General features: G+C 62.3%; 52 protein-coding genes and 4 tRNA genes (1 of these 56 cut by a window edge). 26 read left to right on the top strand and 30 right to left on the bottom strand.

Going from position 1 to position 56920, the window contains the following annotated elements; translation table 11 throughout:
• Positions 1 to 347, top strand: the 3' portion of a protein-coding gene (locus NCT03_RS04030) for a hypothetical protein (RefSeq protein WP_244827392.1). It extends 103 nt beyond the left edge of the window; the window shows 347 of its 450 coding nt (coding positions 104-450); the start codon falls outside the window, past its left edge; it ends in the stop codon at positions 345 to 347.
• Here the strand turns inward: NCT03_RS04030 and NCT03_RS04025 are convergent.
• The 8 genes from NCT03_RS04025 to NCT03_RS03990 all read right to left on the bottom strand — a co-directional run bounded on the left by NCT03_RS04025 (position 344) and on the right by NCT03_RS03990 (position 8566).
• Positions 344 to 1402, bottom strand: a complete 1059-nt coding sequence (locus NCT03_RS04025; RefSeq protein ID WP_250492015.1) for a 2-aminoethylphosphonate aminotransferase — start codon at positions 1400 to 1402, stop codon at positions 344 to 346. The two genes, NCT03_RS04030 and NCT03_RS04025, sit on opposite strands and share 4 nt — an antisense overlap.
• Positions 1402 to 2559, bottom strand: a complete 1158-nt coding sequence (aepY, locus tag NCT03_RS04020; RefSeq protein WP_250492014.1) for a phosphonopyruvate decarboxylase — start codon at positions 2557 to 2559, stop codon at positions 1402 to 1404. The genes NCT03_RS04025 and aepY overlap by 1 nt, the downstream gene beginning before the upstream one ends.
• On the bottom strand, positions 2552 to 4240 hold the full coding sequence (gene aepX / locus NCT03_RS04015) for a phosphoenolpyruvate mutase (protein WP_250492013.1): 1689 nt from the start codon (positions 4238 to 4240) through the stop codon (positions 2552 to 2554). Before aepX ends, aepY begins: the two co-directional genes overlap by 8 nt.
• Complete coding sequence (locus NCT03_RS04010; protein WP_250492012.1) at positions 4237 to 5010, bottom strand: phosphocholine cytidylyltransferase family protein; 774 nt, start codon at positions 5008 to 5010, stop codon at positions 4237 to 4239. The genes aepX and NCT03_RS04010 overlap by 4 nt, the downstream gene beginning before the upstream one ends.
• A 24-nt stretch (positions 5011 to 5034) precedes the next feature.
• Positions 5035 to 6051, bottom strand: a complete 1017-nt coding sequence (locus tag NCT03_RS04005) for a flippase-like domain-containing protein (RefSeq protein ID WP_250492011.1) — start codon at positions 6049 to 6051, stop codon at positions 5035 to 5037.
• Complete coding sequence (locus NCT03_RS04000; RefSeq protein WP_250492010.1) at positions 6048 to 6863, bottom strand: HalD/BesD family halogenase; 816 nt, start codon at positions 6861 to 6863, stop codon at positions 6048 to 6050. Before NCT03_RS04000 ends, NCT03_RS04005 begins: the two co-directional genes overlap by 4 nt.
• Positions 6860 to 7576: a CDP-alcohol phosphatidyltransferase family protein gene (locus NCT03_RS03995; RefSeq protein ID WP_244827987.1), complete on the bottom strand. Its 717-nt coding sequence runs from the start codon at positions 7574 to 7576 to the stop codon at positions 6860 to 6862. Before NCT03_RS03995 ends, NCT03_RS04000 begins: the two co-directional genes overlap by 4 nt.
• Before the next feature lie 204 nt (positions 7577 to 7780).
• Positions 7781 to 8566, bottom strand: coding sequence for a DUF4136 domain-containing protein (locus NCT03_RS03990; protein WP_502800345.1), 786 nt, complete (start codon positions 8564 to 8566; stop codon positions 7781 to 7783).
• A gap of 195 nt (positions 8567 to 8761) precedes the next feature.
• Here NCT03_RS03990 and pepN point away from each other — a divergent pair, with 195 nt between their 5' ends.
• The 5 genes from pepN (at position 8762) to NCT03_RS03965 (ending at position 15318) form a co-directional block, all read left to right on the top strand.
• Positions 8762 to 11485, top strand: coding sequence for an aminopeptidase N (pepN, locus tag NCT03_RS03985; protein ID WP_250492009.1), 2724 nt, complete (start codon positions 8762 to 8764; stop codon positions 11483 to 11485).
• 162 nt (positions 11486 to 11647) lie between these two features.
• Complete coding sequence (locus tag NCT03_RS03980; protein WP_244827384.1) at positions 11648 to 12664, top strand: class 1 fructose-bisphosphatase; 1017 nt, start codon at positions 11648 to 11650, stop codon at positions 12662 to 12664.
• 53 nt (positions 12665 to 12717) lie between these two features.
• Positions 12718 to 12793, top strand: a tRNA-Thr gene (locus tag NCT03_RS03975).
• A 1269-nt stretch (positions 12794 to 14062) separates the two neighbouring features.
• On the top strand, positions 14063 to 14689 hold the full coding sequence (locus NCT03_RS03970) for a type VI secretion system amidase effector protein Tae4 (RefSeq protein WP_244827383.1): 627 nt from the start codon (positions 14063 to 14065) through the stop codon (positions 14687 to 14689).
• Positions 14690 to 14700: 11 nt separating this feature from the next.
• A complete protein-coding gene (locus NCT03_RS03965; RefSeq protein WP_250492008.1) occupies positions 14701 to 15318 on the top strand; it encodes a hypothetical protein in 618 nt (205 codons plus the stop codon).
• A gap of 333 nt (positions 15319 to 15651) precedes the next feature.
• On the opposite strand, the gene NCT03_RS34055 is transcribed toward NCT03_RS03965, so the two are convergent.
• The gene (locus NCT03_RS34055; RefSeq protein ID WP_350030137.1) at positions 15652 to 16110 is read right to left on the bottom strand and encodes a hypothetical protein; all 459 of its coding nucleotides are present in this window, start codon (positions 16108 to 16110) and stop codon (positions 15652 to 15654) included.
• On the opposite strand from NCT03_RS34055, the gene NCT03_RS34050 reads away from it, so the two are divergent.
• Positions 16091 to 16297, top strand: a complete 207-nt coding sequence (locus NCT03_RS34050; protein ID WP_250525555.1) for a hypothetical protein — start codon at positions 16091 to 16093, stop codon at positions 16295 to 16297. The genes NCT03_RS34055 and NCT03_RS34050 overlap by 20 nt on opposite strands.
• Before the next feature lie 328 nt (positions 16298 to 16625).
• Entirely contained in the window at positions 16626 to 17006 is a 381-nt protein-coding gene (locus NCT03_RS03955) for an NUDIX hydrolase (protein ID WP_250463896.1), read from the top strand.
• A 281-nt stretch (positions 17007 to 17287) separates the two neighbouring features.
• On the opposite strand, the gene NCT03_RS03950 is transcribed toward NCT03_RS03955, so the two are convergent.
• On the bottom strand, positions 17288 to 18844 hold the full coding sequence (locus NCT03_RS03950; RefSeq protein WP_250492006.1) for a methyl-accepting chemotaxis protein: 1557 nt from the start codon (positions 18842 to 18844) through the stop codon (positions 17288 to 17290).
• A gap of 488 nt (positions 18845 to 19332) precedes the next feature.
• Here NCT03_RS03950 and NCT03_RS03945 point away from each other — a divergent pair, with 488 nt between their 5' ends.
• From NCT03_RS03945 to NCT03_RS03935, 3 genes are read left to right on the top strand one after another with little or no spacing between them, the layout of a single operon-like run.
• On the top strand, positions 19333 to 20400 hold the full coding sequence (locus NCT03_RS03945; protein WP_250492005.1) for a Gfo/Idh/MocA family protein: 1068 nt from the start codon (positions 19333 to 19335) through the stop codon (positions 20398 to 20400).
• 17 nt (positions 20401 to 20417) lie between these two features.
• Positions 20418 to 22187 (top strand): FAD-dependent oxidoreductase, encoded by a 1770-nt coding sequence (locus tag NCT03_RS03940; protein ID WP_250492004.1) that lies wholly within the window; start codon positions 20418 to 20420, stop codon positions 22185 to 22187.
• Between the two features lie 57 nt (positions 22188 to 22244).
• The gene (locus NCT03_RS03935) at positions 22245 to 24026 is read left to right on the top strand and encodes an FAD-dependent oxidoreductase (RefSeq protein WP_250492003.1); all 1782 of its coding nucleotides are present in this window, start codon (positions 22245 to 22247) and stop codon (positions 24024 to 24026) included.
• Positions 24027 to 24030: 4 nt separating this feature from the next.
• Here the strand turns inward: NCT03_RS03935 and NCT03_RS03930 are convergent, their stop codons facing one another.
• The 7 genes from NCT03_RS03930 to NCT03_RS03900 are packed head-to-tail and all read right to left on the bottom strand — an operon-like array spanning position 24031 to position 31622.
• Complete coding sequence (locus NCT03_RS03930; RefSeq protein ID WP_250492002.1) at positions 24031 to 24780, bottom strand: SDR family NAD(P)-dependent oxidoreductase; 750 nt, start codon at positions 24778 to 24780, stop codon at positions 24031 to 24033.
• A gap of 2 nt (positions 24781 to 24782) precedes the next feature.
• The gene (locus NCT03_RS03925) at positions 24783 to 25637 is read right to left on the bottom strand and encodes a sugar phosphate isomerase/epimerase family protein (RefSeq protein WP_244827375.1); all 855 of its coding nucleotides are present in this window, start codon (positions 25635 to 25637) and stop codon (positions 24783 to 24785) included.
• Between the two features lie 9 nt (positions 25638 to 25646).
• Complete coding sequence (locus tag NCT03_RS03920) at positions 25647 to 26717, bottom strand: ABC transporter substrate-binding protein (protein ID WP_250492001.1); 1071 nt, start codon at positions 26715 to 26717, stop codon at positions 25647 to 25649.
• Between the two features lie 30 nt (positions 26718 to 26747).
• Positions 26748 to 27494, bottom strand: coding sequence for a hypothetical protein (locus NCT03_RS03915; protein WP_244827373.1), 747 nt, complete (start codon positions 27492 to 27494; stop codon positions 26748 to 26750).
• Entirely contained in the window at positions 27491 to 28564 is a 1074-nt protein-coding gene (locus NCT03_RS03910) for an ABC transporter ATP-binding protein (protein ID WP_244827372.1), read from the bottom strand. Before NCT03_RS03910 ends, NCT03_RS03915 begins: the two co-directional genes overlap by 4 nt.
• Before the next feature lie 38 nt (positions 28565 to 28602).
• Entirely contained in the window at positions 28603 to 30333 is a 1731-nt protein-coding gene (locus tag NCT03_RS03905) for an ABC transporter permease (RefSeq protein ID WP_250492000.1), read from the bottom strand.
• A gap of 23 nt (positions 30334 to 30356) precedes the next feature.
• Positions 30357 to 31622: a Gfo/Idh/MocA family protein gene (locus NCT03_RS03900; RefSeq protein WP_250491999.1), complete on the bottom strand. Its 1266-nt coding sequence runs from the start codon at positions 31620 to 31622 to the stop codon at positions 30357 to 30359.
• Positions 31623 to 31787: 165 nt separating this feature from the next.
• On the opposite strand from NCT03_RS03900, the gene NCT03_RS03895 reads away from it, so the two are divergent.
• Positions 31788 to 32438, top strand: a complete 651-nt coding sequence (locus NCT03_RS03895; protein WP_250491998.1) for a DUF4286 family protein — start codon at positions 31788 to 31790, stop codon at positions 32436 to 32438.
• Between the two features lie 11 nt (positions 32439 to 32449).
• Here NCT03_RS03895 and NCT03_RS03890 read toward each other — a convergent pair whose 3' ends face one another.
• From NCT03_RS03890 to NCT03_RS03865, 6 genes are read right to left on the bottom strand one after another with little or no spacing between them, the layout of a single operon-like run.
• A complete protein-coding gene (locus NCT03_RS03890; RefSeq protein WP_244827368.1) occupies positions 32450 to 33238 on the bottom strand; it encodes an enoyl-CoA hydratase-related protein in 789 nt (262 codons plus the stop codon).
• Positions 33239 to 33248: 10 nt separating this feature from the next.
• Entirely contained in the window at positions 33249 to 34082 is an 834-nt protein-coding gene (gene aroE / locus NCT03_RS03885; RefSeq protein ID WP_250491997.1) for a shikimate dehydrogenase, read from the bottom strand.
• Positions 34079 to 35302: a CaiB/BaiF CoA transferase family protein gene (locus NCT03_RS03880; protein WP_250491996.1), complete on the bottom strand. Its 1224-nt coding sequence runs from the start codon at positions 35300 to 35302 to the stop codon at positions 34079 to 34081. Before NCT03_RS03880 ends, aroE begins: the two co-directional genes overlap by 4 nt.
• A complete protein-coding gene (locus NCT03_RS03875; protein ID WP_250491995.1) occupies positions 35302 to 35760 on the bottom strand; it encodes a MaoC family dehydratase in 459 nt (152 codons plus the stop codon). Before NCT03_RS03875 ends, NCT03_RS03880 begins: the two co-directional genes overlap by 1 nt.
• Before the next feature lies 1 nt (position 35761).
• Positions 35762 to 36154 carry a VOC family protein gene (locus tag NCT03_RS03870; RefSeq protein WP_250491994.1) on the bottom strand — a complete coding sequence of 131 codons (393 nt, stop codon included), beginning with the start codon at positions 36152 to 36154 and terminating at the stop codon, positions 35762 to 35764.
• 12 nt (positions 36155 to 36166) lie between these two features.
• Positions 36167 to 37102, bottom strand: coding sequence for a ketopantoate reductase family protein (locus tag NCT03_RS03865; protein ID WP_250491993.1), 936 nt, complete (start codon positions 37100 to 37102; stop codon positions 36167 to 36169).
• Positions 37103 to 37225: 123 nt separating this feature from the next.
• Here NCT03_RS03865 and NCT03_RS03860 point away from each other — a divergent pair, with 123 nt between their 5' ends.
• The 3 genes from NCT03_RS03860 (at position 37226) to NCT03_RS03850 (ending at position 39658) form a co-directional block, all read left to right on the top strand.
• Positions 37226 to 38131, top strand: a complete 906-nt coding sequence (locus tag NCT03_RS03860; RefSeq protein WP_250463810.1) for a LysR family transcriptional regulator — start codon at positions 37226 to 37228, stop codon at positions 38129 to 38131.
• Positions 38132 to 38682: 551 nt separating this feature from the next.
• Positions 38683 to 38832, top strand: a complete 150-nt coding sequence (locus tag NCT03_RS03855; RefSeq protein WP_244827361.1) for a hypothetical protein — start codon at positions 38683 to 38685, stop codon at positions 38830 to 38832.
• A gap of 208 nt (positions 38833 to 39040) precedes the next feature.
• Positions 39041 to 39658, top strand: a complete 618-nt coding sequence (locus NCT03_RS03850) for a chorismate mutase (protein WP_250491992.1) — start codon at positions 39041 to 39043, stop codon at positions 39656 to 39658.
• Here NCT03_RS03850 and NCT03_RS03845 read toward each other — a convergent pair.
• A complete protein-coding gene (locus NCT03_RS03845) occupies positions 39655 to 40812 on the bottom strand; it encodes an exonuclease domain-containing protein (RefSeq protein WP_250491991.1) in 1158 nt (385 codons plus the stop codon). The two genes, NCT03_RS03850 and NCT03_RS03845, sit on opposite strands and share 4 nt — an antisense overlap.
• A gap of 661 nt (positions 40813 to 41473) precedes the next feature.
• On the opposite strand from NCT03_RS03845, the gene NCT03_RS03840 reads away from it, so the two are divergent.
• Both NCT03_RS03840 and NCT03_RS03835 read left to right on the top strand, forming a co-directional pair.
• Positions 41474 to 41707, top strand: coding sequence for a hypothetical protein (locus NCT03_RS03840; protein ID WP_502800346.1), 234 nt, complete (start codon positions 41474 to 41476; stop codon positions 41705 to 41707).
• A 531-nt stretch (positions 41708 to 42238) separates the two neighbouring features.
• Positions 42239 to 43372 (top strand): porin, encoded by a 1134-nt coding sequence (locus tag NCT03_RS03835; RefSeq protein WP_244827357.1) that lies wholly within the window; start codon positions 42239 to 42241, stop codon positions 43370 to 43372.
• Positions 43373 to 43464: 92 nt separating this feature from the next.
• On the opposite strand, the gene greB is transcribed toward NCT03_RS03835, so the two are convergent.
• Positions 43465 to 44016: a transcription elongation factor GreB gene (greB, locus tag NCT03_RS03830; RefSeq protein ID WP_244827356.1), complete on the bottom strand. Its 552-nt coding sequence runs from the start codon at positions 44014 to 44016 to the stop codon at positions 43465 to 43467.
• A gap of 152 nt (positions 44017 to 44168) precedes the next feature.
• On the opposite strand from greB, the gene NCT03_RS03825 reads away from it, so the two are divergent.
• Positions 44169 to 44245 (top strand) — tRNA-Arg (locus NCT03_RS03825).
• Positions 44246 to 44350: 105 nt separating this feature from the next.
• A tRNA-Arg gene (locus NCT03_RS03820) sits at positions 44351 to 44427 on the top strand.
• Positions 44428 to 44485: 58 nt separating this feature from the next.
• Here NCT03_RS03820 and NCT03_RS03815 read toward each other — a convergent pair.
• From NCT03_RS03815 to NCT03_RS03795, 5 genes are all read right to left on the bottom strand, one after another.
• Entirely contained in the window at positions 44486 to 44977 is a 492-nt protein-coding gene (locus NCT03_RS03815; protein ID WP_250491989.1) for a phage protein NinX family protein, read from the bottom strand.
• Positions 44978 to 45032: 55 nt separating this feature from the next.
• The gene (locus NCT03_RS03810) at positions 45033 to 47426 is read right to left on the bottom strand and encodes a RelA/SpoT family protein (RefSeq protein WP_250491988.1); all 2394 of its coding nucleotides are present in this window, start codon (positions 47424 to 47426) and stop codon (positions 45033 to 45035) included.
• A 116-nt stretch (positions 47427 to 47542) separates the two neighbouring features.
• Positions 47543 to 47746: a DNA-directed RNA polymerase subunit omega gene (rpoZ, locus tag NCT03_RS03805; RefSeq protein ID WP_006025620.1), complete on the bottom strand. Its 204-nt coding sequence runs from the start codon at positions 47744 to 47746 to the stop codon at positions 47543 to 47545.
• Positions 47747 to 47816: 70 nt separating this feature from the next.
• Positions 47817 to 48491, bottom strand: coding sequence for a guanylate kinase (gene gmk / locus NCT03_RS03800; protein WP_244827353.1), 675 nt, complete (start codon positions 48489 to 48491; stop codon positions 47817 to 47819).
• A gap of 9 nt (positions 48492 to 48500) precedes the next feature.
• Complete coding sequence (locus NCT03_RS03795) at positions 48501 to 49445, bottom strand: YicC/YloC family endoribonuclease (RefSeq protein WP_250491987.1); 945 nt, start codon at positions 49443 to 49445, stop codon at positions 48501 to 48503.
• A 293-nt stretch (positions 49446 to 49738) separates the two neighbouring features.
• Between NCT03_RS03795 and rph the strand changes: the two genes are divergently transcribed.
• From rph to NCT03_RS03760, 7 genes are all read left to right on the top strand, one after another.
• Positions 49739 to 50497, top strand: a complete 759-nt coding sequence (rph, locus tag NCT03_RS03790; RefSeq protein ID WP_244827351.1) for a ribonuclease PH — start codon at positions 49739 to 49741, stop codon at positions 50495 to 50497.
• Positions 50490 to 51107 carry an RdgB/HAM1 family non-canonical purine NTP pyrophosphatase gene (gene rdgB / locus NCT03_RS03785; RefSeq protein WP_250491986.1) on the top strand — a complete coding sequence of 206 codons (618 nt, stop codon included), beginning with the start codon at positions 50490 to 50492 and terminating at the stop codon, positions 51105 to 51107. Before rph ends, rdgB begins: the two co-directional genes overlap by 8 nt.
• Positions 51104 to 52327, top strand: a complete 1224-nt coding sequence (gene hemW, locus NCT03_RS03780) for a radical SAM family heme chaperone HemW (RefSeq protein ID WP_250491985.1) — start codon at positions 51104 to 51106, stop codon at positions 52325 to 52327. The genes rdgB and hemW overlap by 4 nt, the downstream gene beginning before the upstream one ends.
• Positions 52328 to 52356: 29 nt before the next feature.
• Complete coding sequence (locus tag NCT03_RS03775; protein ID WP_250492020.1) at positions 52357 to 53547, top strand: MFS transporter; 1191 nt, start codon at positions 52357 to 52359, stop codon at positions 53545 to 53547.
• A gap of 44 nt (positions 53548 to 53591) precedes the next feature.
• Positions 53592 to 53681 (top strand) — tRNA-Ser (locus tag NCT03_RS03770).
• 238 nt (positions 53682 to 53919) lie between these two features.
• Positions 53920 to 55164: a tyrosine-type recombinase/integrase gene (locus NCT03_RS03765; RefSeq protein WP_250463786.1), complete on the top strand. Its 1245-nt coding sequence runs from the start codon at positions 53920 to 53922 to the stop codon at positions 55162 to 55164.
• Between the two features lie 91 nt (positions 55165 to 55255).
• Entirely contained in the window at positions 55256 to 56041 is a 786-nt protein-coding gene (locus NCT03_RS03760; RefSeq protein WP_250463783.1) for a hypothetical protein, read from the top strand.
• Positions 56042 to 56920 lie beyond the last annotated feature (879 nt).

The following is a 56920-nucleotide window of genomic DNA, read 5'->3' as shown; positions in this document are numbered from 1 at the left end:
TCGACTGCCATTCCAACGCGCATGATTTCATCGCGCCGCTCCTGGAAACCAATCTCATCGAAACCAAGCCCATGCGCGTCGAGCCGAATTCGATCAACGCGTTCCGGCCGGTCAAGGGCGTGAATCTCACGGCTTACGGATTCAAGATTTACGCGGTGGTGGGATATCAGAAGAACGATCCGATCTTCAAGGAAGGCAAGGGCGACCCGATCGGCGATTCATCCTACGGTGCAGTCGTCTGGGGCGGCGACGACGAAGTGCTGAAGAAGGTGCGCGATGCGGGCAGCGACGCGGTCGTACACCACGTCGCGCCCTTCATCACGGCGATTTTTTGCAAGCGTTCCTAGCGCAGCAATTCCGCGACCGACGAAAGCAGGCGCTGCATGTCGTTGGAATCCAGCGCGCCCATCGTCGAGATACGGAACAGTTCCTTCGACAAGCCGCCCTGCCCTGCGTAGATGACGAAACCTTTCGCCTTCAACGCGTCGTGCAGCTTCTCGTAATTCACGCCAGCAGGCAGGCGATACGCCCGCAATACCACCGACGACTCCTGCGCCGGCAACGCGCTCTCGATGCCGAGCGCAGCCAGACCCGCGCGCACCTGCTCGGCGAGCGTCGCGTAACGCCGATGCCGCGCGCGCCAGCCGCCTTCTTCCTCGAACTCGCGGAGTGCTTCGACGAGGGCGTAATACGCATGCACCGATGGCGTGAACGGCGTATTGCGCTCGTCCTGCAGTTTGGCCAGACGCGCGATGCCAAGGTAGTACGTGCGGCTCGCGGCGTTCTGCAAGGCATCGCGCCGCGCGATGACGAACGCCGCGCCCGGCACGCCGTGCAGGCATTTGTTGGCTGTCGCCGCCACCGCGACGATGCCGGCGCCGTCGAAGTCGATCGCCTCGGCGCCGAAGCTGCTGACGGCATCGACGAGCAGCCCGATGCCGCGTTCGGCGCACGCGCGTGACAGCGTGTCGAGCGGGTTCAGGCGCCCCGTCGTGGTCTCGTGATGGATGATCGCGACATGCGAGAAGCCATCGAGACGCGCGATGATCGCATCGGTATCCGGCGCCTGCATCCACTCGTATTTCACGACTTCATGGTCGATGCGGTACTGCTTCGCGATCTGCGCGATGCGCTCGCCATACACGCCGTTCTCGACGATCAGAAGCCGCCCGCCTTCCGGCACGATGCCCGCAATCATGCTCTCGACGGCCGCCGTGCCCGAACCGGTCATCAACACGGCGCTCCACTTCGCGGGATCGAGTTCGTAAGCGGCGACGAGACGCTTGCGCGCTTCGTCCTGAAGGTCGAAGAACTCCGGCTCGCGATGGCACAAGTCGGTCTGTAAAAGGCTCTTGCGCACGCGTTCGGACAACGTGACGGGACCAGGATTGAGCAGCAGCATCAGCGGTCTCCAATGTGTCGTTGCAGACGCGCGCGCACGTCTTCGGGCGTGATCTTCGGACGCGGCAAGTCGCCCGGCGTGCCGGCGCGAATCGACAGTCGGGCAAAGCGCGCGCCCTTCGCGTCGCGCGCTTGCAGCAGGCGGTCGATCACGCCGATGTCGTCGCCATCGAGCGCGAGCGCGTAGCCGCACGCGGAAGCGATCGACGCGAAATCGACACCGCGCGAAACCGTCGCCTGACCGCCGGTGGATTCGTGTGCGCCGTTGTCGAGCAGCAAGTGCACGAGGTTCGGCGGCCCGTAAGCGCCGAGCGTGGCGAACACGCCCATGCGCATGAGCGCGGCGCCGTCGCCGTCGAGCGCGACCACGGTCAGGTCCGGGCGCGACAGCGCGAGGCCGAGCGCCATCGGCGTGACGCAGCCCATCGAGCCGACGAGATAGAGCTGGTTCGCGCGGTCATCGATTGCATAGAGTTCGCGGCCGCAAAATCCCGTCGACGCCAGCACGACCGTTTCGCCGGCAGGCGTGTTCGCGATCACGCGTTCGAGCGCCGCATGACGCGTCACGCGCTCGCCATCGAAGCGCTGCACGGCGGCAGGCGTGGCGTTCGACTTGACGCCCGACAAGCCGGTTTTCTTGAGCTCGAAAGGCGCGACGCTGCCCTTTTGCATGACGAGCGCATACGGGCGGCCCGTCTTGTCCATATACGCCGTCGCGCGGTCGAGCGCCGGACCGATAGCTTCGCTTTTCGTCGGAAACAATTCCCACGGAATCTCCATCGTTTCGAGCATCTGCGGCGTCACGGGACCCATGAGCGCGTGTTGCGGCTCATCGGCGACGCCTGGCTGGCCGCGCCACGTCACGATCAGCAACTGCGGCAGGCGAAACGTCCACGTGAGCGACGTCAGGGGACTCACCGCATTGCCCAAGCCGGAGTTCTGCATCATGGCGATGCCGCGACGTTTGCCCGCGCCGCCGAGCGCGACGCCCGCGATCAGCGCGACGGCGTCGCCTTCATTCGCCGCCGAGACGTAATGCAGCGAGTCGTCCTGCAGCACGTAGTTGATGAACGGCGTGAGATACGAGCAAGGCACGCCCGCGTACCAGTCGAAGCCACGCGCGCGCGCCGCTTCGACGAACCCGGCAGCTTCAATCACGCTCGTTCTCCGTGCCGACCGGCATTTGACCGTGCGCGAAATCGCCGGCGCGACGGAAGTCGTCGAGGTCGTTCACGCCGCGCCAGTGGCCATGCACGTATTGCACTTCGACCTTCTTGCCCGCCGCGACCAGTGCATTGAGCAGCGCGGCCATGTCGAGCTTGTCGAAGCCGGCGCGTTGCTGCAATTGCTTGAGCGTGGTTTGCAATGCTTCTCGCGCGTTGGCGCGCACGTTGATGAGGCCGATCCAGCGGCCTTGCGGTGCGCGGCCATCGGTCAGATTCTGGCCCGCGCCGACCACGCTTTGCAGCCAGACTTTCTGGCCGAAGAGCGAGCGGTCGTCGGCGTGCGAGCAATACGCGAAGTCGGTGCCGCTCGCGCCCGCTTGCGGCGCCTGCGACGAATCCACCACCACGCAGAAGTCGCTATCCGATTCCACCAGATCGCGCAGGATATAGCTGCGGAACAAAAGATCGCCGTACGAAAGCACGGTGTCGCCGCTCATATGCTTCACGGCACACGCGAGCGATGCCAGCTCGCCCGTCGTCTCGTGCTCCGCGTTGACGACGAGACGGATACCGGACGCATCGATCGCATCGGCGCGATAACCGCCGACCACCGTGATGTCGTTGATGCCTTCCTTTTTGAACGCTTCGGCCAGATGGCGCAAGAGCGGCTTGCCCGCGACCGGCAGCATGACTTTCGGACGCTCGGCGGTCAGCGCTTCGAGGCCCGCGCCACGGCTTGCCGCCAGCACCACGGCGCTGCGTTGCGCGTTGGCCGAACTCAGATAGATGTTCTCGGCGGCCGAGTATTCGTCGGCATCCTGCAGACGGAAAATTTCGTTGACCGACGCAATGCGGTCTTCCACGTTGATAAGCGTCTCGCTATCGTGGATTTCCTTCGCGATGGCCTGCATGGCCGAGACCGCGCCGCGAATCAGATGGTTCGCCCAGATCACCGTGCTGATGCCCGCCTGACGGAACACATCGGTCGGCGTGCTGTAGTACTTCGTCGGCACGATGACGAGCGGCCCGCGCCCGGCCCATTCGCGCGCGAAGGTCAGGATTTCGTCGGGCTTCGAGAGCTTGCTGTGAATCAGGATGGCGTCCGCGCCCGCCTGGCGATACGCCTCGGCGCGCTTCAACGCTTCTTCCATGCCCCAGCCCGCGATCAGCGCTTCCACGCGCGCGACGATGGAGAAGTTCGGGTCGCTCTGCGAGTCCTTGCCGGCTTTGATCTTGCCGCAGAATTCGTCGATATCGGCGAGCGGCTGCGCTTCGCCGTTGATGAAGCTGTTGGTCTTCGGAAACTGCTTGTCTTCGATACACACGCCCGCGATGCCACGCTGCTCCAGCTTCTTGACGAGCCGGCGCACGTTGTTGAAGTTGCCGTAGCCGGTGTCGCCGTCGAGGAGAATGGGCAAGTCGCTGGCGTCGGCCATGAATTCGAGGTTGTCGACGACCTGCGTCCAGCTTGCTTCGTTGTTGTCGCGCACGCCGAACTGCGCGGAGATCGACAGGCCCGAGCCCCAGATCGCCTTGAAGCCCGCTTCCTTGGCGATGCGCGCGGAAATGCCGTTGTGCGCCTCCATCAGGAATTCGAGGCGATTGCTTTGCAGCATCTCGCGCAGGCGCAGCGTGCGCGAAAAACCGACGGGAAGTTGCGAGGGTGCGTTCATTTCAGGGCTCCGGCAAACTGACTGAGGGCGTTCAATTGCGGCAGCACGTCGAGAGCCGCGCGCGTCACGTCGTTTTGAAAGTCGATTTCGATCCACGGTGCGCCGGTGACATCGGCGATATCGAACGCGTGGCGCTTTTCCAGCAACAGGTCGCGCACCGCTTCTTCATGCGGCAAGTTCGCACGGCCGGTTTCCACATAATCCGCGACGATTTCGGCCAGGCGCTGCGCCGTCTTCTGATCGAAGCGAAAGAATCCCACCGATTCGCCGATCGTGTCGTAATCCAAGCCCGCCGCCACTTGCTTGCGCAGTTCGACCGGCACGCCGTGCGCCACGCACAGCTTCACCGGCTCGTCGCCGGCTTCGAAGTCGCGGTCGATCAAAAGACGGTTCACCGAGCCGCCCGCCACCAGCGGCGCGAGAATGCGTTCGTCGTAGAGCACGTCGGCGTCCATCAGGAGGACATCGCCGCCGCGTGTCATGGCGTCGCGCGCGGTATGCACGGAGAGCACGCTGCCAAGCGAGAAGTCGGCGTTGATCACCGTTTCCGTCTTGGGCTTCCAGTCGATGCCCGCCAGTTCCGCTTCGATCTGTTCGTGCTTGAAGCCCGTCACGAAGACGACTTCATCGACACCGGCTGCCTTCAGCAAGTGCAGATGGCGCTCAAGGAGCGACGCGTCGCCGAAACGCAAGAGACACTTCGGCTTTTGCTGGCCTTCGGGCTGCACGAGGCGCAAGCCCATCCCGGCCGCAAGGATAATTGCGCGCATGGTGTGATTCCCTTCGAGGGTGGTTCAGTCGATTTCCGGCACACGCGCGAGACGGCGGCGCTGCCAGCCTTTTTCAACGAAATGCAGATAGACGATGCCCGGCACGCCAAGCAGCAACTCGCGCGCACGTTTCACAAGCGACAGCGCGAGCGCCGCTTCGGGCGGCAGGCCGACGAGACGTGCGAGCAGCAGATAGCCGCCTTCCTGCACGCCGAGCGAACCGGGAATGGCGAACGCCGCGCCGCGAATGGCCTGGCCGAGACTTTCGAGCAGCAGCGCTTCGGTCCAGCCGACCGGGTGCCCGAGCAGACTCAGCGCGAGCCACACTTCGCCCGTGCCGACCACCCAGCCGACGAGGCTCAGGCCGAAGCTCGCCGCCACCTTGCCGCGTTCGCGATACATCTCGTGGACGGCGGTATCGACCGCTTCGGCGCGTGTGACGAGCGAAGACCAGTCGTGCTTCTTCGAGAAGCGCGCCGCGATGCCGGAGGCGAAGCGCATGGCGCGACCGAAAAGACCGCGCCGCTGCGCCAGATAGAAGCCGAGAATCATCGCGCCGATCACGCCGATGACCGCGAGCACCGCGATCCGTACGGTGGAAGCGGAGCCGCCCGTCGCGTAACCGGTGAGGAGCACGACGCCGACCAGCGCGAAAAGCAATTGCGCGACCGTTTGCATGGTCGTGCTGACGGTAATGACCGCGGCGGCGTCGCGGGCGCGCATGCCGCGCTGCGTGAGATAGCGGACCATGAGCATCGGTCCGCCGATCTGCCCGGCGGGCATCAGGCTATTGACCGATTCACCCGTCCAGCGCGCAAGCAAGGCATCGCGCAAGGAGACGTCGCGTTCCTTGTTCGAGAAGAGACTGCTGATAGCGATTGCATCGATGAAAAGCGGCACGAAATGGAACGCCGCGACGGCGACGAGTCCCCAGCCCGCCGCGGCGAGCGTCGAGGCCACGGAGCCGAAGCCTTGCCAGCCGAGCAGCGCGACGAACAGAACCACGCCGGCCGACAGCAGGAAAGTGCCAGCGCGACTCATGCGGCGCCGTTCTTGCCGCCCTTGCGGCGAAAGACCTGCTTGAAACCGAAGTACGCGATCGAATCTTTCATGTTCGAGATGAAGCGCTGAAACGGCTTCATGTTCGGGTCGGTCACGTATTCGAACGTAAGCGAGACGCGCATTTCATTTTCGCCGAGCGGCGTGATGCGATGACGCAGCTTGTCGCCGTCGAAGAAGACGAGCGCGCCCGGCGGATACTGCACCGAGCCCGGCTGATCGGGAATCCCGGGCGTGCGCGTGTGCAGTTCGTAGTCGAGACGGCAGGAGGAGTCGTCGATGACACCGAGCAACAGCGTGTAACGGCGGCCGTTGTAATACGAAGTGTCGTAGTGCCAGCCGATGTGATCGCCTGGCCGCGTATAGAAATACAGCGCGTAGGCGTGCGCGTCGTCTTCGGGCGAGAGTTGCAGGTTGTCGCCCGTCAGCGTTTCAAGCCACGCGATGAGCGCTTCCGAGCGGTACAGGTCCGCGATGAACGGCGCAAGCTTGTCGAGCGTATGACGGCTCACGCTGCCGCCCGCCTTGTGCCCCGGCAAGTAATTGCGATTCACGGCGGGCAGGACATCGTGCACGGCGGCGATCAGGCGTTCGGTGTAATCGCGCGGCAGAAAGTCTTCGAGATAGAGAAACGCGCCCTGCTTGTCGTAGTCCTGGCGCAATTGCGGCGTCGGCAGCGCCGAGATGCGCGCGGACAACGTCGTGTCGATGTCGCGCGCGCTCGGCGTGGCCTTGCTGGTCCCGTTGCTCGTTTCGTTGAGCTTGTCGTGAAGTGGGGTTGCCGTATCGCTCATCTCACCGCCTGGAAGTCCTTGCCGTTCTCGCTACGCGTTTGCGCCTGGCTCGCGCTCGAGCTCTTCGCGCGACGCTCGCGACGCATCACGCGTTGATAATCCACCGCCACGTAGATCGCGAAAAGCGGCGCGCCGATGGCCGCGGCGATCAGAAACGGCGTCATGCCGTTCAGGATGGTAATCACCGGCAGCAGGTAAAGCACGTCCTCGGTTTCGAAGCCCGCCATCGACGCCTGCTTCGTGGCGGCCTTGCCGACCGTCGACTCGATCCGCATGCGCAGGAAAAAGATCAACGCAACGGCAATGCCCGCGATGCCGCCGAGCCACTGCGCCGAAACGGGCCACGCCGGATGATGCACGCTCACGTAAAAGCCGATGCCCGCGAACAGCAGCACGGTGACGAGCGCATCGCACGCGAGGTCGTACAGGTGGCCGATCCTGCTCGACTGACCGCTGATACGCGCGAGCTCGCCGTCGGTGTGATCGACCAGATTCGACAGTGCGATCAGCAACGCGCCGAGCGTGCAAAGCCAGAACGAACCGAGCGACAAATAGTACGCGCCGCCAAGACCGATGGCGAGCCGTAGTGTCGTAAGGTGATTGGGCGTTACCGGCGTTCCGACGAGTGGCGTGACGAGACGGCGGGCAATGCGCGCGTCCCATGTCGATGGTTCGGGAACGGCTTTCGGGCTGGGCGGACACGATTTTGTCATCACGCGAATATATCGCTATTTCGCGCAAGCTGCATATATTGCGACTCATTCCGACGGCGTCGGAACCTTGTTTAGCGGGGCCGGACGCGTGTTTTGATCCATGCCCGCTCGCCGCAAACGATTGTCGCGATTCGCCCCGAAGAAAATATTTCCGATTCGTTTTGACGGAACAGGCGCCCCGTTTCGATTCGGGGCGCTTGCGGATCACTGAATGGTCGCGGGCGGCGGCGCGTTGCGCGGCGGCGGAGGCGGTGGCGCATTGGGCGGTGGTATGGGTACGCTGCGCTCGTTGCCGATGGATGCCGTGGTTTCGCTCGACATGCCGCCGTTCTTGTCGACAGGAATGGTGACCGTGCGAACCGTGCCGTTGCCGAGCGGGAAGTCGGCCAGCGCGCTGCGCGTGAGATACGGCATTGCGTGATAGAGCGACGGATCTTCCGTGGAATTGACCGCCGTCACCTTATAGACTTCACGCCCGGAAGCACGCTCGTTCATGCGAATCTGCAGCGCGTGGATATAAACCGGGAAGCTTTGATCGACGTAGCCCGTCGGGCCCCACGGGCCACCGCCGTAGCCATAGCCGCCCCAGCCGCCGCCCCATGGTCCGAAGCCCGGGCGGCCCCACGGACCGTACATCGGCCACGGATCGTAATAGACGGGCTGGCGCACCGTCATCAAATCGCCGCGTACCGAATAATTGAGCGCCACCCTGTAGTTCGCGCTCGCTTCCGGCGCCTGACGGAACGAATACTTCGAAAGCTCGGTGGCGACGAGCGTCTCGTAAGTCGTCTGCTCGATGCTGTTCTGCTGATCGTTGTTGCGCGCGAAGGCGTAGGTACGGGTGGCGTCGCTGCCGCCGCTCCAATCCGAGAACGCGGTGACCTGCGTCTGCACGTAGGTCGTGCAGCCGGCAAGCCAGAGCACGCCAAGCGCGAGCGCCGCGCGGGCCAGCATGCGCCACGGGCCGCTGCCTTCGATCCGGGAAATCATGGTCTTCCTCGCTTCGTTCAATGTCGTTCCGGTTTGAGCCGCTCTTGCTGTGACCGCAGACGCCTCGCTGACCGTCCGGCTTCACGATCGGCGGGCGTTCAGTACAATGGTTCGACATGCCGCGCCCGCTTTTGTGCCCGAAACCACCCGGCTCACGAGCGCGACCGCGCCGCTCAACTCACTCAAGATCTTGCCATGTCCACCACGACCGAAACGACCGCATCCACCGTGATCCGCCGCCAGGACTACACGCCACCCGCGTTCCTGATCGATTCCGTCGCGCTCGAGTTCGATCTCGTGCCCTCGCGGACCGTTGTCAGAAACAGCATGCGTCTGCATCGCAACCCGGACGCGGCGGACAACACCGCGCGGCTCGAACTGATCGGCGAGCAACTCGAATTCGTTAGCGCGACGATCGACGGCAAGCCGCATACGGACGTCCGTGTAAGCGATAACGGTCTGTCCATCGGCAATATTCCGGGCGACGCGTTCGAACTCGTCATTGAAAGCGTCTGCAATCCTGCCGCGAACACCACGCTGTCCGGGCTTTATGTGTCGAGCGGCAACTTCTTTACGCAGTGCGAGGCGGAAGGTTTCCGGCGCATCACCTATTTCCTCGACCGTCCGGACGTGATGGCAACCTACACCGTGACCCTGCGCGCCGACAAGACCGCGTATCCGGTGCTGCTCTCGAACGGCAATCTGATCGATGAAGGCGACCTGCCCGACGGCCGCCACTTCGCCGTCTGGGAAGACCCGTTCAAGAAGCCGAGCTATCTCTTCGCGCTGGTCGCCGGCAAGCTGGTGAGGATAGAAGAGCGCATTCAGTCCGGTTCGCGAGAGAAGCTGCTGCAGGTCTGGGTCGAGCCGCACGATCTCGACAAGACGCGCCACGCCATGGATTCGCTCATCCACTCCATTCGCTGGGACGAGAAGCGCTTCGGGCTGGAACTGGATCTGGACCGCTTCATGATCGTCGCGGTCAGCGACTTCAACATGGGCGCAATGGAGAACAAGGGCCTCAATATCTTCAACACGAAGTACGTGCTGGCCAATCCGGAAACCGCGACCGATATCGACTTCTCGAACATCGAAGCGGTCGTCGGACACGAGTACTTCCATAACTGGACCGGCAACCGCGTGACTTGCCGCGACTGGTTCCAGTTGAGCCTGAAAGAAGGCCTCACTGTCTTCCGCGACCAGGAATTTTCCGCCGATATGGCCGCAGGCGACGTGGATGGCGCGGCGAGCGCGGCCGCGCGCGCGACCAAGCGGATCGAGGATGTGCGCGTCTTGCGTCAGATGCAGTTCGCCGAGGACGCCGGCCCGATGGCGCATCCGGTGCGCCCGGAAAGCTACGTCGAGATCAATAATTTCTACACGATGACCGTCTACGAGAAAGGCTCGGAAGTCGTGCGGATGTATCAGACACTCTTTGGCCGCGAGGGTTTTCGCAAAGGCATGGACCTGTACTTCCAGCGCCACGATGGTCAGGCCGTGACTTGCGACGACTTCCGTCACGCCATGGCCGACGCTAATAACCGCGACCTCGCGCAATACGAGCGCTGGTACAGCCAGGCGGGCACGCCGCGCGTGTCGGTGCGCGCTTCCTACGACGCCGCCGCCAAGCGCTACACGCTGACGCTCGCGCAAGGCTACGCCGAGGGCAACGAAGCCGCGCGCGCCACGCAACAAGGTCCGCTCCTGATTCCGTTCGCGGTCGGTCTGATCGGCGCGAATGGCGCGGATTTGCCGCTTCGTCTCGAAGGCGAAAAAGAGCCGAACGGCACGACGCGCGTGCTCGAATTCACCGAGCGCGAACAGTCGCTCACTTTCGTCGATGTGAGCGAAGCACCGCTGCCTTCGCTGCTGCGCAATTTCTCGGCACCGGTGATCGTCGAATTTGACTACACGAACGAACAACTGGCGTTTCTGCTGGCCCACGACAGCGATCCCTTCAATCGCTGGGAAGCCGGTCAGCGGCTCGCCACGCGCGAACTGCTGGCGCTCGCCGCGCGCGCGGCCAAGGGCGAAACGCTCACGCTCGATAGCGACATTATCGCGGCATTTGCGCGCGTGCTCGACGACACCACGCTCACGCCCGCTTTCCGCGAACTCGCGATGATGCTGCCATCGGAAAGCTATCTCGCCGAGCAGATGTCCGTCTCCGACCCCGCCGCCGTGCACGCGGCGCGCGTGTTCATGAGCCGCCAGCTCGCGGCAGGACTGCGCGACAAGTGGCTCGCCGCTTACGAGGCGAACCGCACGCCGGGCGAATATCGTCCGACGCCGGAAGATGCGGGCAAGCGCGGCCTGAAGAACCTCGCCCTTGCCTACCTGAGCCAGCTCGACGACCCGAGCGAAGCCATCAGGCTCGCCGAGGCTCAGTACGATTCGGCCGACAACATGACGGATCGTTCGGCGGCGCTTTCCGCGCTGCTCCTGGCAAGCGCGACAGCGGGCGCGGATCCCACCGTCGCCGACACCGCGCTCGACGACTTTTATCGCCGCTTCGAGCACGAGGCGCTCGTCATCGACAAGTGGTTCGCGCTGCAGGCGACGCAGCGTGGCGGGCCGGACCGCAAGATCATCGAGATCGTGCGCCAGTTGATGCAGCATCAGGCGTTCACGCTGAAGAACCCGAATCGCGCGCGCTCGCTGATTTTCAGTTTCTGCAGCGGCAACCCGGCGCAATTCCACGCGCCCGACGGTTCCGGCTACGCGTTCTGGGCCGAACAGGTCATCGCGCTCGATGCGCTCAATCCGCAAGTCGCCGCCCGCCTCGCGCGCGGCCTCGAATTGTGGCGCCGCTTCACGCCACAGTTGCGCGAGAAGATGCATGCGGCGTTGACCGAAGTAGCGTCGAAAGCGAAATCGCGCGATGTGCGCGAAGTCGTCGAAAAGGCGCTCGCCGCTTAATCACTGATTCATCACACTTTTTTACTGTTTAGCGGCCACCACGTGTTGTTTAGCGCGGTGGCCGTTCTTGCTTATGTCGGGCATCAGCGGCCTCTGTCATACGGAGCGCATGGGGCAAGCGGTTAGAATCATGGGATTCGTCAAACGCTCACGGAGCCCAGCATGTCCATCTCCAGCCGCACTACGCTCACGAAATATCTGATCGAGCAGCAGCGCGAACACCAGAATCTGCCGGCCGACTTGCGTCTTCTGATCGAAGTCGTCGCGCGTGCATGCAAGCAAATCGGTTATCAGGTGAGCAAGGGCGCACTCGGCGACGCGCTCGGTACGGCCGGCAGCGAAAACGTGCAGGGCGAAGTGCAGAAGAAGCTCGACGTGCTGTCCAACGAAATTCTGCTCGAAGCCAACGAATGGGGCGGCAACCTGGCCGCGATGGCATCGGAAGAGATGGAAAAGATCTTCCCGATCCCGAATCGTTATCCGAAAGGCAACTATCTGCTGACCTTCGATCCGCTCGATGGATCGTCGAACATCGACGTGAACGTGTCGATCGGCACCATTTTTTCGGTGCTGCGCTGTCCGGACGGCGCGGAGCCGAGCGAGGAAGCGTTCATGCAGCCGGGTTCGGCGCAGGTCGCCGCGGGCTATGCGGTGTACGGCCCGCAAACCGTGCTCGTGCTCACGACCGGCAACGGCGTGAACTGCTTCACGCTGGACCGCGAGCTGGGCTCGTGGGTGCTGACGCAGAGCGACATGCGCATTCCGACCGAAACGCGCGAGTATGCGATCAACGCGTCCAACAGCCGTCACTGGTATGAGCCGGTGCAGAGGTATATCGGCGAGTTGAACGACGGCAAGGACGGCCCGCGCAAGGACGACTTCAACATGCGCTGGATCGCGTCGATGGTGGCGGATGTGCATCGCATCTTGAATCGCGGCGGCATCTTCATGTATCCCGCCGACAAGCGCACGCCGGACCGCCCGGGCAAGCTGCGTCTGATGTACGAAGCGAACCCGATGGCGCTGATCGTAGAGCAGGCTGGCGGCGCCGCGACGGATGGCGAGCAACGCATTCTGGATATCGTTCCAACGAGCCTGCACCAGCGCGTGCCGGTGTTTCTCGGCTCGAAGAGCGAGGTCGATCGCGTGACGCGTTATCACTCGGAAAAGAAAGTTTGATTCAGGGTCTTGCCAAATTGGGAAAGGAGTCTCTATAATCTCGTTTCTCTGATGCCGGAATAGCTCAGACGGTAGAGCAGCGCATTCGTAATGCGAAGGTCGGGGGTTCGATTCCTCTTTCCGGCACCAAACGTATCAAGCAAAAAGCCCAGTCAAGTTGACTGGGCTTTTTGCGTTGTGACGCTCCGTTCAGGCGTTGTGCAAGCAACCTGCATGAACCTTCGCAGACGCGGCTGCGTCACTGCTTTTCACTGTATGAAGTATTCGTACGCATCACGGCTCCGAAAGGCTTAGCCATTTGACATTTGTGCCGCGTACAGTACCGCGGTCGCAAGCCAGTTCGCCGATGCCACCTTGCGCCAGCCAGCCGCGCAGGCAGAGCGCGCGAGCCAGCAGCGAGTGGCAAGGACATCAGTACAGCCTCGCTTTGTTCCGTCGGCCGACGTTCGGAGCGTTCGACCGCCGAGACATAAATTCGTAGGGCGGCTTACGCCTATCAACTGGCAACCATGAAAGCGCTCGAGCATGTTACCGATAGGCGATGCGCCTCACCGCCAGGCGCTATCTGTTAATAACCCTAAGCTTTGACATTTGACTGCCGTCTGACAGTTGTTTTGTCCTACGTAAAATCCCTAGTTCATCCTAAAATTTCTGGCCAGTAAGTTCCTTCCGCCGATGTTCGGCGCTTTCCTTTCCTTCGCTCTTTAGGCAAGCGCTTTGGCATTTGAACCCGCTCCGGTGGTCCTTCAATCGGAACTCTGATGCAAAATTTGCAAACAGGAAGGATTTGGTAATGGCTGTTTATTATGCAGCGGTCGAAGGTGACCCGCTTACAACCGGCGATGGGAGCTATACCATCGCAAAGCACTTTTGGGCCACGATCGACGACGGCAAGGGGGCCGGGCCTCGACGCATGATCGTGATAGGAGACGAGGCATTTTGTTCCGTCTGTCAAAGCATCGGTGAAGTAACTTACGGGGTTCGCATTCGACCGGGAGGCCGCACCGATTGCATGGGTCGAGACCAAGCCGTAGGTGGCGACCTTGTTAATTGCAACTGCTCCGCGAAACCGCGAATCCATGTTCCGTATGGTCGAAACTTCGAAATTATCGATAACAGTGAGGCATCTCGAATCACTGCCCTGTCGAGTCTCGGAACTCCCGCGGTCGCGCGATCCGCGACCCAAGCATCGGCCAGTGGTTACGACGAACAAGTGAGAGCCAATGCCGCTCCTGCCCTAGCCGTGGGCTACCCTTACCTGATCGAGACAACAGGTGGACAGACTATAAGCGGACGCACAGACAGCACTCGCTGCTTGCCTCGCATCTATGCCGACCGCGCAGACACCTACGCGATCCACTGGGGCGACGAAGCCTTGGCACATGAAGGATGGCAGTAATGCCGAATAAGAAAACGGTTGTACAAACCAACAAGACGCCCGGTTCAATTAAAGAAGTGCATTTGAATGCCGTGACGTTCGCCGAATTATGGGCGAACTATCCGAGCGGCAATCCATACGACAACTCCACATATGAAAATCAATGCGCCATTCGCATGAGCGTCACGCTTCATCGCGTCGGGATCGGCATGAAGTCGTTCTCCGAGAAGCTGATTCATCCAATGAACGGAGGAAAGCTCGGACGAATCCTGCTTGACGGCGAACCAACGGCAACACGCGCCGACGAAATGGGGCAATGGCTGAAGTTACAACCGTTCGCAGGTCTCCCAAAGCCTGAAGACGTGACAGGCGCTAATTGGGAAGCGAGAGTAAAAGGTCGTACAGGTATCATTCAGTTCTCTCGTTACTGGACTCGCGAAGGTGAGGGTGCGGCTAATGCGAGCGGCGGACACATTGATCTCTGGAACGGATCGAGGCTTACGATAAGCAGTGCCCCCGACGCCCTCGCAACCATAGGCCGCCGCTTTGGCATCACGTCCTTCCGACAAGGAGCCGCCATTGCTTCGAATATAAGCTGGTCCGACTTGGCAGGTTCGAAGTCGATCTCGTTTTGGGAAATCAAGTGAGAAGGCTTGCAGTGCTGACGCTGTTCACGGTCGCGGGATGCCTAACCGCTTTAGCGGTTCTGTGCATCTTGCTCACGTTCGACAAGAACCCCGGGTGCGGTCTGGACTGCCCGAGCGCAACGCTCAACCTCGCGTTGTTGTGTAGCCTATTGACGATTCTGGTCTTCCCGGTTGCTGGGTATTTGCTTTCGCGTCTGGTCAAGTTCGAGCTTTATCGCGTCGTTGCAATCTTGACGGCAATGGTTCTCGCCGCGTTGCTCGGCTCTGGCATTCGCTACATCTTCGAGTTGAAAAGCCGATATCGCGATGCCGAATCCGCCCGACCTGTCGTTGCGGACTTCGATTTCATGTACATGGCGATCGCGACGCGCAACGTGCAAACGTACACCAACGCCAAAGAGGGCGAGTCAAAGGCTGACGGCGTTATCCCGCAATGGCAACGTTGCGTGATCGATGGTGCTTGGTGCGACGGCCGCCATAAACAAGCGCATATGCGTTGTAAGGGCGGTGTCGCTTACGTCAACGAATCGGACTGGAAAGCCTTTTCGCTCATTCCGCAGGAGAATCTGCCGGGAGCCCGCCCGATAAAGTCGATGAATCTCTGCGCGCCTGATAACGCGCCAGACTGACCCAACAATCCGCCAACAAAGCGCGACAGCAAACGCGGGACATGTTGCTCGCTCTTCCGAAACATCACCTTGCGTCACTTTGACGAAAAGGTCGAAGATCGTCCCGCGTCACGCTCCTGCTATGCTCACAGCTCCTCGAAACGCGCTTCATGCAAACGCCGGTCGCAGAGTCTCGAAGCGCGGCAATCAAGCAACCACAAAACTCAGTGCGTCTAAGTTTTCCGAAGCACCGCTGAGAATGGCGAACTGCTGAACGCGCCGCGAAGCAAGTTCAGCCTCCCTCCTCCACGCTCGTCGCAGAACATGAGTCGCATGCCACGCTGACTCATCCGCTCATCGACATGAACTACCTCGGTAGACATCAGCCCATGTCCTCGACCCACGGCGACATTCGCCACGAGATAAAACCGTATATACTGTTTTCTCCACATCAAGAGGAGAAAAAATGAGCACACCCAAAATCGATGCCCCCGCCACCAAGGCTGTCGATGCTCCCAAGAACGCCGTCGCAAAAGACGAGAAGCCGGCCACGAAGACCGCAACGAAAACCCGGTCGAAGGCTGCGGCGCCCGCATCGGGTGGAGTGAAAAAGCCCGCGAAGAAAGCAGTTGCCAAGCCCATAGCCGGCGCATCCTCGGCTCCCGCGACGAAGTCGAAAACGAAGCCGAAGACGAAGGCAACCGAAGCCAGGGAAAAGAAACCGACCGCGCGCGCTCCTGCCGATACAGCCAAACCCGCGGCGAAAGCCAAGCGAGCGAAGAAGGAAAAAGTCGTGCGCGACAGCTTCACCATGCCAAAAGCGGACTACGCGAAGATTGCATCGCTCAAGCAGAAGTGCCTCGACAACGGCATCCGCGTAAAGAAGAGCGAACTGCTGCGCGCCGCACTCGCCGTGCTCGACGCCGCGCCGGAAAAGCGCATCGTCGCCGCTATCAAGGCGCTCGAAACCGTCAAGACCGGCCGTCCTGCAAACGCCTGACCGCCGCTCGATCGCGAACCTCGCAACACGTCGAAGAACGCTCCGCTGCCAGTGCAACCGTCGCTGGCAGCGTCATCGACATTGAAGACGCTCAAGGCACCTACGACGCGCATCTGCTCAATGAAACTTTTGTGTCAAGCCACCGATTTTCTCATTCGTGTGTTTTTATGAAATCGATCACAAAAGGCCGCTTTCTTGTAATAGCATTAGCGCACGTTTCTGCCCCGTCAGCGGCTCTTCACAGCTGACGCCAAGAGCCGAAGCCATTTGACGACGAAGGTGGATGAGACATGAGCCATCGCATCCAAAAGAACAAAGTGGAGTTCAATTGAAGAAGCGCGCCACTGTTATCTGTCGAAAGGGAAAACGCATTCTTCTAGTGGCACGTCGCCAATCGAAATGGGCACTGCCAGGCGGAATCCTCAAGCGCGGGGAGCATCTCCCTGACGCCGCGCTTCGAGAACTCAAGGAAGAAACACAACTCTCCGGCAAGTCGGCCAAGTATCTCTTCGACTTCAGAGGCAAGCAAAAGCATCATCACGTCTTCTATTGCGATATCTCCGCTCGGGCCAAGCCGCGTCCGAGCAATGAAATCTCGCGATGCCGCTGGGTGAATCTCGAAGACATTCCACGGCTCATGACGAGCACGCCAACGAACGATATCGTGAAGCTCGTCAGTCATAAGCGTAAGAACGGCCGCGGAAAATAAAGCCGAACCGCGACGCAGACGAGCTCGTCAATCCCGAAAGACGTCACGCCTCGGCCGCACATCGGCCGTTGCACTTCGCCCGGCTTATCGCGCATATCGACCGGCTTATTGGCATGGCGTCGCGTTCGTGGCCTGCCATGCCGATCTCGACCACTGCAAGCCCTTCAACAATCGCTTCGGCTACTGACAGGGCGACACCGTGCTGAAGGCGGCGGCGCATACGCGGGCATCGGTGTCATCTACGACCTACGTCGCGCGCGGCCAAGCTGCGAAACCGACACCTACGCGGCCCGCATCGTCCCCATACCATCTCCCCGCAGCTTGAAAATCGCCACCACGTCACGCAACGACCTCGCCTGCTCCGCCAGCGCCTGAGCCGCCGCCGATGCCTGCTCGACCAGCGCGGCGTTTTGCTGCGTCACCTCGTCCATCTGCGTGACGGCCATGTTGACCTGTTCGATGCCGGTGGTCTGTTCCTTCGACGCCGACGAAATCGCGCCGACCACATCGGTCACGCGCTCGACCGAGCCGACGATATCCGCAATGATGCTGCCCGCGTCCCGCACGAGCGACGAGCCCGTCTCTACGCGGCCGGCCGACTGCTCGATCAGCTCCTTGATCTCCTTCGCGGCCGTCGCGCTGCGTTGAGCGAGCGAGCGGACTTCCGATGCCACGACCGCAAAACCGCGCCCTTCCTCGCCCGCGCGCGCCGCTTCGACGGCTGCGTTCAGCGCAAGGATGTTCGTCTGGAACGCGATGGCGTCGATCACGGCGATGATCTCGCCCACCTTGCCCGCGCTCTCGGAAATGCCGTGCATGGTCTCGACGACCTTTTCCATCATCTGGCCGCCGCGCGTGGCGGTCTGCGATGCATTCTCCGCAAGCGACGAAGCCGCGACCGCGTTATCCGCGTTCTGACGCACCGTCGCGGTGATCTCTTCCATGCTTGCCGCCGTTTCCTCGAGCGACGCCGCCTGCTCCTCGGTACGCGAAGACAGATTCAGATTGCCCGATGCGATTTCCGCGCTCGCGGTCGCCACGCCTTCCGCGTTCTGGCGCACCTTGCTCACGACCGTCGCGAGACTCGTCTGCATATGCTTGAGCGCCACCAGCAACTCGGCGATTTCGTCCTTGCCGTCGGTTTCGAACTCGTGCGAGAGATCGCCCTTCGCCACGGCGCGCGCGCAACCGAGCGCACGGACGAGCGGACCGGACACCGTGCGGCTGAAGAGATATCCGCCGATCAACGAGAGCGCCAGCACGAAGAGCATCAACGTGACGCTGATGAACGACGCTTGCCGCGCGGCGCTATCGGCGTGCGCGGACACTCCGGCGCTATCGGCGGCAATCTTCTGGGCCGCCTGTTCGAGCAGCGCGGCCGGTTCGCGGTCGACGCCCGCTACGGCGTTATCGCCAGCGGACGATTCGAAGCCCGCGGCCTTGAACGCATCGAAGCCGCGCCGGTAGCCATCGCCCATTGCGGCGTGTGCGGAAGCGAAGCGGTCGATCAAATCGCGGCTCTCGCCCGCGGGAAGCGTGCGCTTGAGTTCATCGGCCAGTTTGTGCACGGTAGCTTCGCGAGTCTGGAAAGCCGACCAGTACTTCTGCAGTTTCTCGGGGTCCTTGCCGCGCAAGAGCGTGTCTTTCCACTCCTGCACTTGCAATTTGAAGGCGACCAGCGTCGCGGACACCATGCGTTCGCTCGCGACGTTATCCGCAACCACTGTCCGATAGGTGTCGATGGATTGATTGAGGGCAAAAATACCGTACAACGCGCCCGCGAACATGAAAAAGAGCGCGGCGGCAAAAGCGAGCGGAATCTTGAGGCTGAGCTTCATCGAGAGTCTTCAATTCGAGGGTTTACGCGCAATGTGCGCCGATCGCTTTTTTATCGGCTGTCTCGCGGGAAAACTGAAGGCGATGAAACAGGGCACGCATCACGTTGGCGTCGCTTTACGCACGGATAAAGCGCGCTTCGTCTATCCACGTCGCGGCGTTCAACGCGTTCAGACTAGCTTCGCGACGCCTTCGGTCGCTGGCCGTCCGTCGATGCTCGCTAAAGGCCGCGTCACCGCCTATTCGAACTCCAAAGACGCCGGCTACGTAGGCTCCGCGACACATTCCGCTTCATCGACGACTCGGTTCGCGAGCCTGCGCGCGAAGGCATGGATTGCCTCCAGCATCACGATCCAATTTGGTGTGGAATAAACTTTGAAGTTGGAATACTATTCCGAAATAGCCTCGTATTCGCGATAACAGGATATAGCGTGCCGTCAAACGCTTCACGCAACATGCGCGGCGCGAGACACCACAACAGGAGACACGAATGAGCAGGACGACCCTTGCCCTCATCGGCGCCGGCGCGATCGGGCGCATGCATGTGGAACGCGCGCGGCTGCATCCCGATTGCGAGATCGTGGCCGTGGCCGATCCGTCGCCGGCGGCCGAAGCGTTCGCACGCGCCGAAGGCCTGCGCTGGTTCGCCGACTACACCGCCATGCTCGACGAGGTCAAACCGCGAGGCGCGATCGTCGCGACGCCGAACGCGACGCACCTGCAAGTCGGACTGGCGTGCATCGAACGGGGCGTCGCGGTGCTGATGGAAAAGCCTATCGCCGATACCGTCGAGCAAGCCGAACAACTGACCCGCGCGGCGTCGCAAGCGCAAGTGCCGCTCATCGTCGGACATCATCGGCGGCATAACCCGATCCTGCGGCGCGCGCGCGAGATCGTCCAATCCGGCCGCCTCGGCACGCCGGTTGCGGCCATGGCGCTTGCCACGTTCTATAAACCCGACAGCTACTTCGAGATGGCGTGGCGCCGCGAAAAAGGCGGCGGTCCGGTGCTCATCAACCTGATCCACGACATCGACATCATGCGGTTTCTGCTCGGCGAAGTGATCGAGGTTCAAGCGCAGACATCCAACGCGGTGCGCGGCTTCGAAGTGGAGGACACGGCGGCCGTGCTGCTGCGGTTTGCAAGCGGTGCGCTCGGCACGCTCGCGGTCTCGGATTGCGCGGCATCGCCCTGGAACTGGGATCTCGCGGCGGGCGAAGCGGCGCACTACCCGCGTCAGAACGTCAACACGCATTTTCTGACGGGCACCGATGGATCGCTCACGCTGCCCTTGCTCGATGTCTGGGATTACCGCAGCGGCAAAGGCTGGCATGACCCGCTGACCGTCGAACGAAGCACACCGCATCGCGGCGATCCGTATCACGAGCAGCTGCGGCATTTCTCGGCGGTGATCGACGGCAAGGAAGCGCCGGTCTGTTCAGGCGAGGACGCAACGCGCACGCTCGCGACGACATTCGCGGTGCATCGCGCGGCCGCATCGAGAGCGCCGGTGGCGGTCGCAACAACGGCCGAAGCGAGCATCGACCGCACGGCATGAGACAGGAGACAAAGCGCATGAATTCGATGACTCAACCCTGGGACGAAGAAGTCGATCTGCTCGTGTTCGGCGCGGGCGCGGGCGGCATGACCGCGGCGCTCGTCGCGCATCACGAAGGTCTGAAGGTGCTCATCTGCGAGAAGACCGACGCGGTCGGCGGCATTACCTCGACCTCCGGCGGCACGACCTGGGTGCCCGGCACGAGCGACAGCGTGCGCGCGGGCGTTCCCGATAAAACCGACGACGCGCGGCGCTTCCTCGCGTCGGTGGTCGGCGATCGCGGCGGCGACGAAGCACGCGAGGCGTTCCTGGCGAGCGGCCCGCAGGCCATCGAGGAAATTCAGCGCATCAGCGAGGTCAAATTCGTGGCCGCGGCGGCGCATCCCGATTACGTCAGCGGTCCCGGCGCGGCGTTCGGCGGACGCGCGCTCGCGCCCGTCGCCTTCGATGGCCGGCTGCTCGGCGATGACTTCGCCCGCGTAAGGCCGCCGCGCCCCGAGTTCATGGGCTTAGGCGGGATGATGGTCGCGCGCACGGACCTCGATGCGCTGCTCGAACCGTTCGCGTCGAAGAAAAATTTCACACGCACGTTGTCGGTGGTCGGACGTTATGTCGCCGACCGCCTGCGCCACAAGCGAGGCACGAATCTCGTCATGGGCAACGCGCTCGCCGCGCGTCTCTTCTACAGCCTGCGCAAGCAGAACGTGGAAGTGCGTTTCGAGACGCCGTTGCTGGAACTCGTCGTCGAACACGGCATGGTGACGGGCGCCGTGGTCGGACAGAAAGGCGGCTCGAAGAAGCGCATCGGCGCGCGCCGGGGCGTGGTGCTCGCAACGGGCGGCATCACGCGCAACCCGGCGTTGCGCAAGCAGTTGTTCCCCGCTGCCGCACAACCGTTGTCGCTCTCGCCGCAAACGCACACGGGCGATGGCATCGAGCGCGCGCTCACTCTCGATGCCAGGCTCGACGATGGCTGCGAAAGCCCCGGCCTGTGGATGCCCTGCTCCATCCTGCGTCGCGAAGGCAAGCCCGATAGCGTCTGGCCGCACATTCTTCTCGATCGCGCGAAGCCGGGACTCATCGCCGTGAACGCGCGTGGCGAGCGCTTCGTCAACGAATCGGATTCTTATCACGACTTCGTGATGGGCATGCTGCGCGACAACGGCCAGGGCACGAGCGTGCCGGCGCATTTGATCGTCGATGCCGCGTTCCTGCGCGATTACGGCCTCGGACTCGTGATGAAGAAACGCAGCCAGGCGCGCATTGCCAGCTTCGTGAAGGCGGGATATCTCATCAAGGGCGACACGTTGGCCGAACTGGCGACGAAGCTCGAGGTCGATGCCAGCGGCTTGGAGCGCACGGTCGCCGCGTACAACCGCGACGCGGCGCGCGGCGAAGACCCGCAGTTCAAGCGCGGCGCAAGCGCGATGAACCGCTTCAATGGCGATGCATCGCAGAAGCCCAATCCCTGCGTGCGGCCCATCGGCGCGGGACCGTATTACGCCGTCACGGTGTGGCCCGCCGATCTGGCATGCAGCGCGGGGCTGTCCGGCAACGCCGACGGTCAGGTGCTCGATAACCACGGCAACGCCATTCCCGGACTCTTCGCATGCGGCAACGACCTCGCATCGATCTTTCGTGGCACTTATCCGGGGCCGGGAACGACGCTCGGACCCGCACTCGTGTTCGGATGGCGTGTCGCGAAGTTCGCGGCGCGCGCCGTGCCCGTCGCCGATCCTGAATTCGTGGTCGGGCTGCGGGACATTCCGGTGCGCGTCAGGGTTTGATGCGCTGTCGACGAAATTGAAGCAGCCACAATCGAACACCACGAACCGGCCTGGCACATGAATACTCCGAATCAAATCGACTGCGACCTGCTGGTCGTGGGCTCCGGCGCCTCGGGTCTCGCTGCCGCCGTTACCGCGGCGTGGCACGGGCTTAAAGTGGTCGTCGTCGAGAAGGACGACGTCTTCGGCGGCGCCACGGCGTGGTCGGGCGGCTGGATGTGGGTGCCGGGCAATCCGCTCGCACGACGCGCGGGCATCATCGAAGATCCGCAACAGCCGCGCACGTATCTCAGGAACGAGTTGGGAGATCGTTACGATCCCGAACGCGTCGATGCCTTCCTGGACAATTGTCCGCACATGGTCGGCTTCTTTCACGAGCACACCGCGCTCCGGTTCGTGGACGGAAATCAGATTCCCGATGTGCATGGCCACGTCGAAGGCGCCGCGACGCAAGGGCATCAGGTGATCGCCGCGCCCTACGATGCGCGCGAAATCGGTCCGCTCAACAAGCGCCTGCGCAAGACCATGCGCGAAACCTCGTTCATGGGCATGCCGATCATGGCGGGCGCCGACCTCATGGCCTTTCTGAGCATGACACGCTCGTTCGGCTCGTTCATCCACGTGACGAAGCGCTTCACGCGTCATTTGCGCGACCTCGCCTTTCACGGCCGCGCAATGCATCTCGTGAATGGCGTGGCGCTCGTCGGGCGTCTTGCCAAGTCCGCCGACGATCTCGGCGTGACCTTGATGGAGTCCGCGCCTGCCAAGCGTCTGATCGTCGAGGATGGCGCGGTGCATGGTGCTGTCGTATCGACGAAGAGAGGCGAAGTCACGATTCGCGCGGCGAAGGGCGTGGTGCTCGCCGCCGGCGGCTTTCCGAACGACCTCACGCGCCGCAAGGCGCTCTTCCCGCGCACGCCGACAGGCCGCGAGCATCTGGCGCTGCCGCCTGAAAGCTGCTCGGGCGATGGCATCAGCCTGGGCGAATCGGCGGGCGGCTCGCTCGTGACGGATGTCGCTTCGCCCGCCGCATGGGCGCCGGTATCGCGCGTCACGCATTCGGATGGCAGCATCGGGCACTTTCCGCACATCATCGATCGCGGCAAGCCCGGTGTGATCGGCGTGCTGTCGAACGGCAAGCGCTTCGTCAACGAAGCCGATGGCTATTACGACTACACCGCCGCTATGGTCGCGGGCGCGCCCGACGGTCAGGAAGTCGCGTCATGGCTGATTTGCGATCACCAATTCTTGCGCCGATACGGCCTGGGCTACGTGCGGCCCTTCCCGGTTCCGATGCGCCGCTTCATCTGCAACGGCTACCTGCAACGCGGTTATTCGCTGGAAGAGCTGGCCGCCCGCTGCGGTATCGATTCCGATGCGCTGGTTAAAACCGTCATCGCGTTCAATGACCACGCGCGGCGCGGCGAGGACCCGGAATTCGGACGCGGTTCGACGCCCTATAACCGCAAGATGGGCGACCCGTTGCATCAGGGGCCGAACCCGTGTGTGGCGCCTATCGAACACGGTCCGTTCTACGCGGTGAAGGTGTACCCGGGCAGCTTCGGCACCTTCGCGGGATTGAAGACGAACGGCTCGGCGCAAGTGCTCGATCAGCACGGCCAGGCGATCGCCGGCCTTTATGCCGTGGGCACGGACATGGCAAGCGTGATGGGCGGATTCTACCCGTCAGGCGGGATCAATCTCGGTCCCGCGATGACCTTCGGCTATGTCGCGGGCCGGCATGCGGCGGGCATCCATCGTTACGAAGACGAAAACGCGGTGCAGGAGGATCTCGTTTTGCCGCTCGACCTGAACCGCGTGCCGACGCCGACGCATTGAAGCGTCAGTAAGTCGCCCGCCCGCCCGAGACATCGAACACCGCGCCTGTGGAAAACGAACTCTCCTCGCTACTCAACCAGCGAATCAGGGCGGCGATTTCCTGCACGGTGCCGGGACGTCCCATCGGAATCTTGGCTTGCAGCATCTTCATCTGCTCGGGCGGCATCTGCGCGAGCAACTCGCTTTGCACGGATGCCGGCGCAATTGCATTGACGGTGATATTGCGCTGAGCCAGTTCCTTGCCGAGCGACTTCGTAAGGCCGATCACGCCCGCCTTCGAAGCCGAATACGCCGACTGGTTCGCATTGCCTTCCTTGCCCGCAATCGACGCCATGTTGACCACGCGTCCATAACCGTTTCTGAGCAGATACGGCACGGCCGCCTTGCAGACGATGAACGTCGCGGTCAGGTTCAGCAGCAGCACCTTGTTCCACGCATCGAGCGGCATCTCCCACACCGACGCACTCGATCCGACGATCCCCGCGCTATTGACCACGATATCGAGCTTGCCCGTCTGCGCCACCGCCGCTTCGAGCGCGGCGCGTACTTCGTCCTCGTTCGTGACCTCGACGCGCTGCGCAATCGCGCGCTCGCCCAGACGTTCCTGGCACGCGGTGAGCCGCTTCTGGTCGATGTCCCATAGGACCACCGTCGCGCCTTCCGACATCAAGCGCTCCGTGCACGCGAGCCCGATTCCCGATGCAGCGCCCGTCACGAGGGCGACGCGTCCTTCGAATGCCTGGCTGATCGTCATGTTCAACCTCGCTGGCTTGCGCGCCGCGCGAAAAAACGACGCGCGGCATCGGTGCAATGGGCTACCTTGCGTGCATCGGATAGATCGGCATCCGCCGCAACCGGCGTCTCGATCACGAGTTGCGCGTCGGCGGGCAAGCGGTCGAGAATCGCATCGAGCGGAATCACGCCATCGCCTAGATGCAGGCGCGCGGTGCGGGCTTCGTTGGCGAGCCCGTCGAGCGACGGACTTCGTTCGACGGCATCGCACAACTGCACGTAGGCAATACGTTCGGCCGGCACCGCGTCGAGTTCTTCCGGGCGCGCGCCGCTACGATGAAAATGCAGCACATCGAGGATCACGCCCGCGTTGGCGCGCCCCGCCGCATTCAGCAACTCGAGCGTTTCACCAAGCGTGCGCACGTCGCGATACAGCATGAATTCGACGCCCACATGCAGGCCGTATTCGGCGGCGGCATCGCACAAGCGGCCGAACAGTTCGATGCGTTCCGGCGCCGATAAAAACGCGTCGTTGGTCAGCAGTTCCGTGCCGACCGCCGAGATATGCGTCGCGCCCAGTTCCGCCCCGGTGGCGAGCGCCGCGCGATAAGTGTCGATATCGGCGGCGGGCGAAAGAATGAACGCTTCCACGTCGAACACGCGGATGTCGTTCGCACGGCACGCCGCCTTGATCTCGCGCACCACGTCTGGCCGGCCGATGACTTCGTGCGCGAGCGGCTTGGGCGTCGCCGTGCGCAAAAGCAAGCCGACCTTGCCGAGTCCCGCCGCCGCGGCGGCCTCGATCAGCGCAACGGGCGCGCCGCCCGCCACGGTCAGGTTCGCCACCGACACGTCATGTAAATTCACTTCCTCGATCATCGTTTCTCCTCAACGCGTATTGAAACCGGTGCTCGCCGACCACCACTTGAGGATCGTGTCGCGATCCTTCAGCGCCTGCGGCAAATCGAGCTTGAGCAGCTTGACGTTCGTGAGCGCGGGCAAGCCCTTCGGCGCGGCAACGTTCTTGCGCACCGGATACGCGCCCGCCGCCGCGAGCCGCGTCTGCGTCTCCGCGCTCAATGCGTAATCCAGAAAGAGCTTCGACGCGTTCGGATGCGGCGCCGTCTTGCTGATCGCCACCGCGTTGAACTGCGCCACCGCGCCCGATGCCGGCACTCTCACTTCAACCGGCACGCCTTGCGTGATGAGACCCGTCGCGGCCGTCGTGTTGGTGAAGAAATCGAGCGGACGTTCGCCGGTTTGCAGCTTGGTCGTCATCACGCCCATGGAGGCCACCAGTTCCGCGTTGGTCTTGCGCACGCCCTTGAGGATCGCGCCGCCGGCTTCGGGTCCGTAATGCTGATAAAGACTCGCGATCACCGCGAAGGTCGCGGAAGACGACGCCGGATTCGTCGTCGCCACGAGTCCGTCCCATTCGTCCTTCGGCTTCGCGTAGTCCTGCCAGTCGGCGGGAATGGGCGCGGAACCGATCGACTGCTTGTTGTAGGCGAAGAGGCACAACTGGCCGTTGCCGCGCAGATACGTCGTGCCCTGTGCGGGCGTGGCGATGGGCAAGAGCACGCCCTTGTCGCCATACGACACATCGGCGAGCGTGCCCGACGCGCCCGCCGTGATGATGGTGTCCTCCGCCTGATAGAACACGTCCATCACCGGACGTCCCGCCTGCTGTTCGCCGATGAAGCGGTTATAGATCTGCCAGGCGTCGCCGGTCGCGGTCGTCACGTCGATGCCCGGATACTTCGCGGTGAATCCCTTGACGATGATCTGCACCGTGAAGAGATCGCCATACACCACGAGCTTGCCTTCCTTCTTCGCCTCCGCGATCAGCGTACTGTCGGGCTCGGCGTGCGCGATCAGCGGCGAGATGCCGAGCGCGAGCGCCGCGCTTCCGAGCGAGAGTGTCTGGACGAGGCGGCGCCGTTTTATCGAAGTGGTCATGTTGTCTCCTGATGATTTGTAGTCGTTCGGCTATTTCAGGTCGAAGCGTTCGGTGATGAGCGCGTCGTCGCGACGGAAGTGTTCGAGATGCGCAAGCTCGTCATAGTCCAGCCGGTACGCCTGCGCGTAATGCCCGGCTGAACGCACGCGTGCCGCGACGCCGCTCGCCACGAGTTGCTCGCGCACGTCTTCGAGACACGCGGCCAGTTCGTATCGATCGAAACCTTCGAGGATCACCACGCCCACCGCTTCGTTGCCCTCGCGCCCGGCCGGCAATGCTTCGCCGACGCGGATCGGCACGTTCCATTCGGGCGCGGCGAGATGCGCGCCGACCACGGGCGACAAACGCGTGAGGTCATCCACGAGCGCCGCGAGACGCGGCGCATCCTGCCGTGCATCGTCGGCGAAGTCGATCAAGAGCGTCGCCACCGTGCCGCCCGTGCCGCCGCCCGCGCTTGCCAGCACCCAGCAGTGATACGCAATGCGGTCGCGGTAATGCGGGCGCATCTTCAGAAACCAGGCGGTCTCCGTCACCTTGCACTTCGCGTGCTTCTCGTCGGTGAGCACGTCAAGACTCGTCAGCCCGTAAAACGTGAAGAAGCGCGGCATGTCGCCTTGTCCGTCGATACAGCGCCGCGCCCAGCGGATGCCGTCATCGCCGAGATAGGCCATGTGCTCGGGCACGTGGTCGCGCGTGTGCATCAGCGCAAACTCGCGGCCGTAGGCGGGCGGGATGTCGTTCCACATGGTAAAGAGACCGGTGCCGACAGCGATCATTGAAGCTCTCCTCTCATCAGGTGCAAATGCTGGGGCGCGACGCTCAGGGTGATTTCATCGCCGTTGGCGTAGCGTTCGAAGCCGGGCGTCACCACGGTCTGATCGCCGAGCGGCGTTTCCACGCGCAACTCGCGCCGGTCGCCGACGAACGAACTTTCACGCACGCGGCCCGGCACGCCCGCGTGCGAGCGCGCCTGCACGCGCCACGCTTCGGGCCGCACCATGCAGAGCGCTTCGTTGCCGTTGGCGGCGCCCGTCACATCGCCCTTCACGACGATCTGCCCGGATTGCGCCACGACTTCCGTTTCGCCCGCGTGCGAACGCAGCGCAACCGGAAAGAGATTGGCCTTGCCGAGAAACTCCGCGACATAGCGCACCGCCGGCCGGAAATACAGTTCCTCGGGCGCGCCGCGCTGCACGATACGTCCGCGATCGAAGAGAAAGATTTCATCGGCGAGCGACATGGCTTCTTCCTGATCGTGCGTGACGAACAAGATGGTCGCGCCGATGCGCCGCTGCAGATTGCGAATCTCGTGACGCATCTCCACGCGCAGTTTCGCGTCGAGATTGCTGAGCGGCTCGTCCATCAGGATGAGACGCGGATCGGCCACGAGACAGCGCGCAATCGATACGCGCTGCTGCTGGCCGCCCGAGAGTTGCATCGCGCTGCGATCCACTTGCTGACCGAGCCCCACCGAAGCGAGCGTGTCGCGCACGCGCGTGTCGATGGCCGCGTGCGCCGTGCCGCGCGCCCGCAGCGGCAGCGCGACGTTTTCCATCACGCTCAAATGCGGCCAGATGGCATACGACTGAAACACCATGCCGAGTTCGCGTTTCTCGGGCGGCAGGTCGATGTTGCGCGTCGATGAATACACGGTGCGCCCGTCGATCTCGATCTCGCCGCTCGTCGGCTGCTCCAGCCCGGCGATGCAGCGCAAGGTCGTGGTCTTGCCGCAGCCGCTCGCGCCCAGCAGCACCGTGATGGCGTTCGGGCGGAACTGCACCGTGAGATCGTCGATGGCGTGCACGCCGCCGAAGCGCTTGGTGAGGGACTGAATGGCAACGGTCATGGCGTGGACTCTCGTATCGGGTGATCGTATGGCGCGCGTCAGACAATCGAACTCTCGCGGCGGCGCGTGATGACGGCGACCGCCGCCATGACACCCACGCCCATCATCAGTTGCAGCAGCGAAAGCGCGGCCACTTGCGAGAATTGGCCGATCGACCAGGTATCGAAACTGAGGATGGAAAGCGTGCGCGTCTCGGCGGTATAAAGCGGCAGCACGATGGAAAGCTCGGACACGAAGATGCTGTAGATCATCACCCAGCTCGAAATCACGCTCGGCATGATGAGCGGCAACGTGATGCGTGACAGCGCGCGCGTCCAGCCGTAGCCCGAGATGCGCGCGCTCTCTTCGAGTTCGGGATGAATCTGCACGAGACTGCTGGAAATGGCGCGCACCGAGTAGCTGATGTAGCGCCCCACCAGCGCGATGATGATGATCCACACCGTGCCGTACACGCCGACCCACTTCGGCATGGCGACCCAGAAGAAGAACACGCCGAGCGCGAAGGCGAGACTCGGCACGGACATCGGCAAAAGGACGATGGCTTCGATCCATTGACGGCCGCGCATCTTCGAGCGCGTTGTGAACCACGACACCGCGACGCCCAGAACCGTCGTCGCGCTCGCCGCGATGATCGTGATGAGAAGGCTGTTGACGAAGGTCGTGCGCACGTCCACCGTGGTCCAGAGAAAGCGCAGGTTGTTCCAGGTGAAGTGTCCCGACCACGCGTAGGTCGAAAACGCCGCCGCCGCGATGATCGCAATCGGCGCGAAGACCGTGAGCGCGAGATAGCACCAGATCGCGGCGGCGATCGCATGACGGCTCGCGCCGAGCTTCATCAGGCGCGGCCTGAATCCCTTGCCGGTGACGGTGACGAAGGAACGGCCGCGCAGCATCCATTGCTGCACGAGATTGGCCGCGACCGAAAGCACCATGAGATAGATCGCCAGCACGGCAACGATGCCCGCATCGGGCGGAAACTGCTGCAATTCGAGGTAGATGCGCGTGGTGACGAGATAAATCTCCTTCGCCATGCCAAGCAGCACAGGCGTGCCGAAGAGCCCGAGACTGATGACGAACGCGAGCACCGCGCCCGACAGAATGGACGGACCGACCACCGGCAGCGTGATGACGCGCATCGTGCGAAAGCGGTTGAGGCCGGCCACTTGCCCGGCTTCCTCGAGACTCGGGTCCATGTTCCGCAGCGCGCCGGCGACGATCATCATCACGTAAGGCGCGATGTAGATGCCCATCACCCAGACGATGCCGAGATACGAGTACACGTTGAACGGCTGGCCGATGCTCATCCACTTCGCCGCCACGTTGAAGATGCCGATGCGCGGCGCGCCGAACAAAATCCACGCAAACGCGCCGATGAACGGCGGAATGAAGATCGGCATGGCGGCGGCGCGTTCGAGAAAGCCGCGCCACGGCACGTTGGTGCGCACGAGACACCACGCGAGCATGACGCCGAGCGCGGTCGCGAGCAGCATGGAACCGAGCGCGATGACGAGCGTGTTGCCCATCGCGATCCAGTAGCTCATATCGCCGAATACCTTGCCGAAAGCGGCAAGCGATGCGCTGGCATGACCATTGTCGATACGCACGAAGCCGCGCAGGATCAACGCGCCGAGCGGCAGGACGATCAGCACGGCGAGCGCCGCGATGAGCAGCGCGAACATGCCGATCTGGTTCAGACGGCGCGTGGAGATGCCCGCGCGCGCTGCGGGCGCGCGGTCGGCGGCAAGCGGCTGTACGTGATGTGGATTCAAACTTCGCTCCCGAAGTCGACGTGTCAGGACCGGCGGCGCATCTCGTCGATTTCCGCCTGATAGGGTGCGGCCTCGCCATCGATCACTTCGGCGAGGCTCACGCTGCGGCCGAGCCTGCCCGATTCGATCGGCGCATACGCGAGCGCGACATCGGCAAGCGCTTCCTCGCCGGTCACTTCGGGCGCTTTGCCGTGCATCACACAATCGGCGAGTTCGTGAAGCTGAAGCGCGAGAATGCGCTGGTCCACTTCGTCGAAGGCAAACGAATAGGTCCACGGACGCGCATCGCCGAAAAGCGCGGCAGCAACCGGCCCCAGGCGATAGCTCGGCGCGTGCTCGAGAATGCGCGCATCGGCGATGACGGAGCCATCGTCGAGATGAAGCGTGACAGGACGGCCATTGCGGTCGCCCGGCGCCACGATGGAGCCTTTCGAGCCGTGAATGACGCGGCTCTCGCGATGCTCGCCATGTCCCGCGCGATCGTTCACCCACTGGCCGATGGCGCCCGAAGTAAAGCGCAGTTGCGAATACGTGGCGTCGTCGCCGCTCGCTTCGAATTCCGTTGGCATGCCGTCCGGCGCGCGCCACCACTTGTCCGTCTCGGATGCCGAACCGCCTGCGCGCGCGGCCACGCGGCGCGTCTTCTCGTGCAGCCGGCTTTCGCCGTAGACGCTCGCCACGCCGCCCATGTAGAAGCGGATGATGTCCGCGTTGTGCACGCCCGAATCGAGTACCACCATGCCCGATGGCTTTTGATGCCGCCACGGCGTCTGCACCATCACATCGCGCCCGCCGATACTCGTTTCCAGCATCAGGCGCGGCGTGCCGATGGCGCCATCGTCGAGCAGCGCCTTCACGAGCCGGTTGATCGGATCGCGCCGGAAATTTTCCGCGACCGAGAGCACGCGCCCGGCATCCCTCGCCGCATTCACGATCCTGCGGCACTCTGACACCGTGATGCCGAGCGGCTTTTCGCACAGCACGTGAAGGCCGGCCGCGAAGCACTGCAACGCGACGCTCATGTGCGAGCCGGCGTCCGTGGCGATATCGGCGGCAACGATCTCCGGATTCTCGCGCGCCATTTGGCCAATGTCCGCGTACACGGCGGGCCGCGCGCCGAAGAGCGCGGCGGCTTCTTCGGCCATGCTGCGCGCGCTCTCGGCGTTGAGATCGCAGACGGCCGCAAGCTCGATGTTCGCAAGTCCGCTGCGCTTCAGTTGCGCGAGACCGTGCAGATGTCGTCGTCCCATGCCGCTGCAGCCGATTGCGGCGTATCTGATGAAAGCCATGTGTCTCTCTCCGATGCCAGTTCGCTCGATGCAGCCGTCTGAGCGCGGCTGTCTATGTTGTTAGAAAGCGTATCGATTTTGGAAAGGTATTTCAATCGGTAATTGCATTACGGCATTGACGCGCGCATGCTCGTGTTTCGACGACTTCTTCCACGGGGAACGCTCATGACGACGCGCACACAGGCCATGGTCGTTATCCGCCACGACGTGGACGCGGACACGGTCGATGAATATCTGCGCTGGCATTCGTTCGAGCATCTGCCAGAACGGCTCGCCCTGCCCGGCTTCCGGCATGCGGAGCGATGGGAACGTATCAGCGGCGACGGGCCGCGCTATCTGTGCGTGATCGACGTCGATTCCGCGCGCGATCTCGAATCGCCGGACTATCTCGCGAGACTCGACGCACCGACCGAGTGGACCCGCAAGCTGATGCCGCATTATCGGAATGTTCAGCGGGCGTTGTGCGAGACGCTCGTGGATGTCGGCGGCGGCCTGGCGCCTTTTCAATGGTGCATGCGCTTCGATCTCGAGCAAGGCGTCGATATCGGCGACACCATTCGCGAGCTTCGCGACGCACATGCGCTCACGCGCGTGCGGCTCGGCCGCGTCCACGACGCGCTCAGCGGCCGGCAGACCGAGGAAAAGCGCATGCGTGGAACGGAGGATACGGGCGGCTTCGGTCATCTGCTTTTCGCGGGCGCATTGACACGCAATGCGCTGGAATGCGGCGCGGCGGCCATGCAAGACGCGCTCGGAGTATCGGCGGCGGATTGCGACCGCGCGCTCTTCCGGTTTTCCTACGCAAGCACCGCTTAGAACGCGGCGCTTCACTGTCCGGTCCAGTTCGGCTTGCGCTTCTCGGCAAACGCCTTCGGTCCTTCGCGGGCGTCGTCGCTATCGAGCATGCGCCGCGCGAGCGGATAGTCTTCGTGCAGGGTCGCGGCGAGATTCGCTTGCGCAAGGCTTTGCAGCATCACTTGCTTGGATGCCTGAACAGCCAGCGGCGCACACGCGAGAATGTCTTCTGCCAGGGCGCGCGCGCGCTTCATCAGTTCAGCCGCCGGCACGACTTCGTTGAGCAGACCGATGCGGCGCGCCTCATCGGCCGAGATGCGATTGCCGGTCAACACGAGGCCCATTGCGTCCTTCATGCCGATCTGCCTTGGCAAGCGCTGCAAGAGACCGCCGCCCAGCGCGGCCAGTCCGACGCGCGGCTCGGGCAAACCGAATTGCGCGTGATCGGCGGCGACACCCAGGTCGCATGCCGCGAGAATCTCCATGCCGCCGCCGAGACACAGGCCGTTCACCGCCGCGATCAATGGCTTGTAAAGATCGAAGCGATGCGTGATGCCCGCGAAACCCGTCGCGGGCTTCGTATGGTCGCCGCTCGCCGCCAGCGCCTTGAGGTCGGTGCCGACGCAGAATGCGCGCTCGCCGGCACCGGTCACGATGGCGACGCGTAATGAAGCATCGGCGGCGTATCGATCGAACGCTTCGGCCAGTTCCCGATGCGCCTGCGGATGCAGCGCGTTGAGCACCTCGGGACGATCGATCGTCAAGGTGAGGAGCGGGCCTTCGACTTCGTAGCGGCAGAATCGAACCGTTTCGGGTGTCATGGATGCCTCGTCAGTCGAGCGGAACGGTGAGCCGATCGATTACCGCGCGCGTCCGCGGACGCACGCCGCGCCACCATTCGAAGGCTTCCGCTGCCTGTTCCACCAGCATGCCGACGCCATCGGCTACTTGCCTTACGCCGGCATTGCGCGCGAGCCGAAGGAACGGGGTCAACCGTTTGCCGTAGACGAGTTCGTAGGCAGCGCCGTCGGGATCGAACACGCTTGGCGGCACGGGCGGCAAGTCACCCGTGAGACTCGCGGAGGTCGCGTTGACCACGAGATCGAAGCCGCCCATGGCTTCGAGCGCGTCGTATCCGCAGGCCGTCAACGACGCTTGCGCGCCGACTTCGCGCACCAGCGCTTCGGCTTTCGGCACGGTTCGGTTCGCAATGACGAGTTCGGCGGGCCGCGCATCGAGAAACGGCAGCAGCGCCCCGCGCACCGCGCCGCCCGCGCCGAGCAGAAGCACGCGCTTGCCGGCCATCGGCAAACCGAGATTCATCTCGATGTCGCGCACCAGGCCGACGCCATCGAAGTTCTCGGCGACGACCTTGCCGTCTTCGAAGCTCATCGCGTTGGCAGCGCCCGCAAGGGTTGCGCGCTCGCTGCGTTCATCGGCCATGGCGAATGCCTTGAGCTTGAACGGCGCGGTCACGTTCATGCCCTTGCCACCGTCCGCGATGAACGCGCGCACCGTATCGGCAAAGGCGTCGTGCGGTTCCAGCGGTCCTTCGATTGCCGTATAGCGCATGTCCTGCCGCGTTTCTTCCGCGAACAGGCCGTGGATCAAAGGAGATTTCGTGTGGCCGATCGGGTTGCCGATCACCGCGTACCGATCGCTCATCGCGGCCTCGCTTTCGAATACAGCACGCCGTCGGTCTGCATGGCGTCGATCTGCGCCGCGTCGAACCCCAGCGACTGCGCGACTTCCGCGTTGTGCTGACCGAGGTCCGGCCCGACTTCGCGAATGGTCGTATCGCAATCGGAGAACCGGAACGGCAGGTTCGGCAGACGCAGCTTGCCGAAGCGCGGATGCTCCTGCTCGATCACCATGCCACGCGCGATGATCTGCGGGTCCGCAAGCACTTCGTCGATCCGCTGCACCTTCGCGCACGGCACGTCGATGCTGTCGAGCAACGCAAGCACGTCGGCAACGGGCCGCGATCCGACCCAGGGCTTCACCACCGCGAGAATGTCGAGCCGATTCGCATTGCGCCCGTTAAGCGTGTGAAAGCGCGCGTCGGCGCCAAAGCCCGCCGGTGCGCCGTGCGCTTCGAGCAGCGCGGCGAAGCGCTTCCATGCATCGTCCACTTGCGCCGCGATCACGAGGTCGCCGTCGGCGGCGCGAAACACGCCATAGAGCGTCGATGTCGGCATGTCATGACCGGTTTGCTCGGGCACGACGCCTTGCATCGTGTAGCACTGGACCGCGTATTCGTGCATCGACACGAGCGTGTCGTAGAGCGCCATGTCGATATGCTGCCCGCGCCCGCTCTTCACGCGGCCGAGCAGCGCCGCATTGATCGCCGCGACCGCATGAATGCCGGTGTACATGTCGCCGAGCGAGATACGCATCAGGGGCGGCGGCTCGCCGGGATTGCCGATCATCTGCATGATGCCGCTCTTCGCTTCCGCGATCAGCCCGAAGCCCGCGCGATGCGCGTCCGGTCCCGTGTGGCCGTAAGCCGAAATCGAGCAATAGACGAGACCCGGATTGCGCGCGGACAGCTCTTCGTAACCGAGGCCGAGCTTCTTGAGCGCGCCCGGCCGGTAGTTTTCGACGAACACATCCGCCGAGTCGCACAGGCGCTGCATGAATTCCTTGCCGCGCGCATCGCGCATGTTGACGCTGACGCCGCGCTTGCCCATGTTGAGTTGCAGGAAGTAGGCGCTTTGTTCGTCGTCGAGCACGGTTGCATGCTGACGGCCCGCATCGCCGCTGACCGGACGTTCGACCTTGATGACTTCCGCGCCGAGCGCCGCGAGACAGCGTCCGACATAGGGACCGGCCAGAAAGTGGCTGTAATCGACGACGCGCATGCCTTCCAGAGGACGTGCCTGCATTACTTTGCTCCCGGTCGGCGCGGCACCATCAAACGATGCTCGCCATGCTGGACGACCTGCCCGTGCTGATTGATCAACTCCGACGGCAAGATGACGATGCCCCAGTCCGGACGGCTCCTGCTGGCACGCATCGAGCCGATGCGAAACCTCACGTGCAGCACGTCGTCGACCTTGATCGGCAGGTTGAAGTCCCACGTCCAGCCAAGCGACATGCCCGGCAGGAAGCGGTAGTCGCTCTGCGTCTTGAGGCCGTCCGCGATGGACAAGCCGAAGAGTCCATGCGCGACGATCGAACCGAAGTGGCTCGCGTTGGCGTAGTCCTCATCGACGTGGACCGGCGTGTGGTCGCCCGTGAGGTCGGCGTAAGCGAGGATGCGCGCTTTCGTGACCGTGTAGGTCGGGCTCGTGCACTCGTCGCCTTCGTGGGCGTCGTCCCAGTATTTATCGACAATCGTCATCTCATGCCTCCGAACGCGGATCGATGGAAAGCGCCCGTGCCACGCACGACGCGGGCTTGGCCTGAATCAGCTCGACGGCAAGGCCGTCCGGCAGGCGAATCCAGTTGCGTCCCTGCGGCATTTCAGTGACTTCGTGGCGCTGCGCGGCTCGAAGCGCCGCCTCCAGGTCCTCGCACATCACGCCCAGATGGCCGAGCCGGCCTTCGGGCGCGTCATGGTCCGGCTTGTGGATGAACTGCAGTCCGCCGAGCGTCCAGTACTGGCGCGGTTCGTCGATCGTGCCGTCGACTTCGCGCATGGTCATGCCGAGCACGTCCTCGAAAAAACGGATGTGCCAGTGGATGTCCTTCACCCAGATGGCGACGTGTTCCAGATATGCCTTGCTGCCGTTCATGCGGTTGTCTCCTTATTCTTTTCGGTCGGTCATGGCCCGCTCGATGCCCTTGATGCAGGCGACGAGCGTCGCGTTGACGGGAGTCGGCACGCCGCGCCGCTCGCCCCAGCGCACGACCGCGCCGTTGATGAAATCGATCTCGGTAGCGGAGCCTTTTTCCAGGCTTTGCAGCATCGACGTCTTGAAGGCGGGCGAGAGCCCTTCGCCCGCGAGAATCCACGGCCGTTCGGGATCGGTGACGGAAAGCGCGACGCCCGCCGCTTTCGCCACGGCCATCGCTTCGGCAACCGCCGCGAGAGACGTGGCCTTGAGATGCGCGTCTTCATAGAACTGGCCGTAAGTCAGGCCCGTGATGCCCGTGAGCGCGCCGGTGGCGACGTTGACGAGGAGCTTGTCCCACATCGTCCCGAGGATGTTGTCGCTGACCGTCGTGGCGAGCCCGGACGCGTTGAAGGTGTCGGCGATGGCCGCAACGCGCGCGGTAACGCGGCCGTCGAGTTCGCCCACGATGGTCGCCTTGCCGGCCACGCCCGACTCGATATGTCCCGCGCCACGCATGACGCCGCCGACGTATGTCTTGCCGGCCAGCACGCGTTCGCGTCCGACGATTCCCGCCAGCACGTCTTCATGCCCGAGACCGTTCTGCAGCGACAGCACCACCGTTTCGGGACCGATCAGTTCGAGCGCGCCGCGCATGGCGGCATCGGTATGAAAAGATTTGACCAGCACGATGACGAGATCGGCCGCGCCGGCCTCGGCGGCTTGCGTCGTGGCGCGCACGGTGACGCGACGCGAGCCAGTGGCGTCGTCGACGAGCAGGCCGTCGCGGCGCATGGCGTCCACGTGCGCGGCGGAGCGGTTCAGCAACCACACTTCGTTGCCGCCTTCGGTCAGCGCCGCACCGATGGCGCAGCCGAGCGCACCGGCACCCAGAATCGCGATTTTCACAGCCGTCTCCCTGATCTGCGACCAAGATACGGCTCACGGGTCATATCGGCAATGCAATGAATTCAATGACCACATTGCGTTTGGCAATATCACTCGCGCGGCTTGTTCCGTGACAATGGGCCGATGGAACCGATCGAACTTCCCGACCTCAAGCTGCTGCAACTCTTCGATTTGCTCTACGACGTGCGCAGCGTGACGCGCGTCGCAGAGCAGCTCGGACAAAGCCAGCCGACCATCAGCATCTGGCTCGGACGCTTGCGAACGCATCTGCAGGACCCGCTTTTCATTCGTACGCCGAGCGGCATGGCGCCGACGCCGCAGGCCGACGCGCTGATCGGTCCATGCCGGGAGATTCTCGAATCGCTGCGACGCTTCGCTGCATGGGAAATTGCGTTCGATCCATCGACCGCCAAGCGGCGGTTTCGAATCTGCATGACTGACGCCAGTCACATCACGCTGCTCCCGCGGATGCTGGCGCATGTGCGCGCGCAGGCGCCCGGCGTGCGTCTCGATGCGGCGCGAATCGACGGCAACACGGAACGCGCCCTGGAATCCGGCGAGGCGGATTTGGCGATCGGACATGTGCCCTGGCTTGGCGGAGGAATCTACCAGCAGCAGTTATATATGCAGGATTGGGTTTGCCTGACCAACCGCAGCCACCCGAGGCTGCGCGCGAAGCTCAGCCGAAAGCAATATTGCGCCGAGGGACATGTGGCGATCGCAGCCGGCACGGGCGCGCAGTTGCTTGAGCAGGCGCTGCTGCGCGAGCATATCGAGCGCGATGTCGTGCTCGAACTGCCGGGCTTTCTCGGCCTCGGATCGATCATCAAGACCACCGACCTCATCGCCACGCTGCCGCGCAATATCGGCGAGACGCTGGCGCGAGTCAACGACGTCGCCGTTCACCCCTGCCCTTTTCCCGTCGATCGATTTGCCGTGCGCCAGCACTGGCATGCGCGATACCACCACGAAGCAGGCAACCGCTGGCTGCGATCCGTCGTGGCGCAGCTATTCGGCAGCGCAAGCTGATTCGCGTGACGCCATGAAGACGCTTTCAGTGTGCGATTACAACAGTGCGGTTTCGATCCGACACGCTTGCGTATTAACAGCGAAATCACCACACCGATTTCACATTCGGGCGTCACACTTCGATGATTGATTCTTTATGTGCGCTTTCGTACAACAACGAGCTATTTTCCGCTGCGCACAATCGAGCGTCAACGCTGGTTTCCCGGTATCGTTATATCCATAGAGGAATCGCTAAACTATTAGTGCGCGATGACCCCACGGTCGCCAAGCCAAGCTGGGCGCGGCTTCCGGAGCTACCGATTATCTGGCTTTTTAAGTAATTTTTGCGTTGGACGATTTTTAAATTCGGTAATTCGTGACCGCATGCTTATTTAAAACCGTTCGTACTGGATAAATCGCTCAAGTCGGACTGCCGGCGTACCGATAACGCATTCACACAGAACGCAGTAATGAATTCGCAAGGCCGGATGCGGCGCTGCAAAAGCCATGAAACGTGGCTTGCGCCGCGGAATGGCTAGTAAGTAATCGTTGTCGACAAAGAGGAGAGCATCATGGACGCCAGACCGACGAAAATCCCGACCCCCGACAAAGTAAACAGTCCGGACCCGGACCCGGTCGCCGTCGAATTTCTCGCCACCGAGTTGCCCGAGCATGTTCGCGCGTTCTTCGACGAACAGCGCAACTCGACCGGCTCGAAATAGGCGGGCGCGCTGGATCGTCACGCCGTCGTCGTGAAAACGACGCCCGGTGCGCACGGCGCGCACGGACCTCACGGTCTCTTCATGGCAGAAGCCAGGCGAAGTCGCGCCTTATCCTTTTGACGGCAGCGGGGAGTCGTGCGGCAAGACTCGCCTATCCAGGATGAACTCTCACAGCGGTGCGTTATGCTGGCGCTTTTGCATCGAGCCCATGCGCAGCCGATCTCTGACTTCTCTTCTCGCTTCATCTCGCGTGCTCGCGGCGACTGGCGTCGCCGCCTTGCTCTTCACGTTGTCGGCGCCCGTTAGCGCCGATGGCGACGACACCGCCTTCACCAGTCTCATTGCTCTCGTCTCGCAACGGCTTGCGCTTGCCGAACCCGTCGCGCGCTGGAAGTGGGCGCGTCACGAAACGATCACCGATGAACCGCGCGAAGCCGCGCTCCTGAAGCAAGTCGAAGACAAAGCCAGCGCCGCGCAGGTCGATCCCGCGTTCGCGCGCCAGTTCTTTCGCGATCAGATCGATGCCAGCAAGGACGTGCAGAACGCGCTCTTCGCCAACTGGCGCGCGGCGAAGGCTGCGCCAGAAGGCACGCCGCCCGATCTCGCGCATGACACGCGCCCGAAGCTCGATCGCCTGACGCAGTCGCTCATGACCGCGCTCGCGCGCGTCGAACCGCTACGTCAAGCCGACGATTGTCCGCTGCGTCTTGCACAAAGCGTGGCGCGCTGGAAGCATTTGACGCGCTATGACTCGTCGATGAACGATCCGCTCTCGCACGCGTTGTCGCATGTGTGCGCGGCGGGCGGCGTGGGCGCGGTTGGCTAGCTGGTGACCCGATTCCCGACAGCTGCTGGCGCGCATTCGAGTGCGACGAACGCCAGTCCGCGCGCAAGGCGCTCGCCGAGGATGCGATAGGTAGCGAGTTCGAAAACGGGCGCCGAAGCAATCGCCGACAAGGCGCGCGCGTCGACGATACTCCGAGCCGAACCGAGATATTGCCATCGGTCGATGACATGCCAGACGCGTTCGGCCATCGCCGGATCGCGTTCTTCGATTGCGATTGGACCCGCATAGGGCCACGGCGCGCCACGCATGTCGCCGGTACGCGCCTTTGGCACGCGGTTATGCGCCGGCCGCAGTGCCGCCACCAGTTGCGCTTCGGCAAGCAACGCACCAATTTCTCCGCCGGTCGCGCGCCACTCGACGCGCCGCACGAGCGCGGACAAACGCAAATCCTTCGCGGAACGGCGTGGCCCGACCAGATGCGAACGCACACGTTGACGCAAGCGCACGCTTCGGCCGACATATAGCGGGGCATCGTCGTCGCCGCGAAAGACGTAGACGCCGCAGCCAACCGGTATGCGCTCGATCGTGTCTTCATCGATATGAGCCGCGATCTGAAAGCGCCGCGTCACGCGTTCGACGTGCGCGCTCAGTAAATCGGCCGCGTGCGAGCGATGCAGATGCTGCCAGAACTGCCAAAGCAGATCGGCATCGGCGAGTGCACGGTGACGCGCGGACGGCACGAGCGCGTGACGCTCGACGAGCGCATCGAGTCCGTGGCGGCTTTCGGCGGGATACACGGCGCGCGAAAGTTGCACGGTGCACAGCACATCCGGCGTGAAGCGCAGGTCGAGCCGCCGGAATTCGCCCTTCAGGAAACTGTGATCGAAGTGGGCGTTGTGCGCGATGAAAAGCCGCCCGTTCATGCGTTCGAGCAGGTCTTGCGCGAGCGCTTCGAAGGTGGGCGCGTCGCGCACCATGGCATCGGTGATGCCCGTCAATTGCTGGACGAAGCCAGGAATCGGCTTCTGCGGGTTGACGAGCGTGGTCCACTGCGACACGCCGTTTGGCCCGACCTCGACGATGCCGATCTCCGTGATGCGATCGATGCCGAACGTGCCGCCCGTCGTTTCGAGATCGACGAAGACGATGGGATCGGTGGGAAGCTTGAATTCGGCGGGTTGATCGAAATGCATTATCGGACGGCGGGAGATTGCGGGATTCGCGGGAGTAAGCAATGGGACGAGATTGCCCATTCTAACGCAGCGGGGTGACCGGGGCTTTGGTCGCCGAGCAGCCGCGGTAATCGGTAAGTAATTCTGGTCAAGGGAATATATTGTCGGTTTACGTGATTACCCGGATTTACGATTTACGACGCTTGAGTCGTCGCAATAAAAATTTTTTGCGGCGACAGCGTTAAACACGAATTTTGACACAATGGCGGATAACCCTGATTACTTATGGATTTTGGTGATGGTCGCTCAGTCAGCGTCCATACGCCGCCCGAGGCCGCTTCAGCTGGCCGTCAACCGGCGATGGACGCGCCGCGAGCTACCGCGATGGGGCGCATCCTGCGAATCTCCGGTCTCACAAGTCAGAGGTCGATAATCGTTATCGAGCCCGGAAGATAATACGGCGACCGCTGTTGCACATTAACTAATCTGTAATTCAGACCATCCCGATTACTGCTTTCCGTCATCGTTATTCCAAGCAACAGGCAGTGACGCATTAATTAAGTGGAAAATTACCGCGCCCGTAATCGATTTATTAAATCGTAAGTGTTTACTCGTCTTGCCCAATTCTCTGCAATTAAGGATTATGGAAACTAACTCGCAACCAGTTGTAAAGGAGGACGCGGTGATAATCCAATTCAAGCGTATTGCGCATTGGCTAAAACTGGCATTCGCTCCGACGATTGCGCCGGAGGCGTCATCGGCCGGCTTGCTCCAAATCGATCCTTCCTGGCACGGCGATCATTGGCAAAACCTGCTCGCATCGCCCATGGACGCCCGCCGCTACGTGATGGAGGATTGGGCAGTGCCGCTCGGCGCGGACGTCGTCGAGCGGGAAGAGGAGAAAGCCACGGCCTGATTGCGGCCCGTGAGTCCGCGAAGTTTCAAGCAAAAAAAAGCGCGACCCGAAGATCGCGCTGACAAAGTTTGGAGATCTTTTCCGTCAACGAAAAAGTCTGCTTCGGAAAGCAGAGCCCTCAGTATAGCCACGGCTGCAGCAATAATTACCCTCGAAAAAAGCAATCTTCTGTTTCACTTGGCTCAACAATCCGTATTTTCGGAAAGCGCCTGTTGCTTTGCGCCAACTTATATGTAGCGCTTGCGCAACGCGAGTTGGTTGACACTTCCGCCCTTACGACTTTATTCGCGCTTAAAGCGTTGTATTAAAAGAAGAATAAGCGGTTGATCGATCATTGCTGTTAGAAGAATGATTTATTGCGGAAATTGGAACGCCCCGCTTGTAACGCCGTCTTTACACTTCGTCTGGTCCGGAAACACATGTGTCTCTTCGTGACGCATGACTCCTCCGACAGCGCCTCTCGCAGCGCGCCGGAACGAGGTTTCCTCAAAGCCTGGGTCTAGGGCCCAATCTGCTCTCGGAGTTACAAAGATGAAAAAGACTCTCATCGTCGCAGCCCTCTCGGGTGTCTTCGCCACTGCAGCTCACGCCCAAAGCAGCGTCACGCTGTACGGCTTGATCGATGCAGGCATCACCTACACGAACAATCAGAACGGCCACAGCAACTTCAAGGAAACCAGCGGTTCGGTGAACGGCAGCCGTTGGGGCTTGCGCGGCGCCGAGGACCTCGGCGGCGGCCTGAAGGCAATCTTCACGTTGGAAAACGGCTTCAACATCGCTAACGGCACGCTGGGCCAGGGTGGCCGCGAATTCGGCCGTCAAGCGTACGTTGGTCTGTCGAGCGAACAGTTCGGCACGGTCACGCTCGGTCGTCAATATGACTCCGTGGTCGACTTCCTCGGGCCTCTGGCTCTGACGGGCACGCAATACGGCGGCACGCAGTTCGCCCACCCGTTCGACAACGACAACCTCGACAACACGTTCCGCGTGAACAACTCGGTCAAGTACACGAGCGCGAACTACGCCGGCTTCAAGCTTGGCGCGCAGTATGGCTTCTCGAACGAAGCAGGCGGCTTCTCGGACAACCGTCAATACAGCGTCGGCGCATCGTACAACTACGGCCCGTTGAACATCGCTGGCGCGTACATGCAACTGAACAACGCCGGTTCGCTGAACACCGGTGGCGCGATCAGCGGCGACAACCCGTTCGTGGCTGGCCGTCAACGCATCTTCGGCGGCGGCGTGAACTACGCTTTCGGCCCGGCAACGGTTGGCTTCGTGTTCACGCAGACGATGCTGGACAACGCAACGGCCATCAGCAACACGGGTTCGCAAGGCGCTGGCCTGGTTGGTCTGACGGACGGCCACGTTCGCTTCACGAACTACGAAGTCAACGGCCGTTACAACCTGACGCCGGCTTTGTCCCTCGCAGCGAACTACACGTACACCGACAGCCGCATCGATGGCGTGAAGCCGAAGTTCCACCAAGTCGACCTGCAAACGGCGTACGCGCTGTCCAAGCGTACGGACGTGTATCTGCAAGGCGAATACCAACACGTTTCGGATCTGGATGGCACGGGTCTGGGCGCGACGATCAACGGCGTAGGCGTTTCGTCGACGCCGAACCAAGTCTCGGCAACGGTTGGTCTGCGTCACCGCTTCTAAGCTGGACTGGTTTCATCAGTATGAAAAAGGCCGCTCTTCGGAGCGGCCTTTTTTCGTCCAACGTTCCGGGCACCGAAGCGCCTTCAAAACTTTTAGCGCGGATAGCGCACGTCGAGGATGTCGATCTGCTGCACGCCTGCGGGCGTATGCAACGGCACCGTATCGCCGATCTTCGCCTTGAGCAGCGCGCGCGCCACCGGCGAGATCCAACTCACGTGACCGACGTCCAGGTCGACCTCGTCCACGCCGACGATCGTTACCGTATGCACCTCGCCATCGTCGCCGGAATAGTCGACGGTCGCTCCGAAGAACACCTGGTCGACGTTCTCCTGCCTGCTGCTGTCCACCACTTCCGCGAGATCGAGACGCTTGCCGAGAAAGCGGATACGCCGGTCAATTTCTCGCAGCCGACGCTTGCCGTAGATGTAATCGCCATTCTCCGAGCGGTCGCCATTTGACGCCGCCCACGACACGAGCCTGACCACTTCGGGGCGCTCGGTATCGAGCAATTGCAACAGCTCGTCGCGCAGGCGCTTGTGGCCCGCTGGCGTGATGTAGTTCTTGGTCCCCGCCGGAATGTCCGGCTGACCGAGTTCGAGATCGTCGTCACTCTCGTCCGACTCTTTGACAAATGCCTTGTTCATCGCGCAGACCAAGTTCGAATTTCCGGGGCTTCTCCGCCCCCAAACCAACAACTTACCACGCGCGTTGAGCGTGGCGGACGCATCTAAAGCGATAATTTGGTCAATGCCCCTTCCTTTTTCAAACAGGCTTGGCTATAATTCCGCTTCTGCGTGCGGCTGTAGCTCAGTTGGATAGAGTACTTGGCTACGAACCAAGGGGTCGTGGGTTCGAATCCTGCCAGCCGCACCACTTAATTCGGGTTTCCCGCCTTCGGACGGAAAACAGCATCAAGCGCTTAACCAAAAGCGCATGTAATAAACAAGCAGTACCGTTTGAAGCAGTACCGTTTTGCGTGCGGCTGTAGCTCAGTTGGATAGAGTACTTGGCTACGAACCAAGGGGTCGTGGGTTCGAATCCTGCCAGCCGCACCACCTTTCGAAGGGCCTTCCACACGGAAGGCCCTTTTTGTTTGCCTCGTCGCTAGTTACTCTACTGCCGCGGCAACGAGCCAATATCACCAATACGCTCGTCCGGTATCGGCAAATCTTCAACCGATGCCATCGCGCTCGGCTCGCCAATCGCCTCGGCTCGTTCGCCCATCAGCATTTGCGAGCGATGCGGGAATTCGTCGTCCACGGTATCGCCGAACGAGTGGCGCACGAACGCGCGCAGAAGCGCCACGCGCAGCGACGGTCCGCGCCCTTCCATCGTGTCCGCGTCCTTGCCGAAGCTCACGCTGCAGACCACCTCGCCGCGTCCGTGATCGCTCATTTCGAGCCGGCACGCGCGCTCGAGAACGACCGAAGCGGCTTCCCACGAAGTCGATGGCAAGAAGCGACCATCCCAAGGCCGGCCGCGATCGTTGCCGCGAATGGAGAGCGTCTGTCCGCTGTCGGTGAAGTGGATTTCGCGAATGAAATCGTGCAGCCCGCGCGCTACCCAGTAGTCGAGTGCCTGGCCGTCAAGGTCGGATGTTTGCATGTGGCGCTTCTCCTGTAGTCGTACAGGCATGCACGCGATGTGCCCGCGCCGTGGATCAATAGTCGGCGCGTTCGCGGTCGATGCGCATGCCGCCTTCCTGATTGCGATGATGTGGCTCGTCGCTAGGCCGCTCGCGCGCGATACGCATGACGTCCGGATTGGTCCGCACACGCCGCATTACGTTGGCGAGATGCACGCGGTCGCTGACCTGGATGACGAAGCGCAGCATTTTGGCTTCCTGCGAGACGTCTTCATCCATGGCGATATGGACGATGTTGGCATCCGCCGACGTAATGTCCGCCGCGACGCGCGCAAAAACGCCCTTCGTGTTTCTGACGAGCACCTTCACCGCGACATCGAACAAACGTCCCGGCTGCGGCGCCCACGCGACGTCGATCCAGCGGCCTGGATCGCGCCGATGAATCCGCTGCGCCACGCGACATTCGGTCGTATGAATGGCCATGCCGAGCCCGATGCCGATATAGCCCATGATGTCGTCGCCGGGAATCGGCCGGCAGCACGCGGAAAGCTGCACCGACATGCCTTCCGTGCCCGTGATGACAACTGGCGGCGCCGTATTCGTATTGACGTGATCGCGCGGCGAGTGATCGTCGTCGTCGCGGCCGTTCATCAGCACTTCGATGCGCTTGGCCATGACCGCCGCCACGCGCCTTCCAAGACCGATATCCGCGAAAATCTCCTGACGCGTCTTGTTGCCCGTCCATTGCACGAGCTTTTCCCAGACTTCCGGCGTGACATCCGAAAGCGCCAGACCGTAGCCCTTGAGGCTTTGATCGACGAGACGTTCGCCCAGCTGCACGGACTCGTTCAGGCGCATTGTCTTCAGATAGTGACGAATGGCCGAGCGCGCCTTACCCGTGCGCACGAAGCCGAGCCACGCGGGATTCGGCTTGGAGTACGGCGCGGTAATGACTTCGACGATATCGCCGCTCTTCAACTCCGTGCGCAGCGGCAGCAATTCGTTGTTGATCTTCACCGCGACGCACTGATTGCCGAGGTCGCTGTGGATCGAATACGCGAAGTCGAGTGCGGTCGCGCCGCGCGGCAGCGGCATGATCTTCGACTTCGGCGTGAAAACGTAGACGGCGTCCGGGAACAGGTCGATCTTGACGTGTTCGAGGAACTCGCTCGAATCGCCTGCTTCGCTCTGAATGTCGAGCAGCGACTTGAGCCATTGATGCGCGCGCTTTTGCACGTCGTTGAGGTCGGCACCGCCGTTCTTGTACAGCCAGTGCGCCGCAACGCCCGCCTCGGCGATCTCGTGCATCTTGCGCGTGCGAATCTGGAACTCGATGGGCGCGCCGAACGGACCGACCAGCGTGGTATGCAACGACTGATAGCCATTGACCTTCGGAATGGCGATGTAGTCCTTGAACTTGCCCGGCACCGGCTTATAGAGCGCATGCAGCGCGCCGATGCACGTATAGCATTCGAGCGCGCTTTCCACGACCACGCGAAAACCGTAAACATCGAGCACTTGCGAGAACGACAACTGCTTGTCGCGCATCTTCTTGTAGATGCTGAAGATCGTCTTTTCGCGGCCGGTGACTTCGGCGCTGATCTTGGCGTCCGCGATGGTGCGCTGAACGGCTTCGAGAATCTTGCCGACCACTTCGCGCCGGTTGCCGCGCGCCGCCTTCACCGCTTTTTCGAGCGTGGCGTAACGGGTTGGATTGAAGTTCGCGAAGCTCAAATCCTGCAGCTCGCGATACGTATTGTTCAGACCCAGCCGATGCGCAATGGGCGCGTAGATGTCGAGCGTCTCGCGCGCGACGCGACGGCGCTTTTCCGAGGGCACCGCGCCGAGCGTGCGCATGTTGTGCAGCCGGTCCGACAACTTGACGAGGATGACGCGGACATCGCGCGCCATGGCCAGCAGCATCTTGCGGAAGTTTTCCGCCTGCGCTTCCTCGCGATTGCGAAATTCCATCTTGTCGAGCTTCGACAAGCCGTCGACCAGTTCGGCGACCTTCGCGCCGAAGCGCTCCGCGATCTCCGTCTTGGTGACGCCCTGATCCTCGATCACGTCATGCAGTAGCGCCGCCATGATTGATTGCGCGTCAAGCTTCCAGCCCGCGCAGATTTCCGCCACGGCGACCGGGTGCGTGATGTAGGGCTCGCCGCTTTGACGATACTGCCCGAGATGCGCTTCGTCGCTGAAATGGAAAGCCGACTTGACTTCCTTGATCTCTTCCGGCGAAAGATAGCCTGCAAGCGTGTTCGTCAGTTTCGCGATGGAAACGACGTCGTGCTTGCGCGGCTGTTCCGGCGTGGCGGTGGGCCCGAACAGATGGCGAAACGACTGTTCGAGGACCGCATCGATATATCTGCGCGCCGCTTGCGGCTTGTCCGCGTCGAGCACCGCATCCTGATCGATTTCGATGTCGGGTTCCACGGAGGCGGAGACGGGCAACGGTGCTTGACTCATGTTCGCCTCCGTGGGTAAGTGACGCGCAATGTCGTCCGGTTAGGAGAGTTGAAACGCCATGCAAAAAACAGCGCCCGTGATGAGGATCACACGGGCTGTTACGAAGGCGAAGGCAATTAAACCGGCACCTTCTTCAACATTTCGACGCCGACCTGGCCGGCCGCGATTTCGCGCAGCGCAACGACCGTAGGCTTGTCGCGGCTTTCGATCTTCGGCGTATGGCCTTGTGCGAGCTGACGCGCGCGATAGGTCGCTGCAAGCGCGAGCTCGAAGCGGTTAGGAATTTGTTTCAGGCAGTCTTCGACGGTGATGCGGGCCATGTTTGTTTCCTTCTCGATATGTACTTTATTCTACCTTATGTGACCGGCATGACCCGGCCACTACTTCGCGTCATTGCGCCTGCGCGGAGTGAATGCCGAGCTCCACGAATAGCTCCGTATGACGCGCGTATTGCGAGGTGAAGCGCAGCCGCGTCGCCTTGACGAGACACTGCAACTCGGCGAGCGCGCGATCGAAGTTCTCGTTGATCACGACATACTCCGCTTCCGATGCATGCGCCATCTCGCTGCCGGCTGCAAGCAGACGCCGCACGATCACTTTCTCCGAGTCCTGGCCGCGTTTTTTCAGACGGTCTTCGAGCGCGTCCAGCGAAGGCGGCAGAATGAAAATCTCGACCGCATTGCGGAACTGCTTCTTCACCTGCTGCGCACCCTGCCAGTCGATTTCGAGCAGCACGTCGTTGCCGTTGCGCATCTGATCCTCGATCCACACCTTCGAGGTCGCGTAGTAGTTGCCGTGCACTTCGGCGCTTTCGAGGAATTCGCCTGCCTTGTGGCGTTCCATGAATTCATCGACGGAAACGAAGTGATACTGCACGCCGTTGCTTTCCTTCGGGCGCGGGTCGCGCGTCGTATAGGAAACGGACAGGCGGATAGCTTCGTCCTGTGCAAGCAGCGCGTTCACGAGCGTGGACTTGCCCGCACCCGAAGGCGCGACGACCATGAACAGGTTGCCCGGATAAATGCCCGTGTAGTTGCTGTGCGAGCGGTGCGTGTTGTTCGGCATGATGTTGCGTCACTCCAGATTCTGTACTTGCTCGCGCATTTGTTCGATGAGCAGTTTCAGCGTCATCGATGCATCCGCGAGTTCCTTCGCCGCGGCCTTCGAGCCGAGCGTGTTTGCTTCGCGATTAAGCTCCTGCATCATGAAGTCGAGGCGCTTGCCGACCTTGCCGCCCTTTTGCAACACGTGGCGCGTTTCGGTCAGATGCGCGGTAAGGCGCTGCAATTCCTCGGCGATATCGATACGAATACCGTACATCGTCACTTCCTGGCGAATGCGCTCGGCAATTTCCTCGCGCGGCACGCTCGTCGATGTGGCGCCGTCGTTCGTCGCAATGCCGAGCGCGTCTTGCAAGCGTTCGACGATCTTCTGCTGATGCTTCGCGATCAATTCCGGCACGAGCGGCGTGATGCGCGCGACGATGGCTTCCATCTCCGTCACGTTGTTGATGAGCACCGCGCCCAGCGCCGCGCCTTCACGCGCGCGCACGTCGATGAGATCGGCGATTGCCTGCTTGCCGCACGCGAGCACGGCTTCGCGCAACGTGTCTTGCGACACCGAGCTCTCCTTCAGCACGCCAGGCCAGCGCAGAATTTCGCCAGTGCGCATGCGTTCGGAGTCGCGAAACACGTCGAGCACGGCGCGTTCGAGCGCGGCGAGTTGCGTGAGCGCTTCACGATTGAGCGCGCCTGCGTTGGCCGTCTGCTCCACGCGATTCAGATTGATGCGGATATCCACCTTGCCGCGCGAAAGCTTGCTCATCAGCATTTCGCGCAATTGCGGCTCGCTTGCGCGCACGTCTTCGGGCATGCGGAAGTTCAGATCGAGGAAGCGCGAATTCACCGTGCGCAATTCCACCGATACACCGACGCCCGAACCGCCCGCGCCATTGGGTCCCGCGCCATCCGCGACGACTTCGCGGGTCGCGCTGGCATAGCCTGTCATGCTGTAGATCATGGTACGTCTCGCGATGTGAGCCTTCGTTGCGAAGGCCGTTTCGATACGAGCGCCCGGCGCGCTTGAGGGTGCGCTTCGGTGGCACGCGTATGGCCGCCGGGCGAGGAACCCGCATTATCCCATTTTTACTGCCGCGCCCGCCGATATGACGCCTCGCGGCGCTTGCCGCGCGCGGCAACGCCGGCTTTGGATTAACGATAAAATCGCGCACACGCCGCGCTTTCGCGTTATTCCCGCGTCTTTATCGAGCGCCGGCACTTTCATTACGCGTTCAACTCCACTCTGGCCCATCCATGACCGACTCTCCCCTGCTGAAACCTTCCGTTCCGCGTCCGGGCGGCCGCCGCGCGAATCAATTGCGCGACGTGCGCATCACGCGGCACTACACGAAGCATGCGGAAGGCTCGGTGCTCGTCGAGTTCGGCGATACCAAGGTCATCTGCACGGCGAGTATCGCCGAGCGCGTCCCGGAATTCCTGCGCGGGCGCGACCAAGGCTGGCTCACCGCCGAATACGGCATGCTGCCGCGCGCCACGCATACGCGCAACGACCGCGAAGCCGCGCGCGGCAAGCAGACCGGCCGCACGCAGGAGATCCAGCGGTTGATCGGCCGCGCGCTGCGCTCCGTATTCGATCTGAACGCGCTCGGTCCGCGCACGCTGAATATCGACTGCGATGTCATCCAGGCCGACGGCGGCACGCGCACGGCGAGCATCACGGGCGCGTTCGTCGCCGCGCATGATGCCGTCACGAAGCTCGTCGCGAATGGCCGTATCGCGCAATCGCCGATCAAGGATTTCGTCGCGGCCATTTCCGTCGGCATCTATCAGGGCGCGCCCGTGCTCGACCTCGACTACGAGGAAGACTCGCAGTGCGACACCGACATGAACGTCGTGATGACGGGCGCGGGCGGTTTCGTCGAAGTTCAGGGCACGGCGGAAGGCGCACCATTTTCGCGCGACGAAATGAACGCGCTGCTCGACCTCGCGGACAGCGGCATAAAAGGCCTGATCGCGAAGCAGAAAGCTGCACTGGGGATAGAAGGTGTCTGATACGGCAACACTCGGACGCGTGGTGCTCGCGTCGAACAACGCGGGCAAGCTGCGCGAATTCGCATCGCTGCTGGATGCGGCGGGAATCGAATTGATCGCGCAGGGCGAACTCGGCGTGCCGGAAGCCGAAGAGCCGCACGCCACTTTCGTCGAAAACGCGCTGGCCAAGGCGCGCCACGCCGCGACGCTCACCGGCCTGCCCGCTTTGGCCGATGACTCCGGCCTTTGCGTACGCGCGCTGAACGGCGCGCCCGGCGTGTATTCGGCGCGTTTCGCCTCGATGCACGGCGGCGTGAAAAGCGATGCGGCCAACAACGCGCACCTCGTCTCCGAACTCTCCGACAAAGCCGACCGCCGCGCCTATTACTTCTGCGTGCTCGTGCTCGTGCGTCACGCGAACGATCCGGAACCGCTCATCGCCGAAGGCCGCTGGCACGGAGAAGTCATCGACACGCCGCGCGGCGCACATGGCTTCGGCTACGATCCGCACTTCTTTTTGCCGACGCTCAACGCGACGGCTGCCGAACTCGATCCGGCACGCAAGAACGCGCTTTCGCATCGGGCGCTGGCGCTGCGTGAACTGCTGCAACGTCTCAAGGAACTTGCGTGAGTTCCGGTCCGAAGACAATCAATGTCGTGCAGGCATTCACGTCACCGGGCAGCATCCGGCTCAAGTCGTTGCCGCCGCTCGCGCTTTACGTGCATTTCCCGTGGTGCGTGCGCAAGTGTCCGTATTGCGATTTCAACTCGCACGAGTGGAACGGCGATGCGTTCCCCGAGGACCGTTATCTCGACGCCTTGCGTGCCGATCTCGAAAGCGCGCTGCCGCTCGTGTGGGGACGGCAGGTACACACCATTTTCATCGGCGGCGGCACGCCGAGCCTTTTGTCCGCGAAAGGTCTCGACCGGCTGCTTTCGGACGCGCGCGCCTTGTTGCCCATCGACGCCGACGCCGAGATCACGCTCGAAGCCAATCCCGGCACATTCGAAGCCGCGAAGTTCGCGCAGTTTCGCGCGAGCGGCGTGAACCGCTTGTCGATCGGCATTCAGAGTTTCGACGAAACGCATCTTAAGGCGCTCGGCCGCATTCACGATGCAACGCAGGCGCGCAAAGCCGTGGAAATCGCGTCGAAGCACTTCGACAATTTCAATCTCGACCTGATGTTCGCGTTGCCGAAGCAGACGCTCGACGAATGCCGCCGCGATATCGACACCGCGATCGGCTTTGCGCCGCCGCATTTGTCGCTGTATCACCTGACCATGGAGCCGAACACGCTCTTCGCGAAATACCCGCCCACGCTGCCCGACGACGATGCCGCCGCCGACATGCAGGACTGGATTCACGAACGCACGCGCGATGCCGGCTACGAGCATTACGAAGTATCGGCGTATGCGAAGCCGCATCGGCAAAGCAAACATAACCTGAATTACTGGCGTTTCGGCGATTACCTTGGAATCGGCGCGGGCGCGCATACCAAGCTCTCGTTTCCGCAAAAAATCTTGCGGCAGGCGCGCTTCAAGCATCCGGCGACATTCATGGACCAGGCGCTTTCGCCCGGCCAGAGCGCGATTCAGGAAGAGCGCGAAGTCGGACCGCGCGATCTGCCGTTCGAATTCATGCTCAACACGCTGCGTCTGGTCGAAGGCTTTCCGGTGCATTCGTTCATCGAGCGCACGGGCTTGTCGATGTCGGCTATCGAACCCGCGCTCGTCGAAGCGGAGAAGCGCGGACTCATCACGCGCGACTTCGAACGCATTGCGCCGACCGAGCTCGGCCAGCGCTTTCTCAACGATCTACAGGAGCTGTTCTTGAAGGATTCGCAAAATTGAGCGCGCCCACGTTGGGATCGGACTCGGTGATGCGGCATCGTCCGTTTGCGCTTTTCTGGAGCGCGCGGGTGATGTCGTCGGTGGCATTTCAGATGATGTCGGTGGCGATCGGATGGCAGGTTTATTCGATCACGCATAGCGCGTTCGCGCTCGGGCTCGTCGGACTCGCGCAGTTCCTGCCGATGTTCGTGCTCACGCTCGTCGTCGGCCATGTGGCCGATCGTTACGACAGGCGCACGATCGCTTGGGTTTGTCAGGGCATCGAGGGCGTCGCGGCGCTCTGTCTGTGCGCGGGCGCGTGGCATGGCTGGCAAAGCGTTGCGCCCATTTACGCGATCGCGGCGATCACGGGCGCGGCGCGCGCGTTCGAATCGCCATCGATGGCGGCGTTGCTGCCCAATCTCGTCCAGCGTTCGCAATTGCAGCACGCGACGGCGTGGTCCACCTCGGCAAATCAGACGGCGCAGATTCTCGGCCCGGCGATGGGCGGCCTCCTCTACGGCCTCGGCGCGTTGACGGTGTATGGCGCGGTAGCCGTCGCGTTTCTCGGCGCGGCGTTTGCCGTGGCGGCGATCAGGATCGATGAAGCTGTCCGCATGCGCGCGCCGCTGTCGTTCGAGGCGCTGTTTTCGGGCATCGCTTTCATCCGCAAGAAGCCGGTGATCCTTGGCGCGTTGTCGCTCGATTTGTTCGCGGTGCTGCTCGGCGGCGCGACCGCCCTCTTGCCGGTGTTCGCGCGCGACATCCTGCATACCGGACCTTGGGGCTTGGGTGTCTTGCGCGCGGCGCCGGCCGTGGGTGCGCTTACCGGCTCGATCTGGCTCGCGCATTTTCCGTTGCGGCAGCGTGCGGGCACGGCGCTTTTCGGTGGCGTGATTGCGTTCGGCATTGCGACGATCGTGTTCGGCTTGTCGCGCAACATTTATTTGTCGCTGGTGGCGCTCGCGGCGCTGGGCGCGTCGGATGTGATCAGCGTGGTCGTGCGCATGTCGCTCGTGCAGTTGCAGACGCCCGATGAGATGCGCGGACGCGTCGGCGCGATCAATTCATTGTTCATCGGGACGTCGAATCAGCTCGGCGAATTCGAATCGGGGATGACGGCGGGCTTGTTCGGCGCGGTGCCGGCGGTGCTGATCGGCGGACTCGGAACGATCGCCGTGGCGCTTCTATGGATGCAACTATTTCCCGCCTTGAAAGCGACGCGCTCGCTCGAAGGCTGATGGTTCCGAAGCGCGTTTGAGTGCGCTACAATACGCGCCTTGCTGGAGGTGTGGCCGAGCGGTTTAAGGCACCGGTCTTGAAAACCGGCGAAGGAGTGATCCTTCCGTGAGTTCGAATCTCACCGCCTCCGCCACCCCGCCTATTTTCTCTCGTCTCGTTTCGTCGCGCTTGATCGCGCAAACCCCCATTCAGTAAGCCTCTCAGCCCGATACTCCTACGTCCGAGCGTCTCGTCTCATTGCGTTTCGACGCGTTCAGTTGTAAATTTTATGGTGGATGGGATGGTGGAGGGCTGATGGTGGAGGCGTTGGTGGATAGATTGCTCCCGCGCTTCCTGGTACTCACCGCCCGTGGGAACCTTGACGAGCGCCAATGCCAAAAAAAGCGAAGGAACTTGGACCGCTGGCGGTCAGCAGACTGAAAAAAACCGGCCGCTACGCTGTGGGCGGCGTCACTGGCTTGTACCTGTACGTTTCGGACACTGGGGCAGGCTACTGGGTGCTCCGTGTCGTTGTCGCCGGCAAGCGTCGTGAAATCGGCATCGAGGCCTACTCTCAGAAGGGTATGGGCGTCGCCGAGGCGCGCGAAAGAGCCCTTGCCCTTCGAGAGGACATCAAGCGCGGCATTGACCCTGTGATGCAGAGGAAGGAAGCGGCGAGCCAGCTGCGCGCGGGCCAGGCATTGGAAATGACCTTCGAGAAAACGGCGGAGCGTTACATCGCGGCGAAGGAAGTCGAGTGGCACAACTCCAAGCACGGCGCGCAGTGGACATACACCCTCGCCGAATACGCTCATCCAGTCATCGGCAAGATGCAGGTCCGCCACGTGACGCGCTCTCATGTCCTCGAGATCCTGGAACCGATCTGGCAAGAGAAGACAGAGACGGCGAGCCGTCTGCGCGGCCGGATCGAGGCCATTCTCGACTATGCGCGCGTCAAAGGCTTCCGGGATGAAGGCGGCAACCCGGCCGCCTGGCGGGGCAACCTTGACAAGCTCCTGAGCGCCCCGAAGAAGACGAAGCGCGTACGCAATCACCCCGCCCTGCCGATCGTGCAGATGGGCGCATTCATGAAGACTCTGCGCGCTATCGAAGGCGTCAGCGCCCGCTGCCTGGAGTTCTCGATATTGACCGCCGCGCGGTCTGGCGAAGCGCGGGCCGCCGACTGGCGCGAGATCGACCTCGAAAAGGGCATCTGGTCCGTGCCCACCGAGAAGATGAAGGCGCGAAAGGAGCACCGTGTGCCGCTGCCCGCGGCTGCCGTGCGGCTCCTGAAGGCGATAGAACGCCAGGACGATGTCCATCTCGTCTTTCCAAGCCCACGGGCAAACCGCGCGCTTTCGGACATGTCTCTGCTCGCCATCATGCGCCGGCAAGGACTGGATGCGACGCCGCACGGCTTCCGCTCGACGTTCCGGGACTGGGCGAGCGAGTACACCAACTATCCACGCGAGCTGGCCGAGGTGGCGTTGGCGCACATCAAGGGCGACGCGACTGAGGCGGCCTACTGGCGCTCCGACGTGCTGCAGAAGCGCCGCCGGCTGATGGAAGACTGGGCTACGTTCTGCGACCAGGTCATCGAACTGGGCGCCGTCCTGCCCATGAATGAACCGGCGTGAAGGTTTGCCGCGCCTAGCCCGACGGGGCGAAAACCGGGTGCCCTACCCGGCTGGCACGGCTCCCAGATAGGGCTTTGCTATAGGGCGAGCTATGTTTGAAATCATTGGGGAGTTCGACGACCCGTACGATCGTCGGGCCGCAGATCTTGGGCTAAGCGGTTTCGTTGAGAACGCGAGGACGTGGTGTTCGCCGCGTTGGCATGGATACGCGGGCACTGCGAGCATAAGCGCGATCTTTGCGCTTTCGAAAGTGGTGGAAACGGTTGAGGATCGTTGGAATTCCTTGGGCCAACAAGAAGCAGCGGAGCACGGCTGGCCCTACACGCCAGAGCATGGATCGGCTTCCCTGCTGCTATCCCAGCTCAAGGAAAACGATTTGGACGAGTTGCCGCCTCCATTTAAAGGCTGCACTGACGCATCGACCCCCTTCCTTCAACAGCCTGCCGTCTTGATGATGCTGGCCGCACAGGCACTATCGGAGATAGACCGTGCTGGAGCATGCCTGCGAAAAGGCGAAGTCACGGCAGCGCTTAATCATCTATCCAATTCGAGTAACAGCATCTCAATCGCGAGTCAGTCGGCCGGACGGCAGTATGCCGCGCAAAAGGCTCGCGAAGCCGCTCGGGAAGCACTGCTTGAGCGTTCGTCAAATGGGGGGCTTGCCCGCGCAGAGCGTTACCAGCCGATCAAGGATTGGCTCCGTGATCAACTCGCTGCCGGCAAGTGGAACGGCAAGTCAGCTCGACAAGCGGCAAAGGCCCTTGAGGCCGGCGCACTAGAGATGAACCGTCGACACGAATGCAAGCTGAGTGAAGACAGAGCATTTACGACCATCTATGAATGGATCCTTGATCTACGGAGAGACAAGTCTGCCTAATACGCTTGCGTGGCACGCGTATACGAAGAGCGACCATATGGTTACGTCCGCTCGGCGCGCGGCTATCTCAGCAGGTCATTGATTATTAAAGTCGTCTCGACCAGTGCAATCCCGCACTATTTCGAGTCGATACGATGACCAACACTGAAGTCCGGAACTTCGATAGCCTGCCCGCCGCGGCAGGCGTCAGGGTTCAAACCGTCGCTGCTCTCTGCTCCTGTAGCGTCTCTGCCGTCTGGAACCGTTCCAAGCGCGGCGACCTCCCGAAACCCCGCAACATCGGCGGCCACGCATTGTGGAACGTTGGTGAGCTGCGTGCGGTCCTGCTCGGAGAGTCCGCATGACAGATAAGAAAATAGCTGGCTCAAAGGCCAGTCAATCAAACAACCCAATTAGAGATGCTAGATCGGAGCGCTTACAGGCGCCATCGGTTAGGTACGATTTTGCGAACAACTTGACGGACGGCGAATTGCTCGACTATCCTCCGGGAACGGTGCTCAAAACACCATGTCTAGCGGTCAAGCCACCCCGTCAGTCTGTGGCTTTTGTTTCGTCTATTGGTTTTGCTCCAATGGGCGGGAGTGCGGCTAATAAAAGACCCGCAAGGGGAATATGCCCGCCGTCTAGACACGGTTTTGAGCTCCTGCCCGCCCGTCTCAAATACGGGTCCATAGTCTCGTCTAGGAGCAAAGCCATGCATGGCAATACCCTCGCTCGTCCCGAGCAAACTGCCCTTCCGCTGCAAATCCAAATTATCAACCGCGCCCTACGCGACGCCGCGCTTGCGCCCTCCGCAAACGACGCGCTCGACTGCTGCGCCGAAGCGTTGCTGCATCTCGCTGAACTCGCCCGCGCCGAGGTGCGTCATGACTAACGTCA

It is taken from the genome of Caballeronia sp. GAWG1-1, from assembly GCF_023631465.1.
Taxonomy (GTDB): domain Bacteria; phylum Pseudomonadota; class Gammaproteobacteria; order Burkholderiales; family Burkholderiaceae; genus Caballeronia.
Note: the sequence above shows the minus strand (reverse complement) of the source record. Positions and strands in the feature narration are given on the sequence as shown.

Excerpts from the sequence above, each read along its gene's own strand:
- NCT03_RS03910 (WP_244827372.1), bottom strand. The coding sequence starts at position 28,564 with ATGACCGTTGCCATTCAGTCCCTCACCAAGCGCTTCGGCGGCGTGCAC.
- NCT03_RS03880 (WP_250491996.1), bottom strand. The coding sequence starts at position 35,302 with ATGCAGGCACGTCCTCTGGAAGGCATGCGCGTCGTCGATTACAGCCAC.
- NCT03_RS04025 (WP_250492015.1), bottom strand. The coding sequence starts at position 1,402 with ATGCTGCTGCTCAATCCTGGTCCCGTCACGTTGTCCGAACGCGTGCGC.
- greB (WP_244827356.1), bottom strand. The coding sequence starts at position 44,016 with ATGAACAAGGCATTTGTCAAAGAGTCGGACGAGAGTGACGACGATCTC.
- NCT03_RS03875 (WP_250491995.1), bottom strand. The coding sequence starts at position 35,760 with ATGACGATTGTCGATAAATACTGGGACGACGCCCACGAAGGCGACGAG.
- NCT03_RS03775 (WP_250492020.1), top strand. The coding sequence starts at position 52,357 with ATGCGGCATCGTCCGTTTGCGCTTTTCTGGAGCGCGCGGGTGATGTCG.
- NCT03_RS03980 (WP_244827384.1), top strand. The coding sequence starts at position 11,648 with ATGTCCATCTCCAGCCGCACTACGCTCACGAAATATCTGATCGAGCAG.
- NCT03_RS03925 (WP_244827375.1), bottom strand. The coding sequence starts at position 25,637 with ATGATCGAGGAAGTGAATTTACATGACGTGTCGGTGGCGAACCTGACC.
- NCT03_RS03870 (WP_250491994.1), bottom strand. The coding sequence starts at position 36,154 with ATGAACGGCAGCAAGGCATATCTGGAACACGTCGCCATCTGGGTGAAG.
- NCT03_RS03855 (WP_244827361.1), top strand. The coding sequence starts at position 38,683 with ATGGACGCCAGACCGACGAAAATCCCGACCCCCGACAAAGTAAACAGT.
- aepX (WP_250492013.1), bottom strand. The coding sequence starts at position 4,240 with ATGAACGCACCCTCGCAACTTCCCGTCGGTTTTTCGCGCACGCTGCGC.
- NCT03_RS04000 (WP_250492010.1), bottom strand. The coding sequence starts at position 6,863 with ATGAGCGATACGGCAACCCCACTTCACGACAAGCTCAACGAAACGAGC.
- NCT03_RS04005 (WP_250492011.1), bottom strand. The coding sequence starts at position 6,051 with ATGAGTCGCGCTGGCACTTTCCTGCTGTCGGCCGGCGTGGTTCTGTTC.
- NCT03_RS03970 (WP_244827383.1), top strand. The coding sequence starts at position 14,063 with ATGCCGAATAAGAAAACGGTTGTACAAACCAACAAGACGCCCGGTTCA.
- NCT03_RS03890 (WP_244827368.1), bottom strand. The coding sequence starts at position 33,238 with ATGACACCCGAAACGGTTCGATTCTGCCGCTACGAAGTCGAAGGCCCG.
- NCT03_RS03950 (WP_250492006.1), bottom strand. The coding sequence starts at position 18,844 with ATGAAGCTCAGCCTCAAGATTCCGCTCGCTTTTGCCGCCGCGCTCTTT.
- NCT03_RS03940 (WP_250492004.1), top strand. The coding sequence starts at position 20,418 with ATGAATTCGATGACTCAACCCTGGGACGAAGAAGTCGATCTGCTCGTG.
- NCT03_RS03920 (WP_250492001.1), bottom strand. The coding sequence starts at position 26,717 with ATGACCACTTCGATAAAACGGCGCCGCCTCGTCCAGACACTCTCGCTC.
- aroE (WP_250491997.1), bottom strand. The coding sequence starts at position 34,082 with ATGAGCGATCGGTACGCGGTGATCGGCAACCCGATCGGCCACACGAAA.
- NCT03_RS04010 (WP_250492012.1), bottom strand. The coding sequence starts at position 5,010 with ATGCGCGCAATTATCCTTGCGGCCGGGATGGGCTTGCGCCTCGTGCAG.
- NCT03_RS03760 (WP_250463783.1), top strand. The coding sequence starts at position 55,256 with ATGTTTGAAATCATTGGGGAGTTCGACGACCCGTACGATCGTCGGGCC.
- NCT03_RS03990 (WP_502800345.1), bottom strand. The coding sequence starts at position 8,566 with ATGATTTCCCGGATCGAAGGCAGCGGCCCGTGGCGCATGCTGGCCCGC.
- NCT03_RS03900 (WP_250491999.1), bottom strand. The coding sequence starts at position 31,622 with ATGGCTTTCATCAGATACGCCGCAATCGGCTGCAGCGGCATGGGACGA.
- NCT03_RS03945 (WP_250492005.1), top strand. The coding sequence starts at position 19,333 with ATGAGCAGGACGACCCTTGCCCTCATCGGCGCCGGCGCGATCGGGCGC.
- NCT03_RS03850 (WP_250491992.1), top strand. The coding sequence starts at position 39,041 with ATGCGCAGCCGATCTCTGACTTCTCTTCTCGCTTCATCTCGCGTGCTC.
- rpoZ (WP_006025620.1), bottom strand. The coding sequence starts at position 47,746 with ATGGCCCGCATCACCGTCGAAGACTGCCTGAAACAAATTCCTAACCGC.
- NCT03_RS03995 (WP_244827987.1), bottom strand. The coding sequence starts at position 7,576 with ATGACAAAATCGTGTCCGCCCAGCCCGAAAGCCGTTCCCGAACCATCG.
- pepN (WP_250492009.1), top strand. The coding sequence starts at position 8,762 with ATGTCCACCACGACCGAAACGACCGCATCCACCGTGATCCGCCGCCAG.
- NCT03_RS03860 (WP_250463810.1), top strand. The coding sequence starts at position 37,226 with ATGGAACCGATCGAACTTCCCGACCTCAAGCTGCTGCAACTCTTCGAT.
- gmk (WP_244827353.1), bottom strand. The coding sequence starts at position 48,491 with ATGCCGAACAACACGCACCGCTCGCACAGCAACTACACGGGCATTTAT.
- NCT03_RS03765 (WP_250463786.1), top strand. The coding sequence starts at position 53,920 with ATGCCAAAAAAAGCGAAGGAACTTGGACCGCTGGCGGTCAGCAGACTG.
- NCT03_RS03835 (WP_244827357.1), top strand. The coding sequence starts at position 42,239 with ATGAAAAAGACTCTCATCGTCGCAGCCCTCTCGGGTGTCTTCGCCACT.
- rph (WP_244827351.1), top strand. The coding sequence starts at position 49,739 with ATGACCGACTCTCCCCTGCTGAAACCTTCCGTTCCGCGTCCGGGCGGC.
- NCT03_RS03935 (WP_250492003.1), top strand. The coding sequence starts at position 22,245 with ATGAATACTCCGAATCAAATCGACTGCGACCTGCTGGTCGTGGGCTCC.
- NCT03_RS03915 (WP_244827373.1), bottom strand. The coding sequence starts at position 27,494 with ATGATCGCTGTCGGCACCGGTCTCTTTACCATGTGGAACGACATCCCG.
- NCT03_RS03930 (WP_250492002.1), bottom strand. The coding sequence starts at position 24,780 with ATGACGATCAGCCAGGCATTCGAAGGACGCGTCGCCCTCGTGACGGGC.
- NCT03_RS03895 (WP_250491998.1), top strand. The coding sequence starts at position 31,788 with ATGACGACGCGCACACAGGCCATGGTCGTTATCCGCCACGACGTGGAC.
- NCT03_RS03810 (WP_250491988.1), bottom strand. The coding sequence starts at position 47,426 with ATGAGTCAAGCACCGTTGCCCGTCTCCGCCTCCGTGGAACCCGACATC.
- NCT03_RS03795 (WP_250491987.1), bottom strand. The coding sequence starts at position 49,445 with ATGATCTACAGCATGACAGGCTATGCCAGCGCGACCCGCGAAGTCGTC.
- NCT03_RS03845 (WP_250491991.1), bottom strand. The coding sequence starts at position 40,812 with ATGCATTTCGATCAACCCGCCGAATTCAAGCTTCCCACCGATCCCATC.
- NCT03_RS34055 (WP_350030137.1), bottom strand. The coding sequence starts at position 16,110 with ATGGTGAAGCTGTCGCGCACGACTTTTTCCTTCTTCGCTCGCTTGGCT.
- NCT03_RS03815 (WP_250491989.1), bottom strand. The coding sequence starts at position 44,977 with ATGCAAACATCCGACCTTGACGGCCAGGCACTCGACTACTGGGTAGCG.